The following is a 53,659-nucleotide window of genomic DNA, read 5'->3' on the forward strand; positions in this document are numbered from 1 at the left end:
CCGATCAGCGGGTCGATCCCGACGCGTTGGGACGGTAGCGGCGATCACAGCGAGACGCGCATGTGGCTGCGCGACGCGGAGCCGAGGCCGCTGGATTTCGCCTCGCTCGCGGCGCTGAGCGACACCTTCTATCCGCGCGTGTGGCTGCGCCGCGCAACGCACGTACCGATCGGCACGGTGTCGATCACGACCTATTTCCACACGGATGCCAAACTGCTGGCCGAGATCGGCACCGGCTACCTGCTGGGCCGCGCAACGGGGCAAGCGTTTCGCAACGGCTTCTTCGACCAGGCCGCGCAACTCTGGAGCGAGTCGGGCGCGCTCCTGGCGACCAGCAACCAGATCGTCTACTTCAAGGAGTAAACATGACCCTCACGCTCTGTCACTTCGTGTACTCGCTGCCCCCCGACGGGGCGGCCCGGCGCCGGCCTGGAGATGGCCATGAATAAGGCAGCGCTGATCGTCGGCGCGGGCGATGCCACCGGCGGCGCGATCGCACGCCGGTTTGCGCGCGGTGGCTATGCGACCTGCGTCACCCGACGCAGCCTCGACAAGCTGCAACCCCTGGTCGCGCAGATCGAGGCCGAAGGCGGCAAGGCGCATGCCTTCGCCAGCGACGCGCGCAAGGAAGAGGAAGTCGTCGCGCTGGTCGAGCAGATCGAGTCGACCGTCGGTCCGATCGAGGTGCTTGTCTTCAACATCGGCGCCAATGTGCCCGAGAGCATCCTCACCGAGACGGCGCGCAAGTACTTCAAGGTCTGGGAGATGGCCTGCTTCTCCGGTTTCCTGAACGGCCGGGAAGTGGCCAAGCGCATGGTGGCGCGCGAACTGCCGGAGGGCGCGCACCGCGGCACCATCATCTTCACCGGCGCGACGGCGTCGATGCGGGGCGCGGCCAACTTCGGCGCCTTCTCGGGCGCGAAGATGGCCTTGCGCGCACTGGCGCAGAGCATGGCGCGCGAACTCGGGCCCCGCGGCGTTCACGTCGCGCATTCGATCATCGACGGCGCGATCGATACCGAATTCATCCGCAGCAACTTCCCCGACCGGTATGCGCTGAAGGCGCAGGATGGGATCCTCAATCCAGATCACATCGCGGATGCCTACTGGATGCTGCATTCGCAGCCGCGAGACGCCTGGACGCACGAGCTCGACCTGCGGCCGTGGTCCGAGAAGTTCTGAGGAGACAAGGTTCATGACAACGCGATCCGTCGAGTTCTATTTCGACTTCGGCAGCCCTGCTTCCTACCTGGCCGCCACCCAGTTGCCGCATCTGTGTGCCGATGTCGGCGCCGAGCTCGTGTGGAAGCCGATGCTGCTCGGTGGGGTGTTCCAGTCCACCGGCAACCATTCGCCGGCCACCATCCCGGCGAAAGGGCCGTATGTGTTCACCGACCTCGCGCGATTCGCAAAGCGCTACGGCGTGACGCTGCGCGAGAATCCGGACTTTCCGATCAACACGCTGCTGCTGATGCGCGGAGCCACCGGCATGCAGATGCACCAGCCCGAACGCTTCCGCGCCTATGTCGATGCCGTGTTCCACGCGATGTGGGTCGAGCCGCGCAACCTGAACGATCCCGCGACGGTCGGTGCCGTGCTGCAGGAGGCAGGTTTCGATGCCGGCAAGCTGCTGGCCCTGGCCAATGCGCAAGACGTCAAGGACCAGCTCAAGGCCGCGACCCAGGAGGCCGTGCAGCGCGGCGTGTTCGGCGCGCCCACCATGTTCGTCGGCGACCAGATGTTCTGGGGCCAGGACCGGCTCGATTTCGTTCGCGAGGCGCTCGGCGCCTGAATCTTTTCTCTCTGCAAGGACACACCATGAGCGACATCCTCGTCCACACCGAAGCCGGTGTGATGACCATCACCTTCAACCGTCTCGACAAGAAGAACTCGATCACCAGCGCGATGTACGGCGAACTGGCCGACGCGCTGGGCAAGGCCGAGCAGGACGGTGCCGTGCGCGCAGTGCTGATCCAGGGCGACGCGACAATCTTCAGCGCCGGCAACGACATCGGCGACTTCCTCAACGCCCCGCCGTCGACCCAGGAATCGCCGGTGTTCCGTTTCCTGCGCGGCATCGCGACCTTCCCGAAGCCCATCGTGGCGGCCGTCTGTGGCCCGGCCGTGGGCATCGGCACCACGATGCTGTTCCACTGCGACCTGGTCTACGCCGGCGACAACGCGGCCTTCTCGATGCCTTTCGTGAACCTGGGTCTCTGCCCCGAGGCCGCGTCGAGCATGCTCGTGCCGCAGATGTTCGGCTACCACCGCGCGGCCGAGGCACTCCTGCTGGGCGAACCCTTCATGGCCGAAGCGGCGCTGGAAGTGGGACTGGTCAATCGCGTGGTGCCGCCGACCGAAGCCAACGCCATCGCCCAGGCACAGGCGCGCAAGCTGGCGGCCAAGCCGCTGACCGCCTTGATCGAAACGAAGCGCCTGATGAAGAAATCGCAGCAGTCCGCCGTGCTGGAGCGCATGGGCGAGGAAGGCCAGAGCTTCGGCCGCATGCTGCGCGAACCGGCAGCGCGCGAAGCCTTCACGGCCTTCATGGAAAAGCGCCGCCCCGACTTCTCGGCACTTTGATCTCCCCCAGGCTTCGCGCACTTCGTGTCGCTTCGCCTACCCCCTCTCCGGGGGCAACACCCGCGGCCCGGCAAAGCCGGTTCCGCGGTGTTCCACGCGAGACCCTCGCACGGGCCCTGAGTGCGTTCAGTCTTGGGCGATGGGTCGGGGGCGTCCGGTGTCGTCTATCGCGACGTAGGTGAACGTCGCCTCGGTCACCTTGATGTATTCGCCCTGCGCCTTGAAGCGTTCCGCGAACACTTCTACGGTGACCGTGACCGAGGTACGACCGATGCGGTCCAGTTTCGAATAGAACGACAGGATGTCGCCGAGCCGCACCGGCTGCTTGAACACGAATTCGTTGACGGCGACCGTGGCCATCCGCCCCTTGGCGTAGCGGGCCGGGATCACCGAGCCGGCCAGGTCGCACTGCGCCATCACCCACCCGCCGAAGATATCGCCGTTGGCATTGCAGTCGGCGGGCATCGGAATCACCTTGAGCACCAGCTCCATGTCGGCCGGAAGGCTTTTGAGCTTGGCGGTGAGGTTGGCGCTGGAAGTGGCGGACATAGGCACAATCTGTAGAAAACGAAATCCCGATAACGGCTCAAACCCTGCGATGCACGCAGCGTGCCAACCCAGAGATGCCGCAGAACTGGCCCCGCCAGTCTGCCGGTATCGCCCCCTCGAAGGGGGTGGGCGAAGCGACACGCAGTGCGCGAAGCGTGGGGGTGAGCAACAAGCCTCTGATTGTCCCCCATGCGCCGCAGCGGCGAAGCACTTTCCTCACCTCATCCCGCCTCGGGCAGCCAGCCTGCCCGCAGCGACCGCTCCGACTGGGCCACGCTTCGCAGGTTGTTTCCCTACCTGTGGCACTACAAGTGGCGCGTGATGGCGGCGCTCGCCTTCATGATCGGCGCCAAGGTCGCCAACGTGGGCGTGCCGCTGCTTCTCAAGAACCTGGTCGACGCGATGTCGATCAAGCCCGGCAGTGCAGCCGCCTTGCTGGTCGTGCCGATTGGCCTGCTGCTCGCCTACGGCCTGCTCAGGCTCTCCACGGCGGTCTTCAATGAACTGCGCGAACTGGTCTTCGCCAAGGCGACCGAGGGCGCGGCGCGCAGCATCTCGCTGGAAGTGTTCCGGCACCTTCATGCGCTGAGCCTGCGTTTTCACCTGGAGCGCCAGACCGGCGGCATGACCCGCGACATCGAGCGGGGCACGCGCGGCGTGCATTCGCTGATCTCGATGTCGCTCTACAGCATCGTGCCGACGATCATCGAGCTCACGCTGGTGCTGACGGTGCTGGGCGTGAAGTTCGATTCGGGCTTCGTCTGGATCACGCTCGCGGCGCTGGTGGTCTATATCGCGTTCACCGTGATCGTGACGGAATGGCGCACGCAGTTCCGCAAGACCATGAACGAGCTCGATTCCGTGGCGCAGAGCCGCGCGGTCGATTCGCTGCTCAACTACGAGACGGTCAAGTACTTCAACAACGAGAACTTCGAGGCCGGCCGCTACGACGCCAGCCTGGAGCGCTACCGCAAGGCGGCGGTCAAGAGCCAGACCACGCTGAGCATGCTCAACGCCGGCCAGCAGTGCCTGATCGCGGTCAGCCTGGTCGCCATGCTCTACCGCGCGACACAGGGCGTGGTGGACGGGCGCATGACGCTGGGCGACCTGGTGATGGTCAATGCGTTCATGATCCAGCTCTACATCCCGCTCAACTTCCTGGGCGTGATCTACCGCGAGATCAAGCAGAGCCTCACCGACCTCGACAAGATGTTCGTGCTGCTCGAGAAGGAACGCGAAGTACGGGATGCGCCCGATGCACGGCCCCTGGCCGGATTGGATTCCACGGTGCGCTTCGAGAACGTGAGCTTCGCCTACGAGTCGGCACGGCCGATTCTCAAGAACGTGAGCTTCGAGATCCCGGCCGGCCAGACGGTTGCCGTGGTCGGTCCTTCGGGCTCTGGCAAGTCGACGATGGCACGGCTGCTCTATCGCTTCTACGACGTCCAGCAGGGCCGCATCACGATCGGCGGCGAGGACATCCGCCAGGTGACGCAGGCGAGCGTGCGCCAGTCGATCGGCATCGTGCCGCAGGACACCGTGCTCTTCAACGACACGGTCGAATACAACATTGCCTACGGACGGCCCGGTGCCAGCCGGGAGGAGGTCGAGGCCGCGGCCCGTGCCGCGCGCATCCACGATTTCATCGCGCACACGCCGAAGGGCTACGGGACGATGGTCGGCGAGCGCGGGCTCAAGCTGTCCGGCGGCGAGAAGCAGCGCGTCGCCATCGCGCGCACGCTGCTTAAGAACCCGCCGATCGTGATCTTCGACGAGGCGACATCGGCGCTCGACTCGGCGAACGAGCGCGCGATCCAGTCCGAACTCAAGAGCGCGGCGCGCAACAAGACCACGCTCGTGATCGCGCACCGGCTCTCGACCGTGGTCGACGCGCACGAGATCCTCGTGCTCGAAGGCGGTGTCATCGTCGAGCGCGGAACGCATGCGGACCTGCTGGCCCGGCAGGGCAAGTACGCGCAGATGTGGCGACTGCAGAAGCTCGAGGCCGCGCCCGTGCTCTAACCCAGGCCTTTGCCGGCGCGCGGCATTCGGGCCGCGCGAACCGGTCCTTCATGTTCAGGAGCAATTTGAATGTCCGAGAAGATTCCCCTTTTGGTGCTCAACAGTTTGTCGCCTGCCCACCAGGCGCAGATCGCGGCCGTCTATGACCTGACCTACGCGCCCACGCAGGCCGAGCGCGCGGCGGCCATCGGCGCACACGGCGCGAAGTTCCGTGCGGTGCTGACCATCGGCGTGATCGGCATCACGGTCGAAGAGATCGCCGCCATGCCCAAGGTCGAACTGGTCTGCGCGATGGGCGCGGGCTACGAGGGCCTTCCGCTCGACGCCTTGCGCGCACGCGGCATCGCGGTCGCCAACGGCGCCGGCACCAATGACGATTGCGTGGCGGACCACGCCTTCGGCCTGCTGATCGGCATCGTGCGCGGCATCCGCACGCTCGACCGCCAATGCCGCGAAGGCGTATGGCGCGAGGAAATCCCGCAACCGCCCAATGTGTCGGGCAAGAAGCTCGGCATCCTCGGGCTGGGCACCATCGGCCAGAAGATCGCCAAACGTGCGGGCGCCTTCGACATGGAAGTGGGCTATCACAACCGCAAGCCGAAGGAGGGCGCACCGCACCGCCATTTCGACAGCCTGAAGGCGCTCGCGGAATGGGCGGATGTGCTGGTGGTCGCCACGCCGGGCGGTGCTGCAACGAGGCACCTGATCAACGCTGAGATCCTCGATGCGATCGGCCCCCAGGGCTATCTGGTCAACATCTCGCGCGGCAGCGTGGTCGACACGGAGGCGCTCGCCGCCGCGCTGCGGGCGAACCGGATCGCGGGGGCGGGGCTCGATGTCTACGAGAGCGAACCCCGGCGGCCCGAGCCCCTGATCGGGCTGGACAACGTGCTGCTCACGCCGCACATGGCGGGCTGGTCGCCCGAGGCGACGCAGGCGTCGGTGAACCGCTTCATGGCCAATGCCGAAGGGCACTTCGCCGGTCGCGGCGTGGTGTCCCCCATCTAGGCCGGCAGGTTCGCGAGCGCCGACGGCTGCACCAGTCCCCAGCCGCAGGCGCGGTCGTAGGCGTGGCCGAGACGCAGCACGTCGAGGTCGCGGTGGATCGGGCCGGCGATCTGCAGGCCCATCGGCAGGCCGCCTTCGAAGCCGGCGCGCACATTCAGCGTGGGCAATCCGGCCAGCGTGAAGGGGGTGACGATTTCCATCCAGCGGTGGTAGGTGTCGCTCGCCACATCGCCGACCGCCGCAGGCCAGGTTAGTTTCGCGTCGAAGGGAAAGACCTGCGCCGTGGGCGCGACGACGACATCGAAGGACTCGAAGGCATGCAGGAAGGCGCGGAAGACGTTCGAGCGATAGACCGAGGCCTGGTAGAGCGCAGCGGCGTCGAGCTTGTGGCTCTGCTCGATTTCCCAGCGTGCCTCGGGCTTGAGCTGTTCGCGCAGCGACGGGTCGGCGAAGGCGGCGCCAAGCTTGCCGCCGACCAGCAACTGACGCAGCCGCAGCCAGGCCGTCCAGTTCTGTTCGCGGGGGACACCGAGCTGATGCGGCTCGACCCGGCAGCCGAGATCGCGGAAGGTCTGCAGCGCGCCCTCGCAGAGTTCGCGCACGCCGGGTGCGAGCGGCAGGTCCGGCCAGATGCTGCCGAGCCAGCCGACGCGCAGGCCCCTGACGTCGCCCTCCAGCGCCATCGCGTCGGGCGAGGGCAGCGCATCGGTCAGCGACAGGGGCACGCGAGGGTCGAAGCCCGCCTGCACGGCGAGCAGTCGCGCGGCATCCTCGACCGTGCGGGCCATCGGGCCTTCGCAGCCGAGTTGCTGGAAGAAGAGTTCCTCGTCCGGCGACCCGGGCACGCGGCCACGCGAGGGCCGGAAGCCGATGACGTTGTTGAATGCCGCAGGGTTGCGCAGCGAGCCGCCCATGTCGCTTCCGTCAGCCACCGGCAGCATCCCCAGCGCGAGCGCGACCGCGGCACCGCCGCTGCTGCCGCCTGCGCTCAGCGCGGGCTGGTAGGCATTCAGCGTGGTGCCGAAGACCGTGTTGTAGGTGTGCGAGCCGAGCCCGAATTCGGGCGTGTTGGTCTTGCCGATGACGATCGCGCCGGCCTGCCGCATGCGCGCCACGTGCAGGCTGTCGCTGCGTGCCGGCGAGCGGGGTGCGATCGGCGATCCCATCGAGGTCGGCAGGCCCGTCGCATGGCTGAGGTCCTTCACCGCGAGCGGAAATCCATGCATCCATCCCAGCCGTTCGCCACGCGCGAGTTGCGCGTCGCGTTCGTCCGCTTCGGCCAGCAGCTGCTGCGAATCGCGCAGCGCCACGATCGCGTTGAAGCGCGGATTGAGCGCATGGATCCGCGCGAGCGTCGCGTCCATGAGTTCGCGGCAGGACACCGAGCGTGCGGCGATGTGGCGGGAAAGCGTGGTGGCGTCGAGGGCGAGAAGATCGGCTGCTTGCATCGTTGAAGGGGGTCTCCGTGTGGCTCTGCAGTATGTCGCAGCCTCGCATAATCGGTTCATGGAAACCAAGTGGCTCGAAGACTTTGTCAGCCTTGCCGAGACGCGCAGCTTCAGCCGTTCGGCCCAATTGCGGCATGTGACGCAGCCCGCCTTCTCGCGCCGCATCCAGGCGCTCGAAGGATGGGCCGGCACCGACCTCGTCGATCGCAGCTCCTACCCGACGCGGCTCACGCCCGCGGGCCAGACGCTCTACGGCCAGGCCATCGAGATGCTCCAGGCATTGCAGAGCACGCGCGCGATGCTGCGTGGTCATTCGACGGCAGCGCAGGATGTGATCGAGGTCGCGATCCCGCACACGCTGGCCTTCACCTTCTTCCCGGCCTGGGTCACGAGCCTGCGCGAACACTTCGGACCGCTGAAGAGCCGGCTCATCGCGCTCAACGTCCATGACGCCGTGCTGCGTCTGGTGGAGGGCAGCTGCGACCTGCTGATCGCCTATCACCATTCCTCGCAACCGCTGCCGCTGGACGCCAATCGCTACGAGATGGTGAGCCTCGGCCAGGAGGTGGTGGCGCCCTGGGTCAAGCCGGATGCGGATGGCGAGCCGCGCTTCCGACTGCCGGGGCGGGCCGGCCAGCCGCTGCCCTATCTCGGCTATGCGCCGGGCGCCTACCTCGGGCGCGTGGTCGACCAGTTGCTCAAGGAATCCGGCACCGCCATTCATCTCGACCGCGTCTACGAGACCGACATGGCCGAGGGCCTCAAGGTGATGGCACTCGAAGGCCACGGCATCGCCTTCCTCCCGCAAAGCGCGGTGCGCAAGGAGATCCGTGCGCGGACGCTCGTGAGCGCACTGCCGCCCGAGATCGACCGGCTCGAGGCCACGATGGAAATCCGCGCCTACCGCGAGCGGCCGACCGCTCCGGCCAAGGCAGGCACGCGGCCGGGCAAGACGGATGCGCCGGCGCCGCGAGCCAAGAGTTCGGTGGAAGCGCTGTGGGCCTATCTGGTCGGCACGCAGCCCCCCGTCTCGTGACATCGCGGGCGCGCGGCGCGACAGCCGGATGCCCTTTTCGGACTGAAGGAATTGCGCCGGCAGCGACCGCCTGTTTCATTCGGGCACAAAGGCTGCTTTAAGGAAAGGCGGTTGCAGGCCCTTGCAAGAGGGATGCACCGATGCACGGGCCCGATCGGACCGCGCGCCATCGACTGGTGCATCGCGCACCGGGTTGGCCCGGGTATGGCGCAGAATGCGGGCGCATAGAATTTCGCGTATCTCTCAGTCACAGGAGTTTTCCAAATGAAGAAGCAAGTATTGGCACTGGCCGTGATGGCGCTCGCCGCAGGGTCCGCCTTCGCGCAGGCCAATGACACGCTGGCCAAGATCAAGTCCAGCGGTAGCGTCACGATGGGTGTGCGCGATTCCTCGGGCGCACTGGCCTACACCATCGGTGACGGCAAGTACGTCGGCTTCCATACGGAAATGTCCGAGCGCATCCTGGCCGACATCCAGAAGCAACTCGGCCTGCCCAAGCTGGACATCAAGCGCCAGCTCGTCACTTCGCAGAACCGTGTGCCGCTGGTGCAGAACGGCACCGTCGACCTCGAATGCGGCTCGACCACCAACAACGCCACCCGCCAGAAGGACGTCGCCTTCGCAGTGACCACCTACGTCGAGGAAGTGCGCATCGCGGTCAAGGCCAACTCCGGCATCAACTCCATCAAGGACCTCAACGGAAAGAGCGTGGCAACCACCACGGGCACGACCTCGGTGCAGACCCTGCGCAAGAACGAGCGCGCCCAGGGCATCGACTTCAAGGAAGTCATGGGCAAGGACCACGCCGACAGCTTCCTGCTGCTCGAATCGGGCCGTGCCGACGCGTTCGTGATGGATGGCCAAATCCTGGCCGGCAACATCGCCAAGTCGAAGGCGCCTGCCGACTTCAAGATCGTCGGCGAGGCCCTGTCGGTCGAGCCGATCGCCTGCATGATGCGCAAGGACGACCCGGCGTTCAAGAAGGCCGTGGACGACAGCATCAAGAGCCAGATCAAGGACGGTTCGCTGGCCAAGATGTATGACAAGTGGTTCATGCAGCCGATCCCGCCGACCAACACCAAGGTCGGCCTTCCGCTGTCGGAAGCCACCAAGGCCGCCTGGGCCAATCCCAACGACAAGCCGATGGAAGACTACGCCAAGAAGTAAATCACGTGGGCTGACGCGTGACGAACGCCCGCCTCTTTCGGCGGGCGTTTGTTTTGTGAGATGCCTCCAACAATCATCGAGGAGTTGAAATGGGAAATTGGGATTGGCAGGTCTTCCTGCAGGACCCGGGGGGAAAGATACCGACCTACTGGCAGTGGCTGGTCTCCGCCTGGGGCTGGACCGTGTCGGTGTCCTTGTGCTCGCTGGTCGTGGCGCTGGTGCTCGGCTCCCTGGTCGGCGTGATCCGCACCTTGCCCGACAGCCCCTGGCTGGTGCGCTTCGGCAATGCCTGGGTCGAACTGTTCCGCAACATCCCGCTCCTGGTTCAGATCTTCCTGTGGTACCACGTGGTGCCGAAGATTTTCCCCGTCATGGCGGGCCTGCCGCCCTTCATCCTGGTGGTGTTCGCGCTGGGCTTCTTCACCTCTGCGCGGATCGCCGAACAGCTTCGCTCCGGCATCCAGGCCCTGCCCAAGGGCCAGCGCTACGCGGGCATGGCGGTGGGCTTCACCACCTTCCAGTACTACCGTTACGTCATCCTGCCGATGGCCTACCGGATCATCATCCCGCCGCTCACCAGCGAATCGATGAACATCTTCAAGAACTCGTCGGTCGCGTTCGCGGTATCGATTCCCGAAATGATCCAGTTCGCGATGCAGGCCGGCGAGGAGACCTCGCGCGTGACCGAGATGTACATGGCGGTGACCATCCTCTACGTGATCTCGGCGATGATCATCAACCGCCTCATGACCTGGGTCGAGAAGAGGGTGCGCGTGCCGGGCTTCGTCGTTGCCGGCGGAACGGGGGGCCACTGACATGAACCTCGACCTCACATTCTTCAGCTGGCAAGTCATCAGCGGCTTCCTGCTCAAGGGCTTTTACTTCAGCGTGTTCCTGACAGTGGTGGCCACCCTGGGCGGCATCTTTTTCGGCACGCTGCTCGCGTTGATGCGGCTGTCGGGCAACAAGTGGCTCGACATGCCCGCGGCCATCTACGTCAACGGCATGCGCAGCATTCCGCTGGTGATGATGATCCTGTGGTTCTTCCTGCTGGTGCCCAACATCATCGGAAGGCCGATCGGGCCGGAGTACTCGGCCATCATCACCTTCATCGCGTTCGAGGCCGCCTACTTCAGCGAGATCATGCGCGCGGGCATCCAGTCGATCCCGCGCGGGCAGGTCTCCGCGGGCATGGCCGTTGGGATGACCTACAGCCAGAACATGAAGCTGGTGATCCTGCCGCAGGCGTTCCGCAACATGCTGCCGGTGCTGCTGACCCAGACCATCATCCTGTTCCAGGACACCTCGCTCGTCTACGCCATCGGCGCCTACGACCTGTTCAAGGGCTTCGACACCGCGGGCAAGAACTTCGGCCGGCCCGAGGAAGCCTACCTGCTGGCCGCCGTCGTCTATTTCGTGCTGTGCTATTCGCTCTCGTACCTCGTGAAGCGCCTGCACAAGAAGATCGCCATCATCCGCTGAAGGAGTCCGACAAAATGATTGAAATCAAGAACGTATCCAAGTGGTATGGCCCGGTGCAGGTGCTCAACGACTGCTCGGTCAGCATCTCCAAGGGCGATGTGGTGGTGGTGTGCGGGCCTTCGGGCTCGGGCAAGTCCACGCTGATCAAGACGGTGAACGCGCTGGAGCCTTTCCAGAAGGGCGAGATCACGGTCAACGGCATTCCGCTCCATGACCCGAAGACCAACCTGCCGCAGCTTCGCTCGAAGGTCGGCATGGTGTTCCAGCACTTCGAGCTCTTCCCGCACCTGTCGGTGACCGAGAACCTGACGATCGCGCAGATCAAGGTGTTGGGGCGCAGTGCCGACGAGGCCAAGACGCGCGGCCTGAAGATGCTCGATCGCGTGGGCCTGATGGCTCACAAGGACAAGTTCCCGGGCCAGCTTTCGGGCGGCCAGCAGCAGCGCGTGGCCATCGCGCGCGCGCTGAGCATGGACCCGATCGTGATGCTGTTCGACGAGCCCACGTCCGCGCTGGACCCCGAGATGGTGGGTGAAGTGCTCGACGTGATGGTGGCGCTGGCCAAGGAAGGCATGACCATGATGGTGGTCACGCACGAAATGGGCTTCGCGCGCAAGGTGGCGAGCCGCGTGATCTTCATCGACGTGGGTGGGCGCATCCTGGAGGACTGCTCGAAGGAAGAGTTCTTCACGCATCCGGAGAACCGGCAGCCTCGCACGAAGGACTTTCTCAACAAGATCCTCGCGCACTAGGCTCGCCCCCAGGCTGCGCGCACTTCGTGTCGCTTCGCCTACCCCCTGCCGGGGGCGGTGCCTGCAGACCGGCGTAGCCGGATCTGCGGCACCTCTGGGATTGAAAAGCCCCGCTTGCGGGGCTTTTCCTTTTTGGAAAAGTCTCAGCCTAATTCGAAGGTGGTGATGCCGTAGAGGCGGTCGAGTTCGCAGGGGGGTGGGGCGCCGAGGTACATGCGGGCGGTTTCGAAGACGCTTTGCATGCCTTGTTCCTTTGCGAGGGTGACGGCGTCGGGGTTGGGCAGGGGGACGTCGAGGTAGATGGGGTCGCCTGGAGGGACGCTAGCACTCAGTGCGGCGTAGAGGGACCTGGCGACTGGGAGGTTCTCGGCCACGAGGGGGCCGATCTTGTGGCCGTTGCGGCAGCGGCGGATCAGGCCCCATCCTTCGAGGCGGCCCTGGTGCATCCATGCGAGGCCGGTCGCGTCGGGCATGGCGATCCAGCGGCGCAGGAATGTTTTGCGCGGCGCGGGAAAGACGCGCTGGTCGTCGGTGCAGAGGGTGGCGAAGTCGATCGTGGAAAGCGGGACGATCTGTTGGGGCATGGGCTGGCCCGCTGCCGTTGCAACGCCTTCGTAGCGGACGTTGTTCCAGGCCAGTTCGAAGCCGCCTCGGCGGTAGTTGGCCTGTTGCGCGGGCACGCCGTCGAGTCCGATCACATGGCCCGTCAGCCGGGCGATGCCCTCGCGCCAGAGGGCGATGCCGATGCCTTCTCCGCGCCAGGCGGGGTCGACGATGTAGAGGCCGATGAAGCCGAAGCGGCCTCCATAAGAGATGGCGCTGATACAGCCCAGCGGCTCGCCTTCATGTTCGGCGAGGAGAAAGCCGCTCGGGTCGGCCGCGTGGAAGCACTCGGCGTCGTGCAGGCCGGGGTTCCAGCCCTCGTGCGCGGCCATGTCGATGACCCAGGGCATCTCGTCTCGGCGCAGGGCACGGATCGTGTAGTCCATGCGCGGCATTCTGACTCCGCGTGGCGGATTCCTGTCCAATACCGGAATGGAAACCTCGCACGATGCCGAACGCCGGCTGAACGAACTGGAAATCAAGGCCAGCTTCACCGAAGACCTGTTGGACCAGTTGAACATGACGATCTACAGGCAACAGCAGCAGATCGACAGCCTCGCGCTTCAGGTCGCGCAGCTGCGGCAGCAAAGGCCTGAGGACGGGACAGGCGGCCCGCGCAACCTTCGCGACGAGTTGCCGCCGCACTACTGATCTGGCGGCACTTGTTAAAAATTGTGTGTATCACAAAGGTCTAATGCCACAATTCTCCGAAATCTGGAGGAGTTGGCATGGCCGTTGGTGCACGTCTCGGTATGTGGGCGGGAAAGGGCTTGGTTGCGGCAGCGTTCGCATTGCTGGCCCCCGGGGCTTTCGCGCAAGCACCCATGGGCGCGGAAGGTGGCGAAATGGTGGTCCATCCGTGGGTGGTACCGCCCCCCAGTTGGTCACCGGACGCGTACTTCACCAACCTGAAGGATGGCGCGACGCTGGAGGCGCCGTTCGTCGCCCGCTTCGGGCTCTCCTTGCGCGGGATCGTGCCGGCCGGCAAAACGGCAGGCACGGCGGGCCACCATCACCTGCTCATCGACCAGCCACTGCCGCTCGATTTCAAGAAGCCGTTGCCCTTCACCGAGCACTACATCCACTTCGGCAAGGGCCAGATGGAAACGGTGGTCGATTTGCCGCCGGGCACCTACACGATGCGGCTGGTGCTGGCCGACCAGGGGCACATCCCGTATTTCGTGTACAGCAAGCCGTTGAAATTCACTGTCAGCAAGCAGAACAAGGGTGTCTCTGCGGCCAGCGTGCTCGGGCAGCCGCGCATCGAGATCCTCAGCCCCGCGGATCGCTCTACCGTGCAGTTGCCGCTGAGGGTGCAACTGCACGCCAGCGGCTACAACCTGTCGCACGCGGCGCCCAAGGTGCCGGACACCGGCCACTTCCGGCTCGTCCTGGAACGCGCCGGCCAGAAGCCCGAGATCATCGAACTGGACGGTGGCCAGACGGAGCTGTGGCTCAACCCGCCGAAGGGCGACTACAGCGTGCGCCTCGACTTGGTGAGCAATACCTCGCCCGGCGCCATCACCGCGCGGGCGAAGCCGATCGCCTTCAGCGTGCGCTGACGCCGGTGCGGGCGTCGAGCACTGCAGCCGCCACTTCCGCGAAACCGGCGCCGCGTTCGGCCTGCGCGACGTAGCGCGGCAGGTGCGACAGCGCCGATTCGAAGCGGCGGACGTTCGCGACGCCGATGCTGTGCTCGAAGTGCTCGAACATCAGGGCGTCGTTGGTGGAGTCGCCCACATACGCCCAGCGCGGCATCTCGTCATCGAGCCGACGGCCCCACAGTTCGCCCACGATCCAGCGCGCGCCGGCCAGCTTGTTGTGCTCACCGAACCAGCCGTTGACATGAATGCTGCTGACAGTGGCGTGCATGCCCTCGCGCTTCATCAGCGCGACGACCGCCGCGATCTTCGTGTCGTCGAGGTGCGTGAATTCGCTGTGATCGATCGCGATGTCGCACTCCCGGCCGGCCGAGTCGGTGGCGCGTCGGGCGCCAGGGATCTCGCGCTCGATGCGGTCGAGCACCTCCTGCATGCGCGCGAAGTTGCGCGCGCGCGTCGCGGCGTCCTGCTGGTAGCGTTTTTCGAGCCGGCCCTCGGGCGAGGGCACGAGCGCGACGGCACCGTTTTCGGCGACGATCGCGTCGAGCGGCCAGGCGCTCGCAAAGGGTTCGCTCCATCCGACGGGACGGCCCGTGATGGCGACACTGTGCAGCCCCTCGGCCTTGATGTCCGCCAGCGCCTTCAACGCATCGGGCGTGATGGCGCCGTCGGTGGTCAGCGTGTCGTCGATATCGGTGAACACGCCGACCAGTTGACGGCGCGCCTCGAGCGGCCACTGCGTCAGGGCCTGCATCAGCCGGCCGTTTGAAGGGCCAGCCCGGCGTGCTCGCGCAGCGGATGGAAGTGGATCTTCGCGAAGCGCTCCTGCGCGAGCCGCACGTCGTACGGCGAAGTGCACAGGTAGGCCAGCGTATCGGCCGCGTCGCGCGCCATGCGGGCGGGGTAGGCGTCGACGAAGGCGCGCAGCTCGGCCGGGGTGTCGGCGGTGATCCACCGCGCGCCGGTGTACTGGCAGCCTTCGAGGCGCACGTCCGCGTCGTATTCGGTCTTCAGGCGATGCTGTACGACCTCGAACTGCAGTTGGCCGACCGCGCCGAGAAGCATCGGTCCGCCGATCTCGGGGCGGAACACCTGGATCGCGCCTTCCTCGCCGAGTTGCGCGAGGCCTTGCTGCAGTTGCTTGGTTCGCAACGGGTTCTTCAGGATCACCGTCATGAACAGCTCGGGCGCGAAGAAGGGCAGGCCGGTGAATTGCAGCGAGGCGCCGTCGGTGATGGTGTCGCCCAACTGGACGCCGCCGTGCGTGGTGAAGCCGACGATGTCGCCCGCATAGGCTTCCTCGACCGCTTCGCGCCGCTGGCTCATGAACGTCACGACGCTGGTCGGCCGCAGTTCCTTGGCGGTGCGCTGCACCTTGAGCTTCATGCCCGGCGTGTAGCGTCCCGAGGCCATGCGCACGAAGGCGATGCGGTCGCGATGGTTGGCGTCCATGTTGGCCTGCACCTTGAACACCACGCCGGCGAAGTCCTTGTCCTCGGGCTGGATCTCCTTGACCACCGGCTGCCGGTTGACGAGCGTGGTGCTCACGCGCGGCTGCGGCGGGGGCGCCAGGTCGACGAGGGCGTCGAGCACTTCCATCACACCGAAGTTGTTGACCCCGGATCCGAAGAACACCGGCGTCTGCTTGCCGGCGAGGAAAGCTTCACGGTCCCAGGTCGGGGACGCGCCGGTGGCGAGCTCCATGCTCTCCATCGCGGTGTCGAACTCGCGGCCGAAGCGCTTCTGGAGCGTCTCCGGGTCGGTGAGCGGGATGGCTTCGAAGTCCTGCGGCAGGCGTTCGCTGCCCGACTCGAACACCGTCATCGCCTGGGTGCGCAGGTTCACGATGCCGCCGAAGGTCTTGCCCTGGCCCACCGGCCAGGTCATCGGCACGCAGGGCATGCCCAGTTCGCGCTCGATCTCGTCGAGCAGTTCCAGTGGCTCGCGCACCTCGCGGTCCATCTTGTTGACGAAGGTGATGATGGGCGTGTCGCGCTGGCGGCAGACTTCGATCAGGCGGCGCGTCTGGGCCTCGACGCCGTTGGCCGCGTCGATCACCATGAGGGCCGAATCGACTGCGGTGAGCACGCGGTAGGTGTCCTCGGAGAAGTCCTTGTGGCCGGGCGTGTCGAGCAGGTTGATGACGTGGTCGCGGTAGACCATCTGCATCACCGACGAGGCCACCGAGATGCCGCGCTGCTTCTCGATTTCCATCCAGTCGGATGTCGCATGGCGCGAGGCCTTGCGCGCCTTGACCGAGCCCGCGATCTGGATCGCGCCGGAGAACAGCAGCAACTTTTCCGTCAGCGTGGTCTTGCCGGCGTCGGGGTGGGAAATGATCGCGAAAGTGCGACGGCGGCGGGTTTCGGAAGCGAATGTCATGGGAGTGAACGCGGTGCGCGCTCACGGGCGCGGGCAGCTGAAGGCAAAGCCCGCGATTTTACCGATGGACCCTTGCGGCTGCCGGGCGACCTTCGCGTTCACATGGGCGGCGTGAACCCGTTGCGGCCGACCAGCAGGCTCGAAGCGGTCGGTTGGCCGTCCTTCAACTGGGCGGTGACGACGACCTTCGCACCCTGAACCAGCAGTGCGGCCTGGTCGTCCTTGCCGGGCTTGAAGGTGACGATCGGCGTGCCGCGGGGGACGAACACGGTCTTCTCGCCGTCCTTGTACTTCAGCACCAGCTTCTGGCCGCCGCCCGGAACGGACGATGGCGCCGCTGACAATGCGGAGACCGTGGCATTGGTCATCGTGCCGTTGGGCATGTAGTCCCAGGGTCGGAAGCCTTCGCCCGTGCCTCGCATGGCTTCGGGGAACACCAGGACCTCGACCGCGCGCTGGGTGCCGTCGGGCTGGGGCAGGGAGCCGGCGCCGACGAAGCTGTTCGGCTTGATGGCCGCCGGCGTCACCGGGAGCACCTCGATCACCCGCAAGTCGGCGGGACGCGCCATCGTCACGACTTCGCCGCTGCGGTCCTTGACCGTCAGCGTGTTCGCATCGACGTGCACGATGACGCCGCGCACACGCACGGTCTGGGCGGCGGCAGCGGCCGGCGTTTGCGCCGGGACCACCATGGGCAGCAGGGCCGACGCGATCAGGAACGATGTGGCAAGAGCTCTGGCTTTGAACATGTTGTAACGCCGCACCGGGCGATGGAAGGAGGGAAGCGCAGTCTAGGCCGATCGAAAAAATGCTGCTGACGGCAATCCGGCCGTCGCGCGCTAAAATCGGCCGTTCCGAGGAGCGTTGCAGCGCCGACAGGCGTGAGGCTCGGACCACCATCGCAACCACGCTCACCCGCTGTTCTCGCGGTGAGTCCTTTCCCCGAACGCAGTGGCCATCTTTCAAACTTGCTTTGGAGCCAACATGAGCGCCGTTCTCAAATCCCCGTCCCCTGTTTCCACCGCCGACCAGGCCATTGCCGACCTGGGCCTTGCCGCCTGGGGCCGCAAGGAAATCCGCATCGCCGAAACCGAAATGCCCGGCCTGATGGCCATCCGCGAGGAATTCGCCAAGAGCCAGCCGCTCAAGGGCGCGCGCATCACCGGCTCGCTGCACATGACGATCCAGACGGCCGTGCTGATCGAGACGCTGCAGGCGCTGGGAGCTACAGTGCGCTGGGCCTCGTGCAACATCTTCTCGACGCAGGACCACGCCGCCGCCGCCATCGCCGCCAAAGGCACGCCGGTGTTCGCGATCAAGGGCGAGTCGCTGGAAGACTACTGGGACTACACACACCGCATCTTCGACTTTGGCGCCAAGGACTCGGCCGGCGAAGGCCCGAACATGATCCTGGACGACGGCGGCGACGCCACGCTGCTGATGCACCTGGGCCAGCGCGCCGAGAAGGACCAGAGCGTGCTCGCCAACCCGACCAGCGATGAAGAGCGCATCCTCTACGCCGCGATCAAGGCCAAGCTGGCCGTCGATTCGACCTGGTACACCCGCAAGTCGGCCGAAATCATCGGCGTGACCGAAGAGACCACCACCGGCGTGCACCGCCTGAACGAGATGAGCGCCAAGGGCACGCTGCTCTTCCGCGCCATCAACGTGAACGACTCGGTCACCAAGAGCAAGTTCGACAACCTCTACGGGTGCCGCGAATCGCTGGTCGACGGCATCAAGCGCGCCACCGACGTGATGATCGCCGGCAAGGTCGCCTGCGTGGCCGGCTACGGCGACGTGGGCAAGGGCTCCGCCCAGGCGCTGCGCGCGCTGAGCGCCCAGGTGTGGGTCACCGAGATCGACCCCATCAACGCGCTGCAAGCCGCGATGGAAGGCTACAAGGTCGTGACCATGGAGTACGCCGCCGACAAGGCCGACATCTTCGTGACCACCACCGGCAACCGCGACGTGATCCGCCACGAGCACATGGCCGCGATGAAGGACCAGGCGATCGTCTGCAACATCGGTCACTTCGACAATGAAATCGCCGTTGCCTCGATCGAGAAGTACGAGTGGGAAGAGATCAAGCCGCAGGTCGACCACATCACCTTCCCGGACGGCAAGAAGATCATCCTGCTGGCCAAGGGCCGCCTTGTGAACCTCGGCTGCGGCACGGGCCACCCGAGCTTCGTGATGTCATCGTCCTTCGCGAACCAGACCATCGCGCAGATCGAACTGTTCACCAAGCCCGATGCCTACCAGGCCGGCAAGGTCTACGTGCTGCCCAAGCACCTCGACGAGAAGGTCGCGCGCCTGCACCTGAAGAAGGTGGGCGCCATGCTGACCGAACTGACGGACGCGCAGGCCGCGTACATCGGTGTCGACAAGAACGGCCCTTACAAGCCGGACACCTACCGCTATTGATCGCGCGGGCGTAGCGCTTTGCGCGCCGATCAGTTGCTTGTCGAACGCGGCCTCGCCGCGTCGCGCTCGCAGGCCGTCCGGCTGATTGCCGCCGGCTTGCGCTGGCGCGACGGGGCGGACTGGCGCACGGTGAACAAGAACCGCGACGAAGTGCCCAAGACGGCCGAGCTCGAACTGCTCGATGCCGCCGAGGCGCGCTATGTTTCCCGTGGCGGGTTGAAGCTCGAAGGCGCGCTGGCCGCGACCGGCATCGATCCGCGCGGGCGGCGATGCCTGGACGTCGGCCAGTCGACGGGCGGCTTCACCGACTGCCTGCTCCAGCAAGGCGCCGAGCATGTGGTGGGCGTCGATGTGGGGCACGGGCAATTGCATTCGCGGGTGCGCGACGATGCGCGTGTCACTGCAATCGAAGGCATCAATGCCCGTGTGCTGAGCGCCGACGCGTGGGCGACCCAGGCGCCGGACGATGCGGATTTCGGGCTGATCGTCGGCGACCTCTCTTTCATCTCGCTCACGCTGGTCCTCCCGGCCCTGGTGCCCTTTCTGGCACCCGGCGGCGATCTCCTGATGCTGGTCAAGCCGCAATTCGAACTGCAACCCGGACAGGTCGGCAAGGGCGGCATCGTGCGCGATCCTGCCCTGTATGCCGTCGTCGAGCAGCGTCTGCGGGATGCATGCGAATCGCTTGGCCTGCGTGTGCTGCGCTGGCTCGACAGCCCGATCGCGGGCGGCGACGGCAACCGCGAGTTTTTCATTCATGCCGTTCATGCGGACGGCGAACAAGGAGCCGGCCGTGCGCCTTCCGCTCAGCTTTGAATTCTTTCCGCCCAAGACGCCCGAAGGCGCGACCAAACTGCGCGCCGTGCGGCAGCAGCTCTATGCCCAGGCACCCGAGTTCTGCTCGGTGACCTATGGCGCCGGCGGCTCGACGCACGACGGCACTTTCGGCACCGTGCGCGAGATCCTCGGCGAAGGCGTCGCCGCGGCTTGCCACTTCTCGTGCATCGGTGCAACGAGGGCGACGGTGCGCGAGCAACTCGCCGAGTTGAAGGCCATGGGCGTCAATCGCCTCGTTGCATTGCGCGGCGACCTGCCCAGCGGCTATGGCATCGGCGGCGAATTCCTCTATGCGAGCGATCTCGTCGCTTTCATCCGCGAGGAAACCGGCCGCGGTTTCCACATCGAGGTGGCGTGCTATCCCGAAGTGCATCCCCAGGCGCGTTCGCCCGAGGCGGACCTGCAGGCCTTCGCGGCCAAGGTGCACGCGGGGGCGGATTCGGCCATCACGCAGTACTTCTTCAGCGCCGAGGCGTACTTCCGCTTCGTCGACGAGGCGCGCGCGATGGGCCTCGACACGCCGATCGTGCCGGGCATCATGCCGATCACGAGTTCTACGCAGCTGATGCGCTTTTCCGATGCCTGCGGGGCCGAGATCCCGCGCTGGATTCGCCTGCGGCTCCAGAGCTTCGGCGACGACACCGCGTCGATCAGGGACTTCGGCCTCGACGTGGTCACCGACCTGTGCGAGCGCCTGTGCACCGGCGGTGCGCCCGCGCTTCACTTCTACACGATGAACCAGTCGGTGGCGACGCTCGGCGTGCTGCAGCGCCTCGGCCGGGGTGCATGAGTTTGGGTAGGCGTGTCGCCGTCAGCCTGCCCGCGCTCGTCGCGGCGGTGTTGTTGGCGGCCTGCTCCACGCCGCCACCTTCAGATGACGGTGCAGAGGGCGCGCCACAGTTCCGATTGCGTCCCTTGGCGAAGCAGCCGGCGCTTCCGCCCGGCGCGCCGCCGCGCTCGCAAGTGCCTTCCGTGCGCTACGACCTCGCGGTGTCTGGTGCCGGCGAGGCGGGGCCGGATGACGGCCTGCCGGGTGACGAGGGTTCGCGCGAGATCTTCGAGCGCGGCGGTGCATCTTGGTACGGCATCCAGTTCCATCAGCGCAAGACCGCGAACGGCGAGCGCTTCGACATGACCGCATTCACCGCCGCCCACAAGACCTTGCCGTTCAATACGCGCGTTTGCGTTCGCAGCCTGGTGAACGGCCGGGAAGTGCTGGTTCGCATCAACGACCGTGGCCCCTATGCGTCAGGCCGCATCATCGACCTGAGTCGCGCTGCGGCCGAATCGATCGGCCTGCTGGGCCTGGGGATCAAGCAGGTGGCGCTGTCCATCGTGGACAAGGACACTGCCACCTGCGGTGGCACGGCGGTCGGAGCGTCCGATGCGCCGCCATCGGCCGCGTCGGGCGACTCCGCACCCAAGCCGACGCGCCAGGTTGCGCCTCGCAAACGGTGGTGAGAGGCCGGCGGGCAGCCGGCGTCGCTTTTAGCCGCCGCTGTCCAGGGAGAAGGTGGCGTTGCGGTCCTGCGCCAGGCGATCGGCCATCTGTGGCAGCGCGGCCGCGAGCAACGGCTTCAGCGTGTAGGGTGGATTGATCAGGAACATGCCGCTCGCCGGCAGTCCGGGCCGGTGCGTGGCGCCGGTCGCGTCGGTGGTGATCTTGCTGGACTTGACGGTCAGCGTGGCATGCAGCCACGGCTTGCCGGCCTTCGTTGCCATCGTCTTGAGCCGGCGTGGCAGGTCGTGCGCCTCGGGCCGTGGAATGATCGGATACCACACGGCGTACGTGCCGGTCGCGAAGCGCTTGAGCGCTTCGGCGACGAAATCCAGCACGCGTGCGTAGTCGCTCTTGATCTCGTAGCTTGGGTCGCACAGCACCAGCGCGCGGCGCGAGGGCGGTGGCAGGAACTTGGTGGCGCTTCCGAACCCGTCGTCGCGCAGCACGGCGATCTGGCGGCCGGCCTCGAGCTGCGCGATGTTCGCGTCGAGGGTGCGGGCGTCGGTCGGATGCAGCTCGAACAGCTTGAGCTTGTCCTGGTCGCGCAGGAGGTGGTGGGCGATGAAGGGCGAGCCCGGATAGATGCGTGCGCTGCCCTTCGGGTTGAAATCGCGGATCACCTCGAGGTAGCGGGCCAGCGCATCGGCCAGGGGCTCGGGGGGCTGCGCTGGCGCCTTTTTCGCCGTTGCCTTGCCCGGGCTGGCCCCCGGGGCGGCTGGCTGGGGATCCGAAAGCAGGCGAACGATGCCATCGGCGGCCTCGCCGCTGGTGCCGGCGTAGTCCCCATCGAGCCGGTAGAGGCCGGCGCCGGCATGGGTATCGACCACCGTCAGGGCGGCGTCCTTCTCGAGCAGATGGTCGAGGGTGGCAATCAGCACCGTGTGCTTGAGCACGTCGGCGTGGTTGCCGGCGTGGAAGGCGTGGCGGTAGCTGAACATTGGCCCAATGGTAACCGCCGGCCTACAGGAACGGGGTCGAATTGCTTGTGGAAGAGGATTCTTCGTATAATGGAAGGCTTCGCAGCGCATTTGAGGCCCCGCGGCGAAGAGATCGAACCCACCTAAGAGATTCCCGCCAGAGGAACGCCGACCGTGGAAAAGGGCCCGCCAAACCCTCTTCAAAAGAGAAAACTCATGACCAAAACGTTCAGCGCCAAACCCGCTGACGTGACGCACGAGTGGTTTGTGATTGACGCGACCGACAAGGTCCTCGGACGAGTAGCCAGCGAAGTTGCTCTCCGTTTGCGCGGCAAACACAAGGCCATTTACACGCCTCACGTCGATACCGGTGACTTCATCGTCATCATCAACGCAGCCCAGCTGCGCGTCACCGGCGCCAAGCCGCTTGACAAGGTGTACTACCGTCACTCGGGCTATCCGGGCGGCATCACGGCCACCAACTTCCGCGACATGCAAGCCAAGCATCCGGGCCGCGCCCTGGAAAAGGCCGTCAAGGGCATGCTGCCCAAGGGTCCGCTCGGCTACGCGATGATCAAGAAACTCAAGGTGTACGGTGGCGCAGAGCACCCGCATACCGCCCAACAGCCCAAAGTGCTGGAACTGTAAGGAGCCTTGAGAATGATTGGTGAATGGAACAATGGCACCGGCCGTCGCAAATCGAGCGTCGCCCGCGTGTTTCTGAAAAAAGGCACCGGCAAGATCACGGTCAACGGCAAGGACATCCAGGATTTCTTTGGCCGCGAAACCTCGATCATGATCGCCAAGCAACCGCTTTTCTTGACCAACAATGTCGAAACCTTCGACATCATGGTCAATGTGGCTGGCGGCGGTGAGTCGGGTCAGGCCGGCGCGACGCGCCACGGCATCACCCGCGCCCTGATCGACTACGACGCGACGCTCAAGCCGGTGTTGAGCCAGGCCGGCTTCGTGACGCGCGATGCGCGTGAAGTCGAGCGCAAGAAGGTCGGTCTGCACTCCGCACGCCGCCGCAAGCAGTTCTCCAAGCGCTGATCGCCCATTGGGCTTATCGCTTGCACTGTCAAAGAGCCGCCTTCGGGCGGTTTTTTGTCGTTTGAAGTAGCATTCGTCGATCGGCCGCACGTTCGGCCCCACAGGAGTCCCCTTAATGAGCGCCGTCGCAGACAACATCCAGACCCAGATGCCCGAGCCCATCGTCTTCACGGACAGCGCGGCAGCGAAGGTCGCCGACCTGATCGCCGAAGAAGGCAACCCCGATCTCAAGCTGCGCGTGTTCGTGCAGGGTGGCGGTTGCTCCGGCTTCCAGTACGGCTTCACCTTCGACGAGATCACGAACGAAGACGACACCACGATGACCAAGAACGGCGTGTCCCTGCTGATCGACGCCATGAGCTACCAGTACCTGGTCGGTGCCGAGATCGACTACAAGGAAGATCTGCAAGGCGCCCAGTTCGTCATCAAGAACCCCAACGCCACCAGCACCTGCGGCTGCGGATCGAGCTTCTCGGCCTGATGTGCCGAGGTTTTCCGCGCCAGTTCAAGAAGCCGCCTCCGGGCGGCTTTTTGCTGTCCGTCGTTTTCTGCCCTCATGACTTCTTCGGAATATCCACGCAAGAGCCTGCTTTGGCTGGTCGCCATCGGCTTCTTCATGCAGACGCTGGACGCGACGATCATCAACACGGCGCTGCCGGCGATGGCCGCGAGCCTGGGCGAAAGCCCTCTGCGGATGCAGTCGGTCGTGGTCGCCTATGCACTCACGATGGCGATGCTCATTCCCGCGTCCGGATGGATCGCCGATCGCTTTGGCACCCGACGCATCTTTTTCGCAGCGATCGTCCTCTTCGTGGCCGGCTCGGTGCTGTGCGCCCTGTCGCGCGGCATCGGGCAACTGGTGGCGGCGCGCGTCATCCAGGGGATGGGAGGAGCGCTGCTGCTGCCTGTCGGTCGCCTGGCGTTGCTGCGCACGGTGCCGCGTGCCGAATTCCTGGCGGCCATGAGCTTCGTTGCGATCCCTGGCTTGATCGGTCCATTGCTCGGCCCGACGCTCGGTGGCTGGCTGGTGCAGTACGCCTCGTGGCATTGGATTTTCCTGATCAACGTGCCCGTGGGCCTGATCGGGTGCTTCGCCACGCTGCGCGTGATGCCCGACATCCGCGCGGAACTGGTGCATCGTTTCGACGGCGTCGGCTATGCCTTGCTGGCCTTCGGCATGGTGTCGATTTCGCTGGCGATAGACGGTGTGTCGGGGCTGGGGTTGCGCCAGGTCGGTGTGCTCGTGCTGCTGGTTTTCGGGTTCGCAAGCATCACGGCCTATTGGCTGCACGCGGTGCGTCGACCCCATCCGCTCTTCGAGCCCGCGCTGTTCGGCATACCGACGTTGAGCATCGGCTTACTGGGCAATCTGTTCTCGCGCCTCGGAAGCGGGTGCATGCCGTTCCTGATTCCGCTGCTGCTTCAGGTTTCGATGGGCTATTCGCCGTTGAATGCCGGCCTGATGATGCTGCCGATCGCGCTGGCCGGCATGGCGATGAAGCGCTTCGCGACGCCATTGATCACGCGCTACGGCTACCGACGCGTCCTTGTCGTCAACACCGCCCTGGTCGGGCTGACCATGGCGAGCTTCGGACTGACGGCTCCCCACCAGCCCATCGTGCTGCACCTTGTCCAGTTGCTCAGCTTCGGTGCGGTCAATTCGCTTCAGTTCACCGCCATGAACACCATCACCTTGAAGGATCTGGACGGCGGCATGGCGAGTGCGGGCAACAGCCTCCTGTCGATGGTGCAGATGCTGGCCATGAGCCTGGGCGTGGCCGCGGCGAGCGCGGTACTGGGCGGCTACACCGGGATCTTCGGCAGCGACACGCCGCTCGAGGTGCTGCACGCGTTCGAGGCGACCTTTGCGAGCATGGGGCTGATTACGCTCGCCTCCGCGTTGATCTTCTGGCATTTGCCGCCGGAGGCCCGTGCGGTGCAGCCAGCGCAGCCAGAGGTGTCCGGCCAAGGCTGAAAGGCGGCCGACGAGGTCGATCAGGCCGGATAGATCGCGCCAAGGACGCGCGCGCCGCGTGCGCCGGTCACGCTGGCGAGGTTGCCCGGCTGGCCGCGCATCGTGCTGCGCGCCAGCCAGGCGAAGGCCGCAGCCTCGACCTCCTGCGGCGGCAAGCCGCGTTCGGCGGAAGAGACAATCTCCATGGCGGGCAGAAGCGCCTGCAGACGCGACAGGAGATGCTGGTTGAGGGCGCCACCACCGCAGACGATCAACAACTGGCTGTCCGGTCCATGGCGCTTCAGGTGCATGGCGCAGGCATGCGCCGTGAGGTCCGTCAAAGTCGCCTGGACATCCGCGGGATCGGCATCGGTCGTTCCCAGGTGGGCCGCCAACCAGTTTGGATTGAAGTGGTCGCGGCCCGTGCTCTTGGGAGGCGCCTTGGCGAAGTAGGCATCGTCGAGGAGTCTCGACAGCAGATCGGGTAGCACCCGACCGCTGGCCGCCCATTGGCCGCCCGCGTCGAACGGCTGGCCAATGTGCGCCTGGCACCAATGGTCGATCAACGCGTTGCCCGGTCCGCAATCGAAGCCCAGCACCGTGCCACTTCCGGCCGGCAGCAGGCTGAGGTTGGAGATGCCGCCCAAATTCAGAACGGCAACCGCCTGATCGTCCCGCGCGAAGAGTGCGCGATGAAAACCCGGCACGAGCGGCGCGCCCTGGCCGCCCGCAGCGAGGTCGCGACTGCGGAAGTCCGCAACCACCGGGATACCGGTCAACTCGGCCAGCAGGGAAGGGTTGTTGATCTGCAGGGTGTACCCGACGTCGTCGAATTCACCCGGCCGATGCCGGACGGTCTGCCCGTGCGCGCCGATGGCCGTCACGGAACTGGCCGTGACGCTGGCGTCAGCCAGCAATTGCTGCACCACGCGGGCATAGACACGGGCCAATCCGTTACCGGCCAGGGCTGCGCGATGCAACTCGTTGTCGCCGCCGGGTGTGTTGAGCGCCATCAACTCCGCACGCAGACTGACCGGAAAAGGAGCTGCGGCGAAACCCTGCACTGCGATGCGGCCGTCCGAAAAGTCGGCCAGCACCCCGTCGGCGCCATCCAGTGAAGTCCCCGACATGAGGCCGATGAAGAGTTCAGCCATGGTTCCGGAAGGGTAATTCAATCGGGCCGCTACTGTCGGCCCGCCGGTCAATCCGCGCTGGCTTGTGCCACAGAGAAAGCGGCCGACAGCTCGGTGCGTGTGGCGAGCGCAAGTCGCTCGAACGCAGGGCGCGATGCCGTGGTGATCGAACCGCCGCCTTCCTGCTGCGCGATCGTGGACGGGTCCTGGTATTCGCCGTTCACGCGGAATTCGAAGTGAAGGTGAGGACCGGTGGCCCAGCCCGTCGAGCCGACAGCCCCCAGCGTTTGGCTCTGGCTGATGCTCTGGCCGACCTTGACGTCGACCCGGCTCAGGTGCGCGTAAGCCGTTTCCTGGTTGTTGCGGTGCTTCAGGACAACGATGTTGCCGTAGCCGTTCTGCGTGCCGGCGAATTCCACCGTGCCGTCGCCTACGGCCCGGACCGGCGTGCCGCTGGGCGCCGCGAAGTCGATGCCGTGATGCTGGCGCCAGCTGTTGAGAATCGGATGAAGACGCATCGCGAAGCCGCTCGACACACGCGTGAATTCCACGGGCGAGCTCAGGTACGCGCGGCGCAGGCTGTCGCCGTTGGGGCGGTAGTAGCCGCCCTTCTGGCCGGGCTCCTGGAACCACAGCGCCTGGTACAGCTTGCCGTTGCTCTCGAATTCAGCCGACAGCACCCGACCGTTGCGAAGCGTCTGGCCGTCCGCGTCGAAGGTCTCGTACACGACTGCGAAGCGGTCGCCCTTGCGAAGCGAGCGGAAATCCACGTCACTTGAAAAGACATCGGCCAACTGGCTTGCCACGGAATCGGGGATACCCGCGTCATCCGTCGCCGCAAAGAGCGAGGTGCGCACGACACCGCTCGCAAGGCGGGTGCCGGGCGTCAGTGCATCGGATTCGGTACGGGCACGGAAACCGCCGCCGGCCTTCTCGACCACCAGGCGCTTGAAGGCGCCATCGCCGTCGGGGATCCAGCGGGCGCTGAGCTTTTGCAGTGTGTTTTCCTGCGTGGCTTCAGCGGTGACCGTACGGCCGGGGCGGCTCAGCAGAGCGTTGCGGGCCTCGGGGTTGCCGCGCACGAAGGCGGCGGCTGCCGGGTCGGCAATGCCGAGACGCTGCAAGAGCGCTTCGGCCGTATCGCTCGAACGGGTGGTCTCGTTGCGGAAGAGGGTGAAAGTGTGGGTGTCCAGGGCCTCGACCTGCTCGGCAAATGACAGCGGAGTGACCGCTTCGAAAACTTGCTTGACAGGGATGTCTGCCGCATCCGGGCCCAGCGAGGCGACCGCGAAGGCACCGCCACCCGCGGACAGCAGCAACGCGGCGATCGCAGCCGTGATCTGCTTCGGATACGTCCGGAATGTGTGAGCCACGCGCGAAGCAATCAGCTCCTCGGCGGCCAGAATGCCGTTGATCAAAACGTCGAAATTCCAACTCAGGTTCTGCAAATCCGTGCTGCGAAGACCGTGTCGAACGGGCGGCAGGACGGTGCGGGCATACAGCGCCGCTTAGAATCCGGCGCTTGAAAAGTCGGGCTGAGTATAGCTTCGGCTATAGGAAAAACTGCCCAAAAGCCCAATGAATGCCGAGTTTGTTACATCCGCAAGTCTGTCCGAAGGTGTAGGACGAGCCCTCGAAATTTCACTCCGTGGAACTGACGAGTTGCTCCCCCAGGAGGAATGGGTGCGCAAGCTTCAGCGGTCCGAAGCGACCGGAACCCCGCTGCGGATCAAGCTGGGCCTCGATCCGACCGCGCCGGACATCCACATCGGCCACACGGTGGTGCTCAACAAGATGCGCCAATTGCAGGATCTCGGGCACACCGTGATCTTCCTGATCGGCGACTTCACCACCACCATCGGCGACCCGTCGGGCAGAAACAGCACGCGGCCGCCCTTGACGCGCGAGCAGATCGAGGCGAACGCCCAGACCTACTACCGACAGGCCAGCCTGGTGCTCGACCCTTCGAAGACCGAGATCCGATACAACTCCGAATGGAGCGACCCCCTGGGTGCCCGCGGAATGATCCAGCTGGCGGCCAAGTACACCGTGGCGCGGATGATGGAGCGCGACGACTTCAGCAAGCGATTCAAGGCAGGCCAGTCCATTTCGGTGCATGAATTCTTGTATCCGCTGATGCAGGGCTACGACTCGGTCGCCCTCAAGTCGGATCTCGAACTCGGCGGCACGGACCAGAAATTCAATCTTCTGGTCGGTCGTCACCTGCAGCAGGAATATGGCCAGGAGCCGCAGTGCATACTCACTATGCCGCTCCTGGAAGGGCTCGATGGCGTCGAAAAGATGTCGAAGAGCAAAAACAACTACATCGGCATCAGCGAAGAGCCCAACACCATGTTCGCCAAGGTGCTGTCCATCTCCGACACCCTGATGTGGCGCTGGTACACCCTCTTGAGCTTCAAGTCGCTGGCCGAGATCGCTGCGCTGAAGGCCGAGATCGAAGCCGGCCGCAACCCGAAAGATGCCAAGGTCGCCCTGGCCAAGGAAATCACCGCTCGCTTCCACAGCCCCGCCGCGGCCGAAGCCGCCGAGCAGGACTTCATCAACCGAAGCAAGGGCGGCGTCCCGGACGAAATCCCCGAGGTCTCCCTCACCGGTGCGCCCCTCGGCATCGCCCAACTCCTCAAACAGGCCGGATTGGCCCCTTCGACCTCCGAAGGCAACCGCCTGATCGACGGCGGCGGCGTCCGCGTCGACTCCACCGTCATCAGCGACAAGGCCCTCAAGCTCCCCGCAGGCAGCTACGTCGTCCAGGTAGGCAAACGCAAGTTCGCCCGCGTGACACTGACCTGACCCAACCCGCCGGCGTCGCTCCCGGCAGGGGCAGGCGAAGCGACACGAAGGCAGAAGCCAGGGGGCGAGCCCAGAAACACCGTGGAACTGGCTCTGCCAGGCCACCGGTGTTGCCCCCGGCAGGGGGTAGGCGAAGCGACACGAAGTGCGCGCAGCCTGGGGGCGAGCAACCCCTACCTGACCTCGATCGTCACCCGCCGATTCCGCGGCTCGTCGACTTCGTCGGCGGTCTGAACCGCCAGTTCGCGTTCGCCGCGGCCGACCGCTTCGACCCGCGCCGCCGGAAAGTTGCGCTCCACGAAGAGCAGGCGAACCTGCAAGGCACGGTTGCGCGAAAGCTCATCGTTGCGCGCGCTCGCGCCGACGGTGTCGGTATGCCCCGTCACCACGATCTCGCCGCCCGTACGAGCGCGGGCAGCGACCAGGGCCTCGGTCATCGCCGCCTGCGAGGCCGTCGTGAGGACGGTACCGCCCGCCTCGAAGTACACCGTAAAGCGTTGGGGCGGAGGCGGCATCAACTCGAAGAGTGCCTTGTTGTCGGCCTTCACCCGTTCGGGATTGGCCTTGTCGACAACGGGCGCACCGCGTTTTCCGACATCGGCGGTGGCCCGCTCGAAAGGCTGGTCGAGCGTTTGCTCGCCGTCTTCCGTGCTCACGACCACTGCCGACGGCTTGCCGTCAGCCTGCGGCAGCAGCACGACACGCGTGCCGGGAGTGGAGCAGGCCGCCAGCAGCGCGATGGTGAGCAGGGCGATGAGAAGGGAGAAGCGACGAAGGTTCACGGCTGCCCATCCACCTCGACGATGAAATCCGTCCCGCGGATGCCGATCACCGCCGTCCGCGTTTCGACGCGCACGGCATCGGGATGCGTCTTGCCGATCAAGCCGGTGATCATGCGCAGCGAGCCTTTCAGCAGCGACACCAGCATCCCGCCTTCCTGGGTGGTCGAGTCGAAATAGAACTGCTTGACGTCCAAGCGCGAAGACGGACCGACCACCATCGAAGTGCCGTCCCGGAGCACCACGCTCGCGGCCGAGTCGGTACCCGTCACGATGCGGTCGATGGGGGAGACCCGATCACCGGGTGCGGCGGGACGCGCTGCCCCATCCGAACTCAGCAACCGGACGTCGCCGCGCACGGACTTCATCGTTCCGGCCCGCTGTTCGCCGGAGACGTCGCCGGAAGCTGCCGTTTGGGCGAGCGCAGCGGTACTGGAAAAGATGAGCCCGGTCAGGGCAATGGCAATACGCTTGTTCACGAATGCTTCCGAAAATGCCGGCCGATGGTACGCGAGAGGGAGATTCCTGCCGACCGTGCCAGATAATTCGCGACAATTTTCCCGTCTGCTGGCAATCGTCTCCGCTCCTATCATCGTCCTTTGAACCTCGCTGCACTGAGCCCCAAGCAACTGCTCCGCGTCTCCATCGCGGTCGCGCTCATCACCATCGTGCTCAAGGGCGCGGCCGGGTATGTCACCAACTCCATGGGCCTGATCTCGGACGCGATGGAGTCGTTCGTGAATCTGGCGAGTGCGACCTTCGCGTTGGCGATGGTCACTATCGCGGCGAGACCGGCCGATGAAGACCATCCCTACGGTCATCACAAGGCCGAGTATTTCTCGTCGGGTTTCGAAGGCATCCTGATCATTGGCGCGGCCATCGCCATCATGTGGGTGGCGATCCTGAGACTGCTGTCGCCGCAGCCGCTCGAGCAACTCGGCTGGGGCCTGGCGCTGTCCGTACTGAGTTCGGGCTTCAACGGAGCGCTGGCCTTCGTGCTGTTCCGGGCGGCGCGCACCCACCGTTCCATCGCACTCGAAGCCGACGCGCGCCATCTGGTGACAGACGTCTGGACTTCCGCGGCCGTCGTGGTCGGCATCGTGGCGGTCAGCGCGACCGGGTGGCTGTGGCTCGACCCGCTGCTTGCCATCGGGGTGGCGCTCAACATCGTGCGCGAAGGCGTGAAGCTGGTCTGGCGCTCGTCACAGGGCCTGATGGACGAGGCCCTCGATCCCGAATCCCTGGCGCAACTGGATGCGACGCTGAAGCGCTTCGCCGCCAGCGTGCCTGAAGGCGCGCAGCTCCGATTCGACGACATCGTCACCCGCCGCGCCGGCCAGCGGCGGTTCGCCGACCTCCACATGCACGTCCCCGGCTCCTGGTCGCTCGAACGCGCAGCCGCTTTGCGCGATTCACTCGAGCAGGCGCTGATGGATGCGGTGCCCGGTCTGCTCGTGACCATCCAGTTGCTGCCCCTCGGCATGGAAGCGCGCGCGACGCAAAAGGAGCCCGTCGCATGAAGGCCGTCCTGCAGCGCGTCGCCAGCGCACGCGTCGACATTGCCGGACAGACGGTCGGCGCCATCGACGCGGGCCTGCTCGTGCTGCTCTGCGCCGAACATGGCGACAACGACGCACTCGCCGATCGCATGCTCGCGAAGATCCTGAAACTGCGGATCTTCTCGGACGACGCGGGCAAGATGAATCGCAGCGTCCAGGACATCGGCGGCGGCCTGCTGGTGGTCAGCCAGTTCACGCTCGCGGCCGACGTGAGCGGCGGCAACCGCCCCAGCTTCACCCAGGCCGCACCGCCCGAAGAAGGCCGACGGCTCTACGACTACTTCGTAACCCGTGCACGCATCGCGCATCCCATGGTGGCGACCGGTGAATTCGCGGCCGACATGCAGGTGCACCTGGTGAACGACGGCCCCGTGACCATTCCGCTCCAGATGTCGGCCTGAGTCCTGCGCTTCAGTAAGGGTTGCGAATCCCCAGCCCCGCGAGGATCTCGATCTCGCGCGCCTCCATGGCTTCCGCATCTTCCTCGCCCGTCTCGTGGTCCCAGCCCTGCGCGTGCAAGGTGCCATGGACCAGCAGGTGCGCGTAGTGCGCCGCCAACGTCTTGCGCTGCTCCTTGGCCTCCTTCGCCACCACGGGCGCGCAAAGCACCAGATCCGCCATCACGACCGGCGCCTGCGCATAGTCGAAGGTCAGCACATTCGTCGCATAGTCCTTCCCGCGAAACTCCCGATTGAGCCGCTGCCCTTCCTCGGCATCGACGATCCGCACGGTGAATTCCCCGTCCGCATCCAACGCGTGGCGAATCCATCTCGCCACACTGTGCCGAGGCAGCGCAACGCGGTGACGCTCCACCCCATTGAAGCGCGCGAACTGCAGCGACAGCGACAGTGCAGCCAGCGCCACCTCAGCCCCCCAATCCCAGGAATACCGCGGAACCGGCTCCGCCGGGCCGCCGGTATTGCCCCCGGTCAGGGGGTAGGCGGCCACACGAAGTGGGCAAGCCTGGGGGCGAGTTCACTGACACCCCCGGTAGGGGGTAGGCGAAGCGACACGAAGTGCGCGAAGACTGGGGGGGAGCCTAGTCATCGTGCTCTCTTGCGCGCGTTGTCATATGCATCGACGATGCGGGCCACCAACGGATGCCGCACCACGTCGGCGCTCGTGAAGTGCGTGATCGCGATGCCGTTCACGCGCTTGAGCACCCGCTCCGCGTCGATGAGCCCGCTCAGCTGCGCCTTCGGCAGGTCGATCTGGCTCACGTCGCCGGTGACCACTGCCTTGGCGCCGAAGCCGATCCGCGTAAGGAACATCTTCATCTGCTCGGGCGTGGTGTTCTGCGCCTCGTCGAGGATCACGAAGGCATTGTTGAGCGTGCGGCCGCGCATGAAGGCGAGCGGCGCGATCTCGAGCGCATTGCGCTCGAACGCCTTCTGAACACGGTCGAAGCCCATCAGGTCGTAGAGCGCGTCGTACAGGGGCCGCAGATAGGGGTCGACCTTCTGCGTCAGGTCGCCGGGCAGGAAGCCCAGGCGTTCGCCAGCCTCAACCGCGGGACGGGTGAGCACGATGCGCTGCACGGCGCTGCGTTCGAGCGCATCGACCGCGCACGCCACGGCCAGGTAGGTCTTGCCCGTGCCCGCGGGGCCGATGCCCAGCGTGATGTCGTGGTTCGCGATGTTGTGCAGGTAGACGCTCTGGTTGGGCGTGCGGGCGCGCAAGTCGGCGCGCCGCGTGGCGAGCGTGATGGAACCGTCCTCGGCCTCCGTCATCGAGCCGTCGCCAGCGAGCGTCAGCTGGACGACGGCGGCGTCGATCGGCCGCTGGGCGATCTCGTAGAGCGCCTGCAGCACGTCCATGGCCCGCTCCGCATTGACCTTGGGCCCGTCGACCTTGAACTGCTCGTGCCGGTGCGCGATCTTGACGTTGAGGGCTTCCTCGATGCGGCGCAGGTTCGCGTCGAGCGGGCCGCAGAGGTGCCCCAGGCGCGTGTTGTTGGGCGGGGCGAAGGTGTGTCGCAGAATCACGCGGATTTCATTTTCAAGATCGAGAAGGGCACCCATGATAGGCAAACTCACCGGCATCCTGGCCGAACGCAATCCGCCGCAGGTGGTGGTGGACTGCAATGGCGTGGGCTACGAGGTCGACGTGCCGATGAGCACCTTCTACAACCTGCCGGGCGCGGGGGAGCGGGTTTCGCTGCTTACGCACTTCGTCGTCCGCGAGGATGCGCAGATTCTCTATGGCTTCGGCACCGCTGCGGAACGCGCGGCCTTTCGCCAGCTCATCAAGATCTCCGGGGTCGGTCCGCGCACCGCGCTGGGCGTGCTAAGCGGGATGAGCGTGAGCGAACTGGCGCAGGCGATCACGCTGCAGGAAGCCGGTCGACTGGTGAAGATTCCCGGCATCGGCAAGAAGACGGCGGAGCGCCTGCTGCTCGAACTCAAGGGGAAGCTCGGCGCCGAGATCGCGCTGCCTGCGCATGCAGCGAGCGATTCGCAGGCCGACATCCTGCAGGCGCTCGTCGCGCTGGGCTACAGCGACAGGGAGGCCGCGGCGGCGCTGAAGGCGCTGCCCAAGGACATCGCGGTGGGCGAAGGGATCAAGCTGGCGCTGCGGGCGCTGGCGAAATAGGCGCGGCGGGTCAGCGCCAGTCCTGCATCGCGAGCGCCATCGCGAACACGATGGTCTGCACGACCACGACGATGCCGTGCCACTGCATCGACTTGCGGGCCTCCGCAACCCGGTCGGCCAGCGGGCGAGACCCGTCGGCGCCGCGGGCCAGGCCGAGCTTTTCCAGGCCGTTCTCCAGTGCGGATGGCGAGGCGATCGCTCCTTGCACGAATCCTTCGAACTGCGAAGCGGCCACGCTCAGGCGCAGCGCCAGGTAGCGTTCGGGCAAGCCGATCAATCCGACCACCGCATAGGCGAACCAAGTGGCCGAAGGCAGCGAGCGCCCGGTCAGCGCGAGCACCAGGCCGGCAATGAACGCGAGGGCGAGGCCCCAGGCCGCGAGCGCGCCGCTGGCGCGCAGCAGGCCGGCGGTGGCGACGCACAGTGCGCGGTCGTTGTCGTTCATGAGGCGATCGGTCCTTTTCCGGTGGGGCATTCTGCCGCAGCACCGGCGCGAACAGGCTCTAAACTGCGCCCTCAGCCCATCGCCCCATGACCATCCAGACCGACGATTTCGCCCCGGCCCCGCAACGCGTGGTGTCCGCCGCGCCCGCATCGCCCAACGAAGAAGCCATCGAGCGCGCCTTGCGGCCCAAGCTGCTCGACGAGTACGTCGGCCAGGCCAAGGTGCGCGAGCAGCTCGAGATCTTCATCGGTGCGGCCCGGCATCGCGCCGAAGCGCTGGACCACGTGCTGCTCTTCGGCCCGCCGGGTCTGGGCAAGACCACGCTCTCGCACATCATTGCCGCCGAACTCGGCGTGAACCTACGCCAGACGTCCGGCCCGGTGCTCGAAAAGCCCAAGGATCTCGCGGCGCTGCTCACCAACCTGGAGCGCAACGACGTGCTCTTCATCGACGAGATCCATCGCCTCTCGCCCGTGGTCGAGGAAATCCTCTACCCCGCGCTGGAGGACTACCAGATCGACATCATGATCGGCGAGGGCCCCGCCGCGCGAAGCATCAAGCTCGACCTCCAGCCCTTCACGCTGGTCGGCGCGACCACGCGGGCGGGGATGCTGACCAATCCGCTGCGCGACCGCTTCGGCATCGTCGCGCGGCTCGAGTTCTATACGGCCGAGGAACTGGCGCGCATCGTCCGCCGCAGCGCCGGCCTGCTGGCCGTGCCGATGGACGATGAAGGCGGCCTGGAGATTGCCCGCCGCTCGCGCGGCACGCCCCGTATCGCCAACCGCCTGCTGCGGCGCGTGCGTGACTACGCACAGGTGAAGAGCGATGGCCGGATCACGGTCGACGTGGCGCACAGGGCCTTGGCGATGCTCGACGTCGACCCGCAAGGCTTCGACCTGATGGACCGCAAGCTGCTCGAAGCGGTCATCCATCGCTTCGACGGCGGGCCGGTCGGCCTGGACAACATCGCCGCCAGCATCGGGGAAGAGTCGGGCACCATCGAGGACGTGATCGAGCCCTATCTGATCCAGCAGGGCTACCTGCAGCGCACGCCGCGCGGGCGCATCGCAACGCTGGCCGCGTACAGGCACCTGGGAGTCGCACCGCCGCAGCGCGACGGCGACATGTTCGGCTGAGATCGCCCCGCGTCAGCGGGCTGGCGGTCGCACCTGGGCGGTGATGAACCACTGCGCGGCGTAGTAGCTGGCGAGTACCCACAGCGAAGCCACCGGCAACGGCACGACGAAGCGGTTGGTCGCCAGCAGGGCATCGCTCAGCATGAAGAGGCAGGCGCCGACAGCGACTTTCCGTGCCGACGAGTTCCCCACGACCGCGGCGCGTCCGAGCGCCTGGGCGGCCATGCAGGCGATCACGACGACGTAGATGCCCACCGGCACCCGCAGGCCTGAAGGCAGTCCGCCTGACCACAGGAACGCATACATCAGCGCGCCGATGGCAAGCGTTCCGGCGAGTGCGCGCCGACGCGGAAAAAGCCCGACGCCCGATGCAAGGAGTGCGATGTAGGCCAGGTGCGCCAGGAGGAAGCAGACCAGTCCCGGTACGAAGTACTGCGGCCACATCAGGAGCACATCACCGGCGAGCGAAGCCACGAGCCCCGCTATCAGCGGAAGGGCGAATCGGGCCGGTATGTCGTTCGCGCGCGTGCGCATCGCTGCAAAGGCGATGAGGAGAATCAGCGCGAGCGGCTTGAAGACGATGTGGACCTGGGTGATCCCCAGGGCGCCGCTCGCAGTGGCCAGCGCCGCGGCATCGACGAAGAGAACGTCGAGCACCGACAACCGGCCCTGAAGCACCGCCCCCGTCGCCCATAGCCCGGCGGTCAGCGCGCCGAGCCATGTCAGCGAAGAAGTGAACGGAAGCGTGTCCGAATACCAGAGAAAGGCCGTGGCCCCGCCCAGCAGCGCGATGAACTGCGCCGCCGCGAAAGCCTGCACCGCGCGCGAGGCGGGCGGGTCGTAGCGGCGTACCTGTTCGATGTCGAAAGGCGGCTTCGGGTCCAGCGCCGCGACGTCGGCCGGTCGCCAGCCCGGCGGGTTGAACCAGATGCGCAGCTTGTCCCGCCAACGGCGGGTGCGCCAGGAATCGCGCGCGAGCGACCAGTAGACCTCGGCGTTCGCCCACACCGGATCCCAGCTCTGGAGCGGGCTGCGCGTGCCGTACACGCAGCGCTCGTCCTCTTCCTTGAAGGTGCTGAAAACGCGGTCCCACACGATCAGCACGCCGCCGTAGTTGCGATCGACGTAGCGATCATTCACCGCGTGATGCACGCGGTGGTTCGACGGCGAGCAGAACCAGCGGTCGAACCAGCCCAGCTTGCCGACCTGCTCGGTGTGCACCCAGAACTGGTAGAGCAGGTCGATGAGCGCGACCACGCCGAAGACGAGGGGCGGCACGCCCGCCAGCGCCATCGGCAGATAGAAGATCCAGCCGAGCAGCACGCCGCTGGAGGTCTGGCGCAGCGCCGTGGACAGGTTGTAGTGCTGGCTCTGGTGATGCACGACGTGCGCAGCCCAAAGCACGGCGCTTTCGTGACCGTAGCGATGCAGCCAGTAGTAGCAGAAGTCATAGACGACCAGCGCCAGGACCCAGCCGTACCACTGCGTCCAGAAGTCATCGTTCCGAAACAAGGCAAAGGTGGACCAGATCGCCGTGTAGATGCCGATGCGCAGCAGACCGGTGATTCCCGCGCTGATCTGGCTCAGCATGCCGAGGCCGATGCTGTTGATCGTGTCGGGCAGGCGGTAGGTGTCATGCCCCGTTCCGCGCCGGGCGCGCAGCCGGCCCACGAAGAATTCGATCCCGATCAAAAGAAAGAAGACGGGTGTCGCGAGAACGATGATCTGGCCAGGTCGCATGCGCCGGATTTTCCGGTGCGCGACGCGCCGCATCGTCGCCGGCTTGTCATGGTTTGCCCGGAGAAGCCTGCCGTTGTCATCGGCAAGTCACGCACGTGCCATAGCCGCGTCACGCGTCGGCGCGATCGTGTCCGTCCATGCAACGCGACGACGCCTTTCTTCGCGCATGGCGCGATTCCGCCCCCCAACTTCCCGACGCGGAAGACGGGGACATGCTGCGCCCGCCGCAGAAATACCGAACCCTCTGGATCTCCGACCTGCACCTGGGCACGCCCGGGTGCCAGGCACATGCGCTGCTCGACTTCCTGAAGCACACGGAATGCGAGACGCTGTTCCTCGTCGGCGACATCATCGACGGCTGGCAGCTGCGCCGCCACTGGTACTGGCCGCAGGCGCACAACGACGTGATCCAGAAACTGCTGCGCAAGGCGCGCAAGGGCACGCGCGTGATCTTCATCCCGGGCAACCACGACGAGTTTGCGCGCAAGTATCTGCATCACAACTTCGGCGGCATCGACGTGGCGGAGGAATGGATTCACGAGACCGCGGACGGCCGCAAGCTCTGGATCATGCATGGCGATCTGTTCGACGGGGTCATCCAGTGCGCGAAGTGGCTGGCCCATGTGGGCGATTCGCTCTACGAGTTCACGCTCAAGCTGAACCGGCATCTCAACTCCCTGCGTGCGCGCATGGGGCTGCCCTACTGGTCGCTGTCCAAGTACCTGAAGCTGAAGGTCAAGCGAGCGGTCAGCTACGTGGGCGACTTCGAGAACGCGGTGGCGCGCGAGGCCCGCCGGCGCGGTGTGCAAGGCGTCGTGTGCGGCCACATCCACCATGCGGAGCTTCGCGACATCGACGGCATCCTCTACGCCAATGACGGCGACTGGGTCGAGAGTCTCACCGCGCTGGCCGAGCATGCGGACGGATCGCTCGAGATCCTGCACTGGGCGGAGCACATGCCGGTGGCTGCGCGCTCGGGGCATGTCGCACCGCGGCGAGAGCCGGCACACGCATGACGCGAGCCGAACTGCCCGCACTGCGTCCATCGGCCCGCACTGTCGATCTCGTCTACTTCAACGCCGGCGGCGGGCATCGCGCTTCCGCGCTGGCGCTCGAGGCGGCCATCCACAGGGCGGGCTTGCCATGGACCGTGCGGCTGGTCAACCTGCGCGAAGTGCTCGATCCGAAGGACAGCTTCCGCAAACTGACCGGCATGGATCCGGAGGATGTCTACAACAAGCGCCTGGCGCGCGGCTGGACGTTGGGCCTGACGCAGGAACTGAAGCTGCTGCAGGGCATGATCCGCTGGGGCCATGCGACATTGCTGCGTCAACTTCAGGCGCATTGGCTGGCGACCGAGCCCGACATGGTGGTCTCGCTGATCCCGAACTTCAACCGTGCGCTGTGCGAGGCGCTGGCTTCGACCTTGCCTGGCGTTCCCTACGTGACGCTGCTGACCGATCTCGCGGACCATCCGCCGAACTTCTGGATCGAGAAGGGCCTGGATCAGCACCTGGTCTGCGGTACGGCCAAGGCGGTCCAGCAGGCACGCGCGGCGGGCTACGCGGAGGCGCAGATTCATGCAAGTTCCGGCATGCTCATCCGTTCGGCATTCCATGACGCGAAGCCGATCGACCGCGCCGCAGGGCGCATCGCGATGGGGCTGGATCCCGATCGGCCGACCGGCATCGTGCTGTTCGGGGGGCAGGGCTCCAAGGCCATGCTCGACATCGCGAAGCGACTGCCGGACACCCAACTCATCCTCGCCTGCGGCCACAACGCGAAACTCGCCCGCGCACTGCGTGCCCTGCCGTCCACCGCGCCTCGGCGGGTGCTGGAGTTCACGCCCGACATCGCCCATCCCATGCAACTGGCGGATTTCTTCATCGGCAAGCCCGGTCCCGGAAGCCTGAGCGAGGCGGTACAGATGCATCTGCCGGTGATCGTCGTGCGCAACCGATGGACGCTGCCGCAGGAGCGGTACAACGCCCAATGGGTGCGGGAGCGCGGCGTCGGGCTGGTCTGCACCAGCTTCGCGAAAGTGGCGGAGGCAGTCGACGAACTGACCGCGCATTTGGGGCGCTACCGGGCCGCGACGCAAGCCATTCGCAACCAGGCGATCGACGAAGTGCCGCGCTTCCTTCGAGGCATCGTCGAAGATTCGTTTGCCGTATCCGAAGGCGTCCCACGGCCTGGAAATCTGCCCATCGAGGTCAGCGGGGTGGTCCCTTTTTGACTTAAACCCAACAAATAGAACTTAAAGGTTACAGACGAGTTACACTCGCGGCAGTTAGACGGTCCAGCAGGGCTGTCGAAAGCAAACTCCCGAGGAGCAACTGTGAAGAAATCATTCTTTTACGCGGCAACGGGCCTGTCGGTGATGCTGGCTTGTCTCGCGGGCTGCGACGGAAGTGGCAGGGAAGCCCCGGCGTCAGGGGCTGCGCAGACTTCTTCGTCCCCGGTCGTTGTCACTTGGCAACCGCCGAACAAGCCGGCTGAATTTCTCAGCGCCTGGCGCCCACCCAAGGAATAGAACGGAACAGAACCGCGGCCACGCGACCCGGCCTCGAAGCAAAAAAAAGCCTGCTATCACTGGGATAGCAGGCTTTCCTGTTTGGTGGCTCTTCACGGACTCGAACCGCGGACCTGTGGATTATGATTCCATCGCTCTAACCGACTGAGCTAAAGAGCCGAGCCCGAAATTATAGCGCGGCTCAAGGCCGTCTTTGAATTTCCATCCAAGTTTCGATGCGCAGGTCGTCCCCGCCTGCATCGGGCCCGGTCTCTGGCGGGGTGGGTCGGCTCTGAGGTAAAAACTGTCGATGCATGTGCCCACCGAGATTCCCGGTCTCTCCGACGACGATCAGGCAATGCTCGCCTATGTCGGCGGCGACACCAGCGCCTTCGAGTCGCTGTACTCGCGCAATGAGAGCGCGCTCTACCGTTTCGTGCGGCGACTCCTGGGCATCCGGTATGCAGCGGAAGTCGACGAAGTGTTCAAGGAAACCTGGGCCCGCATCATCAGCACGCGCGACACCTTCTCGCCGCAGGATGCAAGCTGGCGCACGTGGGCCTTCGCCATCGCGCACAGCCTGTCGATGGACAGGCTTCGCCTCAGCGGCCGCGAGGGCGCGTTCTATTCGCACGACGAAGACGGCGACGGACTCGACGCCGCGCTCATCTTCAGCCGGGGCCTGCTGAAGGAAGACGGTGCCGCCAACGACGACGTGGGCACGTCGGAGGAAGAACTCGCTTTCTGGCGCGCCGCGGGTCGCCGCCTGGTGGGTTGCCTCGACGAGTTGCCGATCGAACAGCGTGCTGCCTTCCTGCTGCATTACGAGGACGGCTTCACCGTGGACGTGCTGGCCGCCACGCTCGACGTCGGCGTCGAAACCGTCCAGACCAGACTGCGCCAGGGGCTGAAGAAACTGCGCGGGTGCATGGACCGCTACCTGTCGGCGCTGGAGCACGGCCTATGACCGCCACCGTGGACAAGGTCGACGAGCTGCGCGACGAACGACTGTGGCAGGCGCTCGAATACGCGCCGGACCAGAACGCCGCGCCCGATTGGCGGCTTCGCAAGGCGATCCTGAAGAAAGCGGGCGACGCCGTTGGCGCGGTCGATCCGTATGAGGCCGAGGCGGCACTGGAACTTGCGGCGCGACCATGGTGGCGTGGTGGCGCCTCGGAGGGCAAGCGTTCGCGCCTGCCGTGGGTGGCGCTGTTCGCCACGCTGCTCGTCGCCCTGTTGGTGACGATGCTCTGGCGCCGTGATCCTGTGATCGCCCCGCAGCGTGACGCCGAGCCGAAGGTGGCCGAGCCGGCGCCACAAGCGCCTCCGATACCGGGTCTGGCGGAACCGGGACCACCCTCCAACCAAGTGGCGTCGCGGACTGCGTCGTCGTCCCCATCGGCGCCTCCATCCGCCCCACCCTCGGTGGCGAAATCCGCGCCGCCGGCGCCGTCTCCATCGGTGCCGCCGTCGGCTTTGCTGCCATCGACTGCACTGCCGGAGCCACCGCCAATGCCCGTCGCCGCACCGAATCCACCTGTGGCATCCGCTGCGCCGGCGCCGTCGGTCAAATCGCAGCCGAAGACGCCTTCGCCCACCACGCCGCCGGCGTCAACGCCTAAACGTGAAGGCGCGGAGGCCACCGCGAAACCTGTCCCGCCCACCATTCCCGCCGTCCCACCGCAAGCTTCGACCGAGGTGGCGCGCGCCGTACCAACGCCTGCACCTGCACCGGCGCCCGCGCCTTCGCCCAACGTGCGCACAGAGGCCACCGAGCCACCCACGTTCTCGGCCCTCTCCCAATGGACCCGCATGACGATCGCCCGCCGGGGCGGAGAAACGCGCACCGTGCAACGCGAGGAAGCGCGCGATCTGAACGCGCTGCTGGGCTCGGCGGCCATCTCCGCCGTGGGATCGCAGCCGATGCGTGCGACGGCTGAATACCGCGTCACGCTCGAGCGCAACGGCAACGTGCTGGCGGTCTTCGAGGTGGCGCCCACTCAGGTGCGCTGGCGCGAAGGGAAGACGCCGCCCGCCACCGGGGTGCCGTCGGCGCCGGCACTCGCGGCCCTGCGCGAAGCGCTGCGAGACACCGTGCAGCAGGAGCCCGTGACGACGCCGACCTTTGCCCCGCCACGCAACCCCTAGCGCCGGTGGCGCCCGTGGCGCGTCGTTCTACTCGTGCTTGAAATCCGGGGTGCGCTTGCTCAGGAAGGCGTCCATGCCTTCCTTCTGGTCCGCGGTGGCAAAGAGCGCGTGGAAAAGCCGGCGCTCGAACATGACGCCGTCCGACAGCCCGCTCTCGAAGGCTCGATTGACCGATTCCTTCGCCGCCATCACCGAAATCTGCGAGAAGTTCGCGATGACCAGGGCCGCACCCAGCGACTCGTCGGCCAGCTTCTCATACGGCACGACGCGGCTCACCAGACCGGCGCGTTCGGCTTCGGCGGCGTCCATCATGCGGGCGGTCAGGACCATGTCCATCGCCTTCGACTTGCCGACCGCGCGCGGCAACCGTTGCGTGCCGCCGGCGCCGGGGATCACGCCGATCTTGATTTCGGGCTGGCCGAACTTGGCGTTGTCCGCCGCGATGATGAAGTCGCACATCATCGCGAGCTCGCAACCGCCGCCTAGCGCAAAGCCGCTGACGGCCGCGATCACCGGCTTGCGGATCTGGCGGATGGTTTCCCAGTTGCGGGTGATGAAGTCGCCCTTGTAGGCGTCGAGAAAGCTGTACCTGGCCATCGCCGCGATGTCGGCGCCGGCCGCAAAGGCGCGTTCGCTGCCGGTGACGATGATGCAGCCGATGGCCGGGTCGGCGTCGAAGGCCTTGAGGGCCTGGCCGAGTTCGGTCATCAGCGCGTCGTTGAGCGCGTTCAGCGCCTTGGGCCGGTGGAGCGTGACGATGCCGACCTTCTCGGCCTCGACGCGAACCTGGATGTTTTCATAGCTCATGCGGGTCTCCTTGAAACGATCAATCCGTGGGCCGGCTCCGCTACTGCGGATTCAACCATTTCGCCAGCTTCGCCGGATCCTGCGCAAAGAGGCGCCAGGTCGTCACCCCGGTGGGTAACGTGAGCGGCAGGCGTAGCAGGCGACGGTCACGCGCGACGAGCGCGACGGCCTTCTTCAGCGGGCCGAGGTAGAGCGCCAGATCGTCGAGCCGCGCGAGCCGCCAGCCCTGGGCCGGCCGGCCCTTCGCGGCGGGCAGTTCGATGCCGATCCATTCGTCGTTCGCCGAGAAGCCCGCCTGCTCGGCCGCGCCTCCGCGCAGCACCACCTTGACCTGCACGCTACCGTTGGTTTCGGCCACGCGCAGGCCGAGTTCCTGCGCGCGCTGCGCCGGGTCGTCGAGCGCGGCGACGCCGTGCGCGCGCAACAGATCGGACAACGGCAGTTCATCGGTCGAATGGACCCATCCGGCGATTTCCTTCGCGAACGATCGCCCCGAAACAGCTTCGAGCGCGCCCGCGAAGTCCGCCTCGTCGATGGGGCCGCCTTCGCTTTTCTTCCAGAGCAGTCGCATCACGTCGTCGAGCGAACCCTGGCCCTCGGAGCGCAGGGTGAGGTCGAAGCACATCGCGACGAGCGCGCCCTTGGTGTAGTAGCTCACCGTGGTGTTGGGTGTCTGCTCGTCCTGGCGGTAGTACTTGATCCACGCGTCGAAGCTCGCCTCCGCCACTGACTGCACGAGCCGGCCCGGCGTCTGCTGCACCTGGTTGATCGTCTTGTTGACGAGCTTGAGGTAGGTCGCGTCGTCGATGCGGCTGGCTCGGCGCAGCAGAAGGTCGTCGTAGTAGCTCGTGAACCCCTCGAACAGCCAGAGCAGGCGGGTGTAGTTCTCGCGCGCGTAGTCGTAGCGCGCGAACTCGGCGGGTCGCAGGCGCTTCACGTTCCAGGTGTGGAAGTACTCGTGGCTGATGAGGCCGAGCAGCGTGACGTAGCCGTCGGTCTGCTTTCGGGCGCCCATCTGGGGCAGGTCGCGGCGGGTGCAGATGAGCACGGTCGAGTGGCGATGCTCCAGCCCGCCGTAGCCGTCGTCCACGGCATTCAGCATGAACACGTAGCGGTCGTGCGGCGGCTTGGGGCCGTTGCGCTTGCCGACCTTGTCGCCATGCCAGAAGCGCATCTGCGCTTCGCAGATTGCCCGTGTGTCGGCGATCAGGCGTTCGCCGTCGAAGGAGGCGGGCACGCCGGCGATCACGAAGCGGTGCGGCACGCCGCAGGCTTCGAACTCCGCGCTCCAGAAGGCGCCCATTTCGACGGGACTGTCGGCCAACTCGTCGTAGTTGGCGGCGATGTAGGTGCCGAAACCCTGGCGGTCGACCTTCGCCGGCTTCAACGCCGTGGCGCACGACCAGCGGGCACCATCGGCCAGCGTCGGCGGCGCCGCCACTTCGATCGCGTGCGGCGCATCGACCTGGCCTTCGACCTGGAGGCAAAGGCTCGTGCCGTTGAAGAAGCCGCGATCGGCGTCCAGCCAGGCGGTCCGTACCGAGTTGTCGTACGCGCAGACCGCATAGCGCAGCACCAGCGGCTTGCCCGGCGTGCATTCGATCTGCCAGCTGCACTTGTCGAGTTGCTGCGCCGCCACCTTGCGACGGCCTTGCGTCGCCTGCAGGTCCTGGAGGTTTTTCGAGAACTCGCGCACCAGGTAGCTGCCCGGAATCCACACCGGCAGCGAAACACGCTGCAGCGCCGCCGGGGCGTCGATGGTCAGGGTGACGGCGAAGAGGTGTGCCTTGCGATCCGCGCACTCGACGCGGTAGTGGACGGCCGGCGCGGCCATCAACTGCGAGCAGCGAGTTGTTTTTCGACCTGCGCTGCCGGCAGCGCGCCCGGCGCGCGCGAACCGTCGCTGAAGATCAGCGTGGGCGTGCCGGTGATGTTGTACTTCTGGCCGAACTCGCGGTTGCGGGTGAGGGCGGTGGTGTCGCAGTCGCCCGCGTCAGGTGCGACGCCGCGCTGCATCCAGTCGTTCCACGCCTTGGCCTTGTCCTTGGCGCACCAGATGTTGCGTGCCTTGACGACCGAATCGGGGCCGAGCACCGGGTAGAGGAACATGTGGATGGTGATGTTGTCGACCTTCGTCATGTCGCGCTCGAACTGCTTGCAGTAGCCGCAGTTCGGATCGGCGAAGACGGCCAGCTGCCGCTTGCCGTTGCCGCGCACGATCGTGAAGGCGTCCTTGACGGGCAGCTTGTTGAAGGCGACCTCGCTGAGCTTCTCCACCCGCTCCTCGGTGAGGTTCCTGCGTTCCTTCACGTCGATCAGGTTGCCTTGCAGCAGGTAGTTGCCCTGTTCGTCCGTGTAGAAGATCTCGAAGCCGTTGACGCGCACTTCATAGAGGCCGGGTATCGGCGACTTGCTGATTTCGTCGATCTTCGCGAATTGCGGGATGCGCGCGGCCAGGTTCTTGCGGATGTCGGCTTCGCCGGCGCTCGCGTTCAGTGCGTAGCCCAGGGTGAGCGCGGTCAGCGCGGCAAAGAGGGGACGGGTGAGTTTGTTCATGGTGGTGTTCCCGGATTTCATTGCAAGCCCATCGCCTGTCGCGCGATCCAGTTCTTGACGAGCCGTGTGCGGTCGAAGCCGCGCATGCCCCAGTTCCGCAGCGCCGGCAGGGGATCGGCGCTGTGGGCGAAGAGTTGCTGCAGGCCGTCGGTCGCGAGGCTCATCGACAGCACATCGGTGCGGCGCGCCCGTTCATAGCGCCGGAGCAGCCGGGCGTCGCCGACGCTGCGCCAGTAGTCGCGCGACTTGATCACGTCTGCGAGGACCGCCGCGTCCGCAAGGCCCAGGTTCAGGCCTTGCCCTGCGAGCGGGTGCACCGTGTGCGCCGCGTCGCCCGCCAGAGCCCAGGCGGCGCCGTCGTCGAACTGGCCCGTCCAGCGGTTGGCGATGGCACGCTGCAGCGGCCAGGCGGCGCGCTCGCTGGTGAGCCGAAGCCCACCGAGCGCCCTGTGGGTCGCCTCGCTCATCGCAGCGTTGAACTCGTCGGCGCCTTGCGCGAGGAGGGCGGGCGCGCGAAGCTGGTCGACCGACCACACGAGCGCCAGCGAACGGTCGAGGCTGGCCGGCGCGTCCGCGGGGCGATTCGCGTCGCCCATCGGCAGCAGCGCCAGCACTTCGCCCTTGTCGCTGAACCATTGGCGGGCGGTGCCGTCATGCGGCAATTCGGCTTCGACGCGTGCGGCGATCGCGTGCTGGGCGTAGCGCGTCACTTCGTAGTCGACGCCCAGCGCTTCGCGCGTGGCGCTCATGCGGCCTTCGCAGACCACCGTGAGCGCGGCGGAGACAGGTGCCGTCACGATTTCGATACGGGGCTGGAAGCGCACCGCGTCGCCCAGTTGGCGTTCGAGTGCCGGCACGTCGACGATCCAGGCCAGCGCGTCGACCTTCTGGCGCGCCGCGTTGAACTGCACCCGGCCGCCTTCGTCGCCATGCACCAGCATCTCGCGCACGGGCGTGGCGTGAGCCGTGTCCGGCCAGGCACGCAACGACTCGAGCAGGGTCCTGGAGGCGGCATTGAGCGCGTAGGCGCGGACATCCGGCCCGTTCGGTGCACTGGCGGGCACGACCAGCGCCACGCGCACGCGTTCGCGCGCCAGCAGGAGTGCCAGCGTGCGTCCGACGATGCCGGCACCGCGAATGCAGACTTCGGGGGGGAGAGCCATCGCGGCATTGTAGGAGGAGCCTTCCCACCAGGGCGCCGTGCTGGACAATCGCGCTTCTTGGAAAAGGACCTGCCCGTGAATGTTTCCGACTTCGACCTCCAGGCGACCATCGCGCGCCTGTTCGTCTATCCGATCAAATCGTGCGCCGGCGTCGAGTTGCAAGAGACGCTCCTGATCGAAACCGGACTGGAATTCGACCGCGCCTGGATGGTGGTCGACAGCGCCGGCGAGTTCGTCTCCCAGCGCGAACTGCCACGCATGGCGCTGATCCGGCCGCAACTCAAGCACTCCGAGATGGTGCTGCGGGCCCCGGGCATGCTGGCGCTGCACATTGCCTTCGATCGCGTCGAGGGACCGGTGCGCGTGCGCGTCTGGAAGGACGAGGTCGCCGCCTACGACATGGGCGACATCGCCGCGCAATGGTTCAGTGATTTCCTTTCGGAGCCAGGGCAGCCCCGCAAGCTCCGGCTGGTGCGCTTCGATCCCGAGCAGGCACGACTGTCGAGCCTGAAATGGACTGGCGGCGTCGAGGCGCCGAATCAGTTCGCCGACGGATTCCCCTTGCTCGTGGCCAGCGAGGGCTCGCTCGCCGAACTCAACCAGAGGCTGCTGGCCGCCGGGCATGAATCCGTCGGCATCGAGCGCTTCAGGCCCAACGTGGTGCTGGCCGGCGTCGAGGCGCACGACGAGGATCGGGTCGAAACGCTGCATGTCCAGACCGCCGAGGGCGAGGTCAGCCTGCGCCCCGTCAAGCCTTGCGCGCGCTGCCCGATCGCCGACATCGATCCGGCGACCGGCCTCGGCAGCCCCGTCGTCGGGGACATGCTGCGGACGTATCGCTCCGATCCGCGCGTCAACGGCGCGATCACCTTCGGCATGAATGCGATCGTGCTGCAGGGCGTGGAGCATGCGCTCAGGGTCGGTCAGCCGGTGGGCGCCAACCTGCGCTTCGAATGAGGCCGTAGCCCCGGATCTAGGGCGCGAAAGGCCGGGCGCCTAAAATCACCGGTTACCCCAAGATTTCTGAAAGCCCCCGCCATGAGTCTCCAGTGCGGCATCGTCGGCCTGCCCAACGTCGGCAAGTCCACCCTCTTCAACGCGTTGACCAAGGCAGGCATCGCGGCCGAGAACTATCCCTTCTGCACGATCGAGCCGAACGTCGGCGTGGTCGAAGTCCCGGACCAGCGCCTTGCGCAACTGGCCGAGATCGTGAAGCCGGAGCGCATCGTGCCGGCGATCGTCGAGTTCGTCGACATCGCGGGCCTGGTGGCCGGTGCCAGCCAGGGCGAAGGATTGGGCAACCAATTCCTCGCGCACATCCGCGAGACCGATGCAATCGTGAATGTCGTGCGCTGCTTCGAGGACGACAACGTCATCCACGTGGCCGGCAAGGTCGACCCGATCTCCGACATCGAGGTGATCCAGACCGAACTGTGCCTGGCCGACCTCTCGACGGTCGAAAAGGCCCTGCATCGCCACACGAAGACGGCGCGTTCCGGCGACAAGGAAGCGATCAAGCTGGTCGCGCTGCTCGAGAAGTGCGAGGCTGCACTGAATGAGAACAAGCCGGTGCGCGCGGTTGAATTCAGCAAGGAAGACAAGCCGCTGATCAAGCAGTTCTCGCTGATCACCGCCAAGCCGGCGATGTTCGTCGGCAACGTCGCCGAGGACGGCTTCGAGAACAACCCGTTCCTGGATCGCCTGCGCGAATACGCGGCCGCGCAGAACGCACCCGTCGTCGCCATCTGCGCCAAGATCGAGGCCGAACTGGCCGACATGGACGATGAAGACCGGACGATGTTCCTCGCCGAGATCGGGCAGGAGGAGCCGGGGCTCAACCGCCTGATCCGCGCCGCATACACGCTGCTCGGTCTGCAGACCTACTTCACCGCTGGCGTCAAGGAAGTGCGCGCCTGGACCATCCACATCGGCGACACCGGCCCCCAGGCGGCCGGCGTGATCCACACCGATTTCGAGAAGGGCTACATCCGCGCCCAGACCATCGCCTTCAACGACTTCATCGCGTACAAGGGCGAGCAGGGCGCGAAGGATGCCGGCAAGATGCGTGCGGAAGGCAAGGAGTACGTCGTCAAGGATGGCGACGTGATGAACTTCCTGTTCAGTTCCTGAGCCGCCACACACCCACGCATGATCACCGTCCATCACCTGAACAACTCGCGCTCGCAGCGTGTCCTCTGGCTTCTCGAAGAACTCGAACTGCCTTACGAGATCGTCCACTACCAGCGCGATCCGAAGACCATGCTCGCGCCCCCCACCTTGCGCGCGGTGCATCCCTTGGGCAAGTCGCCGGTGGTGACGACCGACGATGGGCTAACGCTCGCGGAATCGGGTGCGATCCTCGAGACCTTGATCGAACGCTACGGCAATGGCCGCCTTGCGCCGCCGGCGGGCTCGCCCGAAGCCTTGCGCTATCGTTATTGGCTTCACTTTGCAGAAGGTTCGGCCATGCCGCCGCTTCTGATGAAGCTGGTGTTCGACCGGATCGAGAACTCGAAGATGCCTTTCTTCGCCAAGCCGATCGCCCGCTCCATCGCGGCGAAGGCCAAGGCGGGGCTCGTCACGCCGAATATCAAGAGCCATCTCGACTTCATGGAAGGCGAACTCGGCAAGAGCGAATGGTTCGCCGGCGATGCCTTTACCGGTGCCGACATCCAGATGAGCTTTCCGGTGGAGGCCGCCGCGGTGCGTGGCGGGCTCGATGCGTCGCGCCCCCGGTTGATGGCGTACCTCGAGCGCATTCACGCGCGACCGGCCTATCGCCGCGCGCTGGAGCGCGGTGGTCCGTACGGACTGCTGAAGTGACCCGGGCCTAGTTGGGCCAGATGTAAAGCAGCGCGACCGTCATCGTGACGTACCGCGCGAACTTGCCGATCGCCATATAGAACACGCAGGGCCAGAACGGCAACTGCAGCCATCCCGCGACGGCGCAGAGCGGGTCGCCGACGATCGGCAGCCAGCTCAGCAGACAGGCCTTCGGTCCCAGGCGTTCGAGCCAGGTCAGCACGCGCAGATGGTGCTTGGAGTGCGAGTACTTGTCGGCCACCTTGTGAGCGCCGTAGCCCATCCACCAATCGACGATGCCCCCCAAGGTGTTGCCGATTGTGGCGACGAAGATGGCGGGCCAGAACATGTCCGGGTTGAGCTTGAGCAGCCCGAAGAGCACCGGCTCCGAGCCGACCGGCAGCAGCGTCGCCGACACGAAGGCGGCGATGAATACCGTGCTCAACCCGTATTGCGGCAGCGCGAGAAGCGCGAGAAGTGAGTCGAGCCAGGCTTGCATGTGCGCCGGAGTATAGAAAGGCACCGACCTGTTGGCGTGTAGGTGCAAGTACGGGCATCGGGTGTCGCCAACCTGCCTTTCGCGTGTGGTCCAAGTGCAAATCGTTGCAGCCGACACATCGCCGCGCCGCTACAATCGTGCCTCATTTTTCAGCAGCCCAGCGCTCGCCACTTTCTCTCCATGACCCTGCAAATCGGCAACATCGCGCTGGAAAACCGCCTGTTCGTCGCGCCCATGGCAGGCGTCACCGACCGGCCGTACCGCATGCTCTGCCGTGCGCTCGGTGCGGGCTATGCGGTCAGCGAGATGGTGACTTCGCGCAAGGAGTTGTGGGGCACGCTCAAGACCTCGCGCCGCGCCAATCATGACGGTGAGCCCGGCCCCATTTCGGTGCAGATCGCGGGGACCGATGCGGACATGATGTCCGAGGCCGCGCTCTACAACATCGACCGCGGTGCGCAGATCATCGACATCAACATGGGTTGCCCCGCCAAGAAGGTGTGCAACAAGTGGGCAGGGTCCGCGCTGATGCGCGACGAGCCGCTCGCCCTCGAGATCGTGGAGGCGGTGGTGAAGGCGGCCGCACCGCGTCACGTGCCAGTGACACTCAAGATGCGCACCGGATGGAGCGAGGACCATCGCAATGCCGTGACACTCGCGCGCCGCTTCGAACAGGCCGGTGTGCAGATGCTCACCGTGCATGGCCGCACGCGCGAGCAAGGCTACAAGGGCCACGCCGAGTACGACACGATCGCGGCGGTCAAGGCCGCCGTGCGAATTCCGGTTGTCGCCAACGGCGACATCACCACACCCGAGAAGGCACGCGACGTGTTGGCGCTCACTGGCGCCGACGCGCTGATGGTGGGCCGCGCCGCGCAGGGGCGGCCCTGGATCTTCCGCGAGATCGCGCACTTTCTCGACACAGGCACGCACCTGGCCCCGCCGCTGGTGGCCGAGGTGCGACGCCTGATGCTCGACCATCTGCAGGAACACTACGTCCTCTATGGCGACTACAGCGGTGTCCGCACCGCGCGCAAGCACATCGGCTGGTACGTGCGCGCACTGCCGGGCGGCGAAGCATTCCGATCGACCATGAACGCCATCGAAGACTGCGACGCGCAGTTGCAGGCAGTGGCCGGTTTCTTCGACATGCTGGCCACCCGGATGGACCGCATTCCACACGCCGCGGGCGATGCGCTCGAACCATCGGACGAGCAGGCCGCCGATGCGCTGGCGTGAGAAGAACAGGACAAGAGGGTAAGAAGAGAAGGCCATGAGCAAGAAACACATCGAAGACTGCGTGCGCAGCAGCCTGGACAGCTATTTCCGCGACCTCCGCGGTACCGAACCCGACGGCATGTACGACATGCTCGTGCGCGTCGTCGAAAAGCCTCTGCTCGACGTCGTGATGACGCGCGCCGAGGGCAATCAATCCAAGGCCGCGCAATGGCTCGGCCTGAACCGCAACACGCTGCGCAAGAAGCTGGTCGAACACAAACTGCTGAAGTAACTCCTGATGAACGCACTGATCTCCGTTTCCGACAAGACCGGCATCCTCGAATTCGCGCAAGCCCTGCATGGCCTGGGCGTCAAGCTGCTCTCCACCGGCGGCACCGCCAAGTTGCTGGCCGACGCCGGCTTGCCGGTGACGGAAGTGGCGGAGCACACCGGGTTTCCCGAGATGCTCGACGGCCGCGTCAAGACCCTGCACCCCAAGGTGCATGGCGGCCTGCTGGCGCGCCGCGACCTGCCGGCCCACATGGCCGCGCTCGAGGAACACGGCATCGACACCATCGACCTGCTGGTGGTGAACCTCTATCCGTTCGAAGCCACGGTCGCGAAGTCCGGCTGCACGCTGGAAGACGCCATCGAGAACATCGACATCGGCGGTCCCGCCATGGTTCGCAGCGCGGCCAAGAACTGGAAGGACGTCGGCGTGCTGACCGATGCGTCGCAGTACCCGCAGGCACTCGCCGAGCTGAAGGCGGACGGCAAGCTGAGCGACAAGACCAAGTTCGCCTTCTCGGTCGCCGCGTTCAACCGCATCAGCCAGTACGACGGCGCGATCAGCGACTATCTCTCGCGCATCCAGGAAGACGGCAAGTACGCGCTGTTCCCGGCGCAGAGCAACGGCCGCTTCGTCAAGCTGCAGGACCTGCGCTATGGCGAGAACCCGCACCAGCAGGCCGCGTTCTATCGCGACCTGTACCCGGCGCCCGGCTCGCTGGTGACGGCGACGCAGCTCCAGGGCAAGGAGCTCAGCTACAACAACATCGCCGATGCCGACGCGGCCTGGGAGTGCGTGAAGAGCTTCGACACCCCCGCCTGCGTGATCGTCAAGCACGCCAATCCCTGCGGCGTCGCGACCGGCAAGGACCCGCTGGAGGCCTACAGCAAGGCCTTCAAGACCGATCCGACCTCGGCCTTCGGCGGCATCATCGCCTTCAACCGGCCGCTCGACCGCGCGGCGGCGGAGGCGGTGAGCAAGCAGTTCGTCGAGGTGCTGATGGCGCCCGGCTATGCGCCTGAGGCGCTCGAGGTGTTCAAGAGCAAGGTCAATGTGCGCATCCTCCAGATCGCGCTGCCGCCCGGCGGCAAGACCGACTGGGACAACGGCCGCAATGCAGTGGACGTGAAGCGCATCGGATCGGGCCTGCTCATGCAGACCGCCGACAACCGCGAGTTGTCGATCGACGAGCTCAAGATCGTCAGCAAGAAGCAGCCGACGCCGCAGCAACTGCAGGATCTGCTGTTCGCATGGAAGGTCGCGAAGTTCGTGAAGAGCAACGCGATCTTGTTCTGTGCGGATGGCATGACGATGGGCGTTGGCGCCGGCCAGATGAGCCGGCTCGACTCCGCCCGCATCGCGAGCATCAAGGCGCAGCACGCCGGCCTGTCGCTGTCGGGAACGGCCGTCGCGAGCGATGCGTTCTTCCCGTTCCGCGACGGCCTCGACGTGGTGGTGGATGCCGGTGCGACCTCGGTGATCCAGCCCGGTGGTTCGATGCGGGACCAGGAAGTGATCGACGCCGCCGACGAGCGCGGCGTGGTGATGGTGCTGTCAGGCGTTCGGCACTTTCGGCACTAGCTATTGCTCGCCCCCAGGCTTCGCGGGCTCTGTCGCCCACCCCCAGGCTTCGCGCACTTCGTGTCGCTACGCCTACCCCCTGCCGGGGGCAACACCGGCGGACCGGCTTAGCCGGATCCGCGGTGTTTCTGAACTTGGACGGCTAGGGGTTCTCGTTGGTGCCGTCGGAGAAGCGGTATTTCAGCTGGAAGCTGATGGCGCCGTACAGGCGGTTCTTGATGCTGGGGATGATCGCGATGTTCAGTCCCCAGTGCTTGCCTTCGATGGCTGCGGTCGGGATGAGCGCCGCGAACCAGCCGCCGTTGTTGGTCATCGGGTAGCCGTCGAAACCGCCGACGACGGCACCGAGCTTTACGCCGTAGAACTCGAAGGGCATGACGTAGAGGCCTGCGTAGTTCGAGTGCTTGCGATCGCTGTTGCGGAAGGCGCCGGCGGTCAGCGAGAAGGTCTTGTCGATGGGCCACTCGATGCCGAGGCCGGGGTTGAAGTCTTCGAGGCCTTTGTCGCGGTCGAAGTGCAGAGAGTAGAAGCCTGGGTTGATCCAGACCTGGCTGATGTCGACCT

At 65.9% G+C, this 53,659-nt stretch carries 57 protein-coding genes, 1 tRNA gene and 1 riboswitch (2 of these 59 only partly in view); of the genes, 36 read left to right on the top strand and 22 right to left on the bottom strand.

Going from position 1 to position 53,659, the window contains the following annotated elements; translation table 11 throughout:
• From ACSFBL_RS11875 to ACSFBL_RS11890, 4 genes are all read left to right on the top strand, one after another.
• Positions 1 to 363, top strand: the end of a protein-coding gene (locus tag ACSFBL_RS11875) for an acyl-CoA thioesterase (RefSeq protein ID WP_435515990.1). It extends 468 nt beyond the left edge of the window; the window shows 363 of its 831 coding nt (coding positions 469-831); its start codon lies off the left edge, out of view; its stop codon occupies positions 361 to 363.
• A gap of 72 nt (positions 364 to 435) precedes the next feature.
• Positions 436 to 1,182 carry an SDR family oxidoreductase gene (locus ACSFBL_RS11880; RefSeq protein ID WP_435515991.1) on the top strand — a complete coding sequence of 249 codons (747 nt, stop codon included), beginning with the start codon at positions 436 to 438 and terminating at the stop codon, positions 1,180 to 1,182.
• Positions 1,183 to 1,195: 13 nt separating this feature from the next.
• Positions 1,196 to 1,792, top strand: a complete 597-nt coding sequence (locus tag ACSFBL_RS11885; protein WP_435515992.1) for a 2-hydroxychromene-2-carboxylate isomerase — start codon at positions 1,196 to 1,198, stop codon at positions 1,790 to 1,792.
• Between the two features lie 26 nt (positions 1,793 to 1,818).
• Complete coding sequence (locus ACSFBL_RS11890; protein ID WP_435515993.1) at positions 1,819 to 2,583, top strand: enoyl-CoA hydratase; 765 nt, start codon at positions 1,819 to 1,821, stop codon at positions 2,581 to 2,583.
• Positions 2,584 to 2,709: 126 nt separating this feature from the next.
• Here ACSFBL_RS11890 and ACSFBL_RS11895 read toward each other — a convergent pair whose 3' ends face one another.
• Complete coding sequence (locus ACSFBL_RS11895) at positions 2,710 to 3,132, bottom strand: acyl-CoA thioesterase (RefSeq protein ID WP_435515994.1); 423 nt, start codon at positions 3,130 to 3,132, stop codon at positions 2,710 to 2,712.
• Positions 3,133 to 3,321: 189 nt separating this feature from the next.
• Here ACSFBL_RS11895 and ACSFBL_RS11900 point away from each other — a divergent pair, with 189 nt between their 5' ends.
• Positions 3,322 to 5,154, top strand: a complete 1,833-nt coding sequence (locus ACSFBL_RS11900; RefSeq protein ID WP_435516492.1) for an ABCB family ABC transporter ATP-binding protein/permease — start codon at positions 3,322 to 3,324, stop codon at positions 5,152 to 5,154.
• Between the two features lie 69 nt (positions 5,155 to 5,223).
• A complete protein-coding gene (locus ACSFBL_RS11905; protein ID WP_435515995.1) occupies positions 5,224 to 6,162 on the top strand; it encodes a 2-hydroxyacid dehydrogenase in 939 nt (312 codons plus the stop codon).
• Here the strand turns inward: ACSFBL_RS11905 and ACSFBL_RS11910 are convergent.
• Positions 6,159 to 7,610, bottom strand: coding sequence for an amidase (locus tag ACSFBL_RS11910; protein WP_435515996.1), 1,452 nt, complete (start codon positions 7,608 to 7,610; stop codon positions 6,159 to 6,161). The two genes, ACSFBL_RS11905 and ACSFBL_RS11910, sit on opposite strands and share 4 nt — an antisense overlap.
• Before the next feature lie 58 nt (positions 7,611 to 7,668).
• Here ACSFBL_RS11910 and ACSFBL_RS11915 point away from each other — a divergent pair, with 58 nt between their 5' ends.
• The 5 genes from ACSFBL_RS11915 to ACSFBL_RS11935 all read left to right on the top strand — a co-directional run bounded on the left by ACSFBL_RS11915 (position 7,669) and on the right by ACSFBL_RS11935 (position 12,047).
• On the top strand, positions 7,669 to 8,646 hold the full coding sequence (locus ACSFBL_RS11915; RefSeq protein WP_435515997.1) for a LysR substrate-binding domain-containing protein: 978 nt from the start codon (positions 7,669 to 7,671) through the stop codon (positions 8,644 to 8,646).
• A gap of 264 nt (positions 8,647 to 8,910) precedes the next feature.
• Positions 8,911 to 9,813: a transporter substrate-binding domain-containing protein gene (locus ACSFBL_RS11920; protein WP_435515998.1), complete on the top strand. Its 903-nt coding sequence runs from the start codon at positions 8,911 to 8,913 to the stop codon at positions 9,811 to 9,813.
• A gap of 89 nt (positions 9,814 to 9,902) precedes the next feature.
• Positions 9,903 to 10,628, top strand: coding sequence for an amino acid ABC transporter permease (locus ACSFBL_RS11925; protein ID WP_435515999.1), 726 nt, complete (start codon positions 9,903 to 9,905; stop codon positions 10,626 to 10,628).
• A 1-nt stretch (position 10,629) separates the two neighbouring features.
• Positions 10,630 to 11,295, top strand: coding sequence for an amino acid ABC transporter permease (locus ACSFBL_RS11930; protein WP_435516000.1), 666 nt, complete (start codon positions 10,630 to 10,632; stop codon positions 11,293 to 11,295).
• A gap of 14 nt (positions 11,296 to 11,309) precedes the next feature.
• Positions 11,310 to 12,047, top strand: a complete 738-nt coding sequence (locus tag ACSFBL_RS11935; protein ID WP_435516001.1) for an amino acid ABC transporter ATP-binding protein — start codon at positions 11,310 to 11,312, stop codon at positions 12,045 to 12,047.
• Positions 12,048 to 12,190: 143 nt separating this feature from the next.
• On the opposite strand, the gene ACSFBL_RS11940 is transcribed toward ACSFBL_RS11935, so the two are convergent.
• Positions 12,191 to 13,036: a GNAT family N-acetyltransferase gene (locus tag ACSFBL_RS11940; protein ID WP_435516002.1), complete on the bottom strand. Its 846-nt coding sequence runs from the start codon at positions 13,034 to 13,036 to the stop codon at positions 12,191 to 12,193.
• A 46-nt stretch (positions 13,037 to 13,082) separates the two neighbouring features.
• On the opposite strand from ACSFBL_RS11940, the gene ACSFBL_RS11945 reads away from it, so the two are divergent.
• Positions 13,083 to 13,301 (top strand): SlyX family protein, encoded by a 219-nt coding sequence (locus tag ACSFBL_RS11945; protein ID WP_435516003.1) that lies wholly within the window; start codon positions 13,083 to 13,085, stop codon positions 13,299 to 13,301.
• A 77-nt stretch (positions 13,302 to 13,378) separates the two neighbouring features.
• Positions 13,379 to 14,212 carry a DUF4399 domain-containing protein gene (locus ACSFBL_RS11950; protein WP_435516004.1) on the top strand — a complete coding sequence of 278 codons (834 nt, stop codon included), beginning with the start codon at positions 13,379 to 13,381 and terminating at the stop codon, positions 14,210 to 14,212.
• On the opposite strand, the gene ACSFBL_RS11955 is transcribed toward ACSFBL_RS11950, so the two are convergent.
• The 3 genes from ACSFBL_RS11955 to ACSFBL_RS11965 form a co-directional block, all read right to left on the bottom strand.
• Entirely contained in the window at positions 14,199 to 15,005 is an 807-nt protein-coding gene (locus ACSFBL_RS11955; protein WP_435516005.1) for an HAD-IIB family hydrolase, read from the bottom strand. The two genes, ACSFBL_RS11950 and ACSFBL_RS11955, sit on opposite strands and share 14 nt — an antisense overlap.
• Positions 15,005 to 16,633 (bottom strand): peptide chain release factor 3, encoded by a 1,629-nt coding sequence (locus tag ACSFBL_RS11960; RefSeq protein ID WP_435516006.1) that lies wholly within the window; start codon positions 16,631 to 16,633, stop codon positions 15,005 to 15,007. Before ACSFBL_RS11960 ends, ACSFBL_RS11955 begins: the two co-directional genes overlap by 1 nt.
• 98 nt (positions 16,634 to 16,731) lie before the next feature.
• A complete protein-coding gene (locus ACSFBL_RS11965; protein WP_435516007.1) occupies positions 16,732 to 17,382 on the bottom strand; it encodes a hypothetical protein in 651 nt (216 codons plus the stop codon).
• Between the two features lie 101 nt (positions 17,383 to 17,483).
• Positions 17,484 to 17,553, top strand: a riboswitch (S-adenosyl-L-homocysteine riboswitch).
• A 64-nt stretch (positions 17,554 to 17,617) separates the two neighbouring features.
• Here ACSFBL_RS11965 and ahcY point away from each other — a divergent pair.
• The 4 genes from ahcY to ACSFBL_RS11985 are packed head-to-tail and all read left to right on the top strand — an operon-like array spanning position 17,618 to position 21,358.
• A complete protein-coding gene (gene ahcY / locus ACSFBL_RS11970; RefSeq protein ID WP_435516008.1) occupies positions 17,618 to 19,060 on the top strand; it encodes an adenosylhomocysteinase in 1,443 nt (480 codons plus the stop codon).
• Between the two features lie 18 nt (positions 19,061 to 19,078).
• Positions 19,079 to 19,876: a TlyA family RNA methyltransferase gene (locus ACSFBL_RS11975; RefSeq protein WP_435516009.1), complete on the top strand. Its 798-nt coding sequence runs from the start codon at positions 19,079 to 19,081 to the stop codon at positions 19,874 to 19,876.
• Entirely contained in the window at positions 19,854 to 20,687 is an 834-nt protein-coding gene (gene metF / locus ACSFBL_RS11980) for a methylenetetrahydrofolate reductase [NAD(P)H] (protein ID WP_435516010.1), read from the top strand. Before ACSFBL_RS11975 ends, metF begins: the two co-directional genes overlap by 23 nt.
• A complete protein-coding gene (locus ACSFBL_RS11985) occupies positions 20,684 to 21,358 on the top strand; it encodes a septal ring lytic transglycosylase RlpA family protein (RefSeq protein ID WP_435516011.1) in 675 nt (224 codons plus the stop codon). Before metF ends, ACSFBL_RS11985 begins: the two co-directional genes overlap by 4 nt.
• Positions 21,359 to 21,385: 27 nt before the next feature.
• Here the strand turns inward: ACSFBL_RS11985 and ACSFBL_RS11990 are convergent, their stop codons facing one another.
• Complete coding sequence (locus tag ACSFBL_RS11990; RefSeq protein WP_435516012.1) at positions 21,386 to 22,336, bottom strand: 23S rRNA (adenine(2030)-N(6))-methyltransferase RlmJ; 951 nt, start codon at positions 22,334 to 22,336, stop codon at positions 21,386 to 21,388.
• Positions 22,337 to 22,531: 195 nt separating this feature from the next.
• On the opposite strand from ACSFBL_RS11990, the gene rplM reads away from it, so the two are divergent.
• From rplM to mdtD, 4 genes are all read left to right on the top strand, one after another.
• The gene (gene rplM, locus ACSFBL_RS11995) at positions 22,532 to 22,963 is read left to right on the top strand and encodes a 50S ribosomal protein L13 (RefSeq protein ID WP_028249522.1); all 432 of its coding nucleotides are present in this window, start codon (positions 22,532 to 22,534) and stop codon (positions 22,961 to 22,963) included.
• A gap of 12 nt (positions 22,964 to 22,975) precedes the next feature.
• Positions 22,976 to 23,368: a 30S ribosomal protein S9 gene (rpsI, locus tag ACSFBL_RS12000; RefSeq protein WP_093109516.1), complete on the top strand. Its 393-nt coding sequence runs from the start codon at positions 22,976 to 22,978 to the stop codon at positions 23,366 to 23,368.
• Between the two features lie 115 nt (positions 23,369 to 23,483).
• Positions 23,484 to 23,849, top strand: coding sequence for an iron-sulfur cluster insertion protein ErpA (erpA, locus tag ACSFBL_RS12005; protein WP_435516013.1), 366 nt, complete (start codon positions 23,484 to 23,486; stop codon positions 23,847 to 23,849).
• 75 nt (positions 23,850 to 23,924) lie between these two features.
• Positions 23,925 to 25,343, top strand: coding sequence for a multidrug transporter subunit MdtD (gene mdtD, locus ACSFBL_RS12010; RefSeq protein WP_435516014.1), 1,419 nt, complete (start codon positions 23,925 to 23,927; stop codon positions 25,341 to 25,343).
• A gap of 20 nt (positions 25,344 to 25,363) precedes the next feature.
• Here mdtD and ACSFBL_RS12015 read toward each other — a convergent pair whose 3' ends face one another.
• Positions 25,364 to 26,476, bottom strand: coding sequence for an anhydro-N-acetylmuramic acid kinase (locus tag ACSFBL_RS12015; protein ID WP_435516015.1), 1,113 nt, complete (start codon positions 26,474 to 26,476; stop codon positions 25,364 to 25,366).
• A 47-nt stretch (positions 26,477 to 26,523) separates the two neighbouring features.
• Positions 26,524 to 27,873: a M23 family metallopeptidase gene (locus ACSFBL_RS12020; RefSeq protein WP_435516016.1), complete on the bottom strand. Its 1,350-nt coding sequence runs from the start codon at positions 27,871 to 27,873 to the stop codon at positions 26,524 to 26,526.
• 160 nt (positions 27,874 to 28,033) lie between these two features.
• Between ACSFBL_RS12020 and tyrS the strand changes: the two genes are divergently transcribed.
• Positions 28,034 to 29,266 (top strand): tyrosine--tRNA ligase, encoded by a 1,233-nt coding sequence (gene tyrS, locus ACSFBL_RS12025; RefSeq protein WP_435516017.1) that lies wholly within the window; start codon positions 28,034 to 28,036, stop codon positions 29,264 to 29,266.
• A gap of 173 nt (positions 29,267 to 29,439) precedes the next feature.
• Here tyrS and ACSFBL_RS12030 read toward each other — a convergent pair whose 3' ends face one another.
• The gene (locus tag ACSFBL_RS12030; RefSeq protein WP_435516018.1) at positions 29,440 to 30,048 is read right to left on the bottom strand and encodes an OmpA family protein; all 609 of its coding nucleotides are present in this window, start codon (positions 30,046 to 30,048) and stop codon (positions 29,440 to 29,442) included.
• Positions 30,045 to 30,524: a FecR family protein gene (locus ACSFBL_RS12035; RefSeq protein WP_435516019.1), complete on the bottom strand. Its 480-nt coding sequence runs from the start codon at positions 30,522 to 30,524 to the stop codon at positions 30,045 to 30,047. Before ACSFBL_RS12035 ends, ACSFBL_RS12030 begins: the two co-directional genes overlap by 4 nt.
• 120 nt (positions 30,525 to 30,644) lie before the next feature.
• Here ACSFBL_RS12035 and ACSFBL_RS12040 point away from each other — a divergent pair, with 120 nt between their 5' ends.
• Together ACSFBL_RS12040 and dtd are read left to right on the top strand one after the other, a co-directional pair.
• Complete coding sequence (locus tag ACSFBL_RS12040) at positions 30,645 to 31,565, top strand: cation diffusion facilitator family transporter (RefSeq protein WP_435516020.1); 921 nt, start codon at positions 30,645 to 30,647, stop codon at positions 31,563 to 31,565.
• Positions 31,562 to 32,005 carry a D-aminoacyl-tRNA deacylase gene (gene dtd / locus ACSFBL_RS12045; protein WP_435516021.1) on the top strand — a complete coding sequence of 148 codons (444 nt, stop codon included), beginning with the start codon at positions 31,562 to 31,564 and terminating at the stop codon, positions 32,003 to 32,005. Before ACSFBL_RS12040 ends, dtd begins: the two co-directional genes overlap by 4 nt.
• Before the next feature lie 10 nt (positions 32,006 to 32,015).
• On the opposite strand, the gene ybeY is transcribed toward dtd, so the two are convergent.
• Positions 32,016 to 32,468 (bottom strand): rRNA maturation RNase YbeY, encoded by a 453-nt coding sequence (ybeY, locus tag ACSFBL_RS12050; protein WP_435516493.1) that lies wholly within the window; start codon positions 32,466 to 32,468, stop codon positions 32,016 to 32,018.
• A gap of 179 nt (positions 32,469 to 32,647) precedes the next feature.
• Positions 32,648 to 33,589 carry a PhoH family protein gene (locus ACSFBL_RS12055; RefSeq protein ID WP_435516022.1) on the bottom strand — a complete coding sequence of 314 codons (942 nt, stop codon included), beginning with the start codon at positions 33,587 to 33,589 and terminating at the stop codon, positions 32,648 to 32,650.
• Positions 33,590 to 33,623: 34 nt separating this feature from the next.
• Here ACSFBL_RS12055 and ruvA point away from each other — a divergent pair, with 34 nt between their 5' ends.
• Entirely contained in the window at positions 33,624 to 34,196 is a 573-nt protein-coding gene (ruvA, locus tag ACSFBL_RS12060) for a Holliday junction branch migration protein RuvA (protein WP_435516023.1), read from the top strand.
• 10 nt (positions 34,197 to 34,206) lie between these two features.
• On the opposite strand, the gene ACSFBL_RS12065 is transcribed toward ruvA, so the two are convergent.
• Positions 34,207 to 34,641 (bottom strand): hypothetical protein, encoded by a 435-nt coding sequence (locus tag ACSFBL_RS12065; protein WP_435516024.1) that lies wholly within the window; start codon positions 34,639 to 34,641, stop codon positions 34,207 to 34,209.
• An 86-nt stretch (positions 34,642 to 34,727) separates the two neighbouring features.
• Between ACSFBL_RS12065 and ruvB the strand changes: the two genes are divergently transcribed.
• The gene (gene ruvB, locus ACSFBL_RS12070; RefSeq protein ID WP_435516025.1) at positions 34,728 to 35,780 is read left to right on the top strand and encodes a Holliday junction branch migration DNA helicase RuvB; all 1,053 of its coding nucleotides are present in this window, start codon (positions 34,728 to 34,730) and stop codon (positions 35,778 to 35,780) included.
• A 12-nt stretch (positions 35,781 to 35,792) separates the two neighbouring features.
• Here the strand turns inward: ruvB and ACSFBL_RS12075 are convergent, their stop codons facing one another.
• Positions 35,793 to 37,520, bottom strand: a complete 1,728-nt coding sequence (locus ACSFBL_RS12075) for a lysoplasmalogenase family protein (RefSeq protein ID WP_435516026.1) — start codon at positions 37,518 to 37,520, stop codon at positions 35,793 to 35,795.
• A 137-nt stretch (positions 37,521 to 37,657) separates the two neighbouring features.
• Here ACSFBL_RS12075 and ACSFBL_RS12080 point away from each other — a divergent pair, with 137 nt between their 5' ends.
• Together ACSFBL_RS12080 and ACSFBL_RS12085 are read left to right on the top strand one after the other, a co-directional pair.
• Positions 37,658 to 38,536, top strand: a complete 879-nt coding sequence (locus ACSFBL_RS12080) for a UDP-2,3-diacylglucosamine diphosphatase (RefSeq protein WP_435516027.1) — start codon at positions 37,658 to 37,660, stop codon at positions 38,534 to 38,536.
• Complete coding sequence (locus tag ACSFBL_RS12085) at positions 38,533 to 39,756, top strand: glycosyltransferase (RefSeq protein WP_435516028.1); 1,224 nt, start codon at positions 38,533 to 38,535, stop codon at positions 39,754 to 39,756. The genes ACSFBL_RS12080 and ACSFBL_RS12085 overlap by 4 nt, the downstream gene beginning before the upstream one ends.
• Positions 39,757 to 40,135: 379 nt before the next feature.
• Here the strand turns inward: ACSFBL_RS12085 and ACSFBL_RS12090 are convergent.
• Positions 40,136 to 40,212, bottom strand: a tRNA-Met gene (locus ACSFBL_RS12090).
• 130 nt (positions 40,213 to 40,342) lie between these two features.
• Here ACSFBL_RS12090 and ACSFBL_RS12095 point away from each other — a divergent pair.
• Together ACSFBL_RS12095 and ACSFBL_RS12100 are read left to right on the top strand one after the other, a co-directional pair.
• Complete coding sequence (locus tag ACSFBL_RS12095) at positions 40,343 to 40,999, top strand: sigma-70 family RNA polymerase sigma factor (RefSeq protein ID WP_435516029.1); 657 nt, start codon at positions 40,343 to 40,345, stop codon at positions 40,997 to 40,999.
• Complete coding sequence (locus ACSFBL_RS12100; RefSeq protein WP_435516030.1) at positions 40,996 to 42,180, top strand: hypothetical protein; 1,185 nt, start codon at positions 40,996 to 40,998, stop codon at positions 42,178 to 42,180. Before ACSFBL_RS12095 ends, ACSFBL_RS12100 begins: the two co-directional genes overlap by 4 nt.
• A gap of 27 nt (positions 42,181 to 42,207) precedes the next feature.
• Here ACSFBL_RS12100 and ACSFBL_RS12105 read toward each other — a convergent pair whose 3' ends face one another.
• Genes ACSFBL_RS12105 through ACSFBL_RS12120 form a run of 4 tightly spaced genes read right to left on the bottom strand, consistent with a single transcriptional unit; the run spans position 42,208 to position 46,706 of the window.
• The gene (locus tag ACSFBL_RS12105) at positions 42,208 to 42,987 is read right to left on the bottom strand and encodes an enoyl-CoA hydratase (protein WP_435516031.1); all 780 of its coding nucleotides are present in this window, start codon (positions 42,985 to 42,987) and stop codon (positions 42,208 to 42,210) included.
• A 40-nt stretch (positions 42,988 to 43,027) separates the two neighbouring features.
• The gene (locus ACSFBL_RS12110; protein WP_435516032.1) at positions 43,028 to 44,821 is read right to left on the bottom strand and encodes a M61 family metallopeptidase; all 1,794 of its coding nucleotides are present in this window, start codon (positions 44,819 to 44,821) and stop codon (positions 43,028 to 43,030) included.
• A complete protein-coding gene (locus ACSFBL_RS12115; RefSeq protein ID WP_435516033.1) occupies positions 44,821 to 45,543 on the bottom strand; it encodes a DsbC family protein in 723 nt (240 codons plus the stop codon). Before ACSFBL_RS12115 ends, ACSFBL_RS12110 begins: the two co-directional genes overlap by 1 nt.
• Before the next feature lie 17 nt (positions 45,544 to 45,560).
• Positions 45,561 to 46,706 (bottom strand): FAD-dependent monooxygenase, encoded by a 1,146-nt coding sequence (locus ACSFBL_RS12120; RefSeq protein ID WP_435516034.1) that lies wholly within the window; start codon positions 46,704 to 46,706, stop codon positions 45,561 to 45,563.
• 75 nt (positions 46,707 to 46,781) lie between these two features.
• Here ACSFBL_RS12120 and ACSFBL_RS12125 point away from each other — a divergent pair, with 75 nt between their 5' ends.
• From ACSFBL_RS12125 to ACSFBL_RS12135, 3 genes are all read left to right on the top strand, one after another.
• On the top strand, positions 46,782 to 47,663 hold the full coding sequence (locus tag ACSFBL_RS12125; protein ID WP_435516035.1) for an MOSC domain-containing protein: 882 nt from the start codon (positions 46,782 to 46,784) through the stop codon (positions 47,661 to 47,663).
• An 81-nt stretch (positions 47,664 to 47,744) separates the two neighbouring features.
• Positions 47,745 to 48,836 carry a redox-regulated ATPase YchF gene (gene ychF / locus ACSFBL_RS12130; protein WP_435516036.1) on the top strand — a complete coding sequence of 364 codons (1,092 nt, stop codon included), beginning with the start codon at positions 47,745 to 47,747 and terminating at the stop codon, positions 48,834 to 48,836.
• A gap of 18 nt (positions 48,837 to 48,854) precedes the next feature.
• Positions 48,855 to 49,529, top strand: coding sequence for a glutathione S-transferase (locus tag ACSFBL_RS12135; protein ID WP_435516037.1), 675 nt, complete (start codon positions 48,855 to 48,857; stop codon positions 49,527 to 49,529).
• A gap of 7 nt (positions 49,530 to 49,536) precedes the next feature.
• Here the strand turns inward: ACSFBL_RS12135 and ACSFBL_RS12140 are convergent, their stop codons facing one another.
• Positions 49,537 to 50,007: a YqaA family protein gene (locus tag ACSFBL_RS12140; RefSeq protein ID WP_435516038.1), complete on the bottom strand. Its 471-nt coding sequence runs from the start codon at positions 50,005 to 50,007 to the stop codon at positions 49,537 to 49,539.
• A 180-nt stretch (positions 50,008 to 50,187) separates the two neighbouring features.
• Between ACSFBL_RS12140 and dusB the strand changes: the two genes are divergently transcribed.
• Genes dusB through purH form a run of 3 tightly spaced genes read left to right on the top strand, consistent with a single transcriptional unit; the run spans position 50,188 to position 53,095 of the window.
• Positions 50,188 to 51,246: a tRNA dihydrouridine synthase DusB gene (gene dusB / locus ACSFBL_RS12145; RefSeq protein WP_435516039.1), complete on the top strand. Its 1,059-nt coding sequence runs from the start codon at positions 50,188 to 50,190 to the stop codon at positions 51,244 to 51,246.
• Positions 51,247 to 51,280: 34 nt separating this feature from the next.
• Entirely contained in the window at positions 51,281 to 51,517 is a 237-nt protein-coding gene (locus tag ACSFBL_RS12150; RefSeq protein ID WP_068683508.1) for a Fis family transcriptional regulator, read from the top strand.
• 6 nt (positions 51,518 to 51,523) lie between these two features.
• Positions 51,524 to 53,095 (top strand): bifunctional phosphoribosylaminoimidazolecarboxamide formyltransferase/IMP cyclohydrolase, encoded by a 1,572-nt coding sequence (gene purH / locus ACSFBL_RS12155; RefSeq protein ID WP_435516040.1) that lies wholly within the window; start codon positions 51,524 to 51,526, stop codon positions 53,093 to 53,095.
• Between the two features lie 142 nt (positions 53,096 to 53,237).
• On the opposite strand, the gene ACSFBL_RS12160 is transcribed toward purH, so the two are convergent.
• Positions 53,238 to 53,659 carry the 3' portion of a hypothetical protein gene (locus ACSFBL_RS12160; RefSeq protein ID WP_435516041.1) on the bottom strand. Its footprint extends 61 nt past the window's final position, so only the last 422 of its 483 coding nucleotides appear in the window; its start codon lies off the right edge, out of view; it ends in the stop codon at positions 53,238 to 53,240.

This window comes from Variovorax glacialis, from assembly GCF_051216375.1.
In the GTDB taxonomy this organism is placed as follows: Bacteria; Pseudomonadota; Gammaproteobacteria; order Burkholderiales; family Burkholderiaceae_C; genus Variovorax.

Bases quoted from the DNA above. Each gene is read 5' to 3' on its own strand.
- ACSFBL_RS12105 (WP_435516031.1), bottom strand. From the start codon at position 42,987: ATGAGCTATGAAAACATCCAGGTTCGCGTCGAGGCCGAGAAGGTCGGC.
- rplM (WP_028249522.1), top strand. From the start codon at position 22,532: ATGACCAAAACGTTCAGCGCCAAACCCGCTGACGTGACGCACGAGTGG.
- ruvB (WP_435516025.1), top strand. From the start codon at position 34,728: ATGACCATCCAGACCGACGATTTCGCCCCGGCCCCGCAACGCGTGGTG.
- ACSFBL_RS11930 (WP_435516000.1), top strand. From the start codon at position 10,630: ATGAACCTCGACCTCACATTCTTCAGCTGGCAAGTCATCAGCGGCTTC.
- ACSFBL_RS11940 (WP_435516002.1), bottom strand. From the start codon at position 13,036: ATGGACTACACGATCCGTGCCCTGCGCCGAGACGAGATGCCCTGGGTC.
- ACSFBL_RS12140 (WP_435516038.1), bottom strand. From the start codon at position 50,007: ATGCAAGCCTGGCTCGACTCACTTCTCGCGCTTCTCGCGCTGCCGCAA.
- ACSFBL_RS11950 (WP_435516004.1), top strand. From the start codon at position 13,379: ATGGCCGTTGGTGCACGTCTCGGTATGTGGGCGGGAAAGGGCTTGGTT.
- ACSFBL_RS12100 (WP_435516030.1), top strand. From the start codon at position 40,996: ATGACCGCCACCGTGGACAAGGTCGACGAGCTGCGCGACGAACGACTG.
- ACSFBL_RS11910 (WP_435515996.1), bottom strand. From the start codon at position 7,610: ATGCAAGCAGCCGATCTTCTCGCCCTCGACGCCACCACGCTTTCCCGC.
- dusB (WP_435516039.1), top strand. From the start codon at position 50,188: ATGACCCTGCAAATCGGCAACATCGCGCTGGAAAACCGCCTGTTCGTC.
- ACSFBL_RS11920 (WP_435515998.1), top strand. From the start codon at position 8,911: ATGAAGAAGCAAGTATTGGCACTGGCCGTGATGGCGCTCGCCGCAGGG.
- ACSFBL_RS11890 (WP_435515993.1), top strand. From the start codon at position 1,819: ATGAGCGACATCCTCGTCCACACCGAAGCCGGTGTGATGACCATCACC.
- rpsI (WP_093109516.1), top strand. From the start codon at position 22,976: ATGATTGGTGAATGGAACAATGGCACCGGCCGTCGCAAATCGAGCGTC.
- ACSFBL_RS12080 (WP_435516027.1), top strand. From the start codon at position 37,658: ATGCAACGCGACGACGCCTTTCTTCGCGCATGGCGCGATTCCGCCCCC.
- ACSFBL_RS11985 (WP_435516011.1), top strand. From the start codon at position 20,684: ATGAGTTTGGGTAGGCGTGTCGCCGTCAGCCTGCCCGCGCTCGTCGCG.
- ACSFBL_RS12110 (WP_435516032.1), bottom strand. From the start codon at position 44,821: ATGGCCGCGCCGGCCGTCCACTACCGCGTCGAGTGCGCGGATCGCAAG.
- ACSFBL_RS12115 (WP_435516033.1), bottom strand. From the start codon at position 45,543: ATGAACAAACTCACCCGTCCCCTCTTTGCCGCGCTGACCGCGCTCACC.
- ACSFBL_RS12075 (WP_435516026.1), bottom strand. From the start codon at position 37,520: ATGCGACCTGGCCAGATCATCGTTCTCGCGACACCCGTCTTCTTTCTT.
- erpA (WP_435516013.1), top strand. From the start codon at position 23,484: ATGAGCGCCGTCGCAGACAACATCCAGACCCAGATGCCCGAGCCCATC.
- ACSFBL_RS11880 (WP_435515991.1), top strand. From the start codon at position 436: ATGGCCATGAATAAGGCAGCGCTGATCGTCGGCGCGGGCGATGCCACC.
- ACSFBL_RS11990 (WP_435516012.1), bottom strand. From the start codon at position 22,336: ATGTTCAGCTACCGCCACGCCTTCCACGCCGGCAACCACGCCGACGTG.
- ACSFBL_RS12135 (WP_435516037.1), top strand. From the start codon at position 48,855: ATGATCACCGTCCATCACCTGAACAACTCGCGCTCGCAGCGTGTCCTC.
- mdtD (WP_435516014.1), top strand. From the start codon at position 23,925: ATGACTTCTTCGGAATATCCACGCAAGAGCCTGCTTTGGCTGGTCGCC.
- ACSFBL_RS12095 (WP_435516029.1), top strand. From the start codon at position 40,343: ATGCATGTGCCCACCGAGATTCCCGGTCTCTCCGACGACGATCAGGCA.
- ACSFBL_RS11900 (WP_435516492.1), top strand. From the start codon at position 3,322: ATGCGCCGCAGCGGCGAAGCACTTTCCTCACCTCATCCCGCCTCGGGC.
- ACSFBL_RS11895 (WP_435515994.1), bottom strand. From the start codon at position 3,132: ATGTCCGCCACTTCCAGCGCCAACCTCACCGCCAAGCTCAAAAGCCTT.
- ACSFBL_RS12120 (WP_435516034.1), bottom strand. From the start codon at position 46,706: ATGGCTCTCCCCCCCGAAGTCTGCATTCGCGGTGCCGGCATCGTCGGA.
- tyrS (WP_435516017.1), top strand. From the start codon at position 28,034: ATGAATGCCGAGTTTGTTACATCCGCAAGTCTGTCCGAAGGTGTAGGA.
- ACSFBL_RS11885 (WP_435515992.1), top strand. From the start codon at position 1,196: ATGACAACGCGATCCGTCGAGTTCTATTTCGACTTCGGCAGCCCTGCT.
- ACSFBL_RS11965 (WP_435516007.1), bottom strand. From the start codon at position 17,382: ATGTTCAAAGCCAGAGCTCTTGCCACATCGTTCCTGATCGCGTCGGCC.
- ACSFBL_RS11955 (WP_435516005.1), bottom strand. From the start codon at position 15,005: ATGCAGGCCCTGACGCAGTGGCCGCTCGAGGCGCGCCGTCAACTGGTC.
- ahcY (WP_435516008.1), top strand. From the start codon at position 17,618: ATGAGCGCCGTTCTCAAATCCCCGTCCCCTGTTTCCACCGCCGACCAG.
- ruvA (WP_435516023.1), top strand. From the start codon at position 33,624: ATGATAGGCAAACTCACCGGCATCCTGGCCGAACGCAATCCGCCGCAG.
- ACSFBL_RS11925 (WP_435515999.1), top strand. From the start codon at position 9,903: ATGGGAAATTGGGATTGGCAGGTCTTCCTGCAGGACCCGGGGGGAAAG.
- purH (WP_435516040.1), top strand. From the start codon at position 51,524: ATGAACGCACTGATCTCCGTTTCCGACAAGACCGGCATCCTCGAATTC.
- ACSFBL_RS12085 (WP_435516028.1), top strand. From the start codon at position 38,533: ATGACGCGAGCCGAACTGCCCGCACTGCGTCCATCGGCCCGCACTGTC.
- dtd (WP_435516021.1), top strand. From the start codon at position 31,562: ATGAAGGCCGTCCTGCAGCGCGTCGCCAGCGCACGCGTCGACATTGCC.
- ychF (WP_435516036.1), top strand. From the start codon at position 47,745: ATGAGTCTCCAGTGCGGCATCGTCGGCCTGCCCAACGTCGGCAAGTCC.
- ACSFBL_RS11945 (WP_435516003.1), top strand. From the start codon at position 13,083: ATGGAAACCTCGCACGATGCCGAACGCCGGCTGAACGAACTGGAAATC.
- ACSFBL_RS11960 (WP_435516006.1), bottom strand. From the start codon at position 16,633: ATGACATTCGCTTCCGAAACCCGCCGCCGTCGCACTTTCGCGATCATT.
- ACSFBL_RS11935 (WP_435516001.1), top strand. From the start codon at position 11,310: ATGATTGAAATCAAGAACGTATCCAAGTGGTATGGCCCGGTGCAGGTG.
- ACSFBL_RS12150 (WP_068683508.1), top strand. From the start codon at position 51,281: ATGAGCAAGAAACACATCGAAGACTGCGTGCGCAGCAGCCTGGACAGC.
- ACSFBL_RS12065 (WP_435516024.1), bottom strand. From the start codon at position 34,641: ATGAACGACAACGACCGCGCACTGTGCGTCGCCACCGCCGGCCTGCTG.
- ACSFBL_RS11905 (WP_435515995.1), top strand. From the start codon at position 5,224: ATGTCCGAGAAGATTCCCCTTTTGGTGCTCAACAGTTTGTCGCCTGCC.
- ACSFBL_RS12015 (WP_435516015.1), bottom strand. From the start codon at position 26,476: ATGGCTGAACTCTTCATCGGCCTCATGTCGGGGACTTCACTGGATGGC.
- ACSFBL_RS11915 (WP_435515997.1), top strand. From the start codon at position 7,669: ATGGAAACCAAGTGGCTCGAAGACTTTGTCAGCCTTGCCGAGACGCGC.